This window comes from Streptomyces sp. RG80 (genome assembly GCF_040446465.1).
In the GTDB taxonomy this organism is placed as follows: Bacteria; Actinomycetota; Actinomycetes; order Streptomycetales; family Streptomycetaceae; genus Streptomyces.
This window is the reverse complement of record NZ_JBEAAJ010000001.1, coordinates 963,665-1,019,361: the sequence shown is the minus strand read 5'-3', so window position 1 is coordinate 1,019,361 and position 55,697 is coordinate 963,665. Positions and strand designations below refer to the sequence as shown.

Here is a 55,697-nt window from a genome sequence, read left to right as displayed (position 1 = left end):
AGGTCGTGGACCCCGTGTCCTCGTGGAAGTGCCGGGTCTCCTGGATGATCGTCCCGCCGGACGACAGGACGGCCGCGTGCCGCTGGATCTCGAAGCGGGCCGCGCGCTCCACGGACCGCAGCGAGTTGACATTCTTCGTCTCGGAGCGCGTACCGAACTTCTCACGGCCGTGCGGGCGCAGCGACAGGTTCACGTCGCAGCGCATCTGCCCCATCTCCATGCGGGCTTCCGAGACGCCGAGCGCCTTGATGAGCTCGCGCAGCTCACGGACGTACGCCTTGGCGACCTCGGGAGCGCGCTCGCCGGCGCCCTCGATCGGCTTGGTGACGATCTCGATGAGCGGGATGCCGGCGCGGTTGTAGTCCAGCAGCGAGTGCGAGGCGCCGTGGATACGGCCCGTCGCGCCGCCCACGTGGGTCGACTTGCCGGTGTCCTCCTCCATGTGGGCGCGCTCGATCTCCACGCGGAAGGTCTCGCCGTCCTCCAGCTGCACGTCGAGGAAGCCGTTGAAGGCGATCGGCTCGTCGTACTGGGAGGTCTGGAAGTTCTTCGGCATGTCCGGATAGAAGTAGTTCTTCCGGGCGAAGCGGCACCACTCGGCGATCTCGCAGTTCAGCGCGAGACCGATCTTGATCGCCGACTCGACGCCGATCGCGTTGACGACCGGAAGCGCGCCGGGCAGGCCGAGGCAGGTGGGGCAGGTCTGCGTGTTGGCGTCCTGACCGAGCTCGGTCGAACAGCCGCAGAACATCTTGGTCTTGGTGCCGAGTTCGACATGGACCTCGAGGCCCATGACGGGGTCGTACGACGCGAGAGCGTCCTCGTACGACACCAGGTCGGTCGTGGTGGTCACGGTGAAACTTCCCTCTCAGCCCAGCAGGACGTCGTCGTCGCCCAGCCGCTTCAGTTCGCGGTACAGGACCGCGAGGCCGGTGACGACGGCGACGGCGGCCACGGTGGCGTCGATCAGAACCAGCGTGTCGCTCTCGGCGCGCGCCTTCTTGAGCCGCTTGGCGACACCGATGGCGCCGAACGCCGTGGTGGCGATGGACAGGTACGTACCGGACTTGGACTTCTTGAAGTCCTTCGCCTTGGTCAGCTTGCTCACAGCGACGGTGCCTCCTCGAGGAGCGGGTGCCCCCACTTTTCCACGAAGGCGGCCTCGACGGCGGCGCCGACCTTGTAAAGACGGTCGTCCTTCAGCGCCGGAGCGATGATCTGGAGGCCGACCGGGAGGTTGTCCTCCGGGGCGAGCCCGCAGGGCAGCGACATGGCCGAGTTGCCCGCCAGGTTGGTCGGGATGGTGCACAGGTCGGCGAGGTACATCGCCATCGGGTCGTCGGCACGCTCGCCGATCGGGAAGGCGGTGGTGGGCGTGGTGGGAGACACGATCACATCCACCTGCTCGAACGCCTTCTCGAAGTCGCGCGTGATGAGCGTACGGACCTTCTGGGCGCTGCCGTAGTACGCGTCGTAGTAGCCGGAGCTGAGCGCGTACGTGCCGAGCATGATCCGGCGCTTCACCTCGGGGCCGAAGCCCGCCTCACGGGTGATCGACGTGACCGCCTCGGCCGAGTTGGTGCCGTCGTCGCCGGTACGCAGGCCGTAGCGCAGGCCGTCGAAGCGGGCGAGGTTGGACGAGCACTCGGAGGGCGCGATGAGGTAGTACGCCGACAGGGCGAGGTCGAAGGACGGGCAGTCCAGTTCGACGATCTCGGCGCCCAGCTCCTTGAGGAGGGCGACGGACTCGTCGAAGCGCTGGATGACACCGGCCTGGTAGCCCTCGCCGCGGAACTGCTTGACGACGCCGACGCGCATGCCCTCGACGCTGCCGTTGCGGGCGGCCTCGACGACGGGCGGGACGGGCGCGTCAATGGAGGTCGAGTCCAGCGGGTCGTGCCCGGCGATGACCTCGTGCAGCAGCGCCGCGTCCAGGACCGTACGGGCGCAGGGCCCGCCCTGGTCGAGGGAGGAGGAGAAGGCGACCATGCCGTACCGCGAGACGGCCCCGTACGTCGGCTTGACGCCGACCGTGCCGGTGACGGCGGCCGGCTGGCGGATCGAACCGCCGGTGTCGGTGCCGATGGCGAGGGGCGCCATGTGCGCGGCCAGCGCGGCCGAGGAGCCGCCACCGGAGCCGCCGGGGATCCGGGTGAGGTCCCAGGGGTTGCCGGTCGGGCCGTAGGCGCTGTTCTCGGTGGAGGACCCCATGGCGAACTCGTCCATGTTGGTCTTGCCGAGAATGACGACGTCAGCGGCCTTGAGCTTCTTGGTGAGGGTGGCGTCGTACGGCGGAATCCACCCTTCCAGGATCTTCGAACCGACGGTCGTCGGGATGCCCTCGGTGGTGAAGATGTCCTTCAGCGCGAGAGGGACGCCGGCGAGCGGGCCGAGCTTCTCGCCGCGCTCACGCTTCTCGTCGACGGCGCGGGCCTGGGCCAGCGCGCCCTCGCGGTCGACGTGCAGGAAGGCGTGCACCTTCTCGTCGACGGCCTCGATACGGGCCAGGTGGGCCTCGGTGACCTGCACGGCCGTGAGCTCACCGGAGGCGATCTTCGCGGCGGTCTCGGCGGCGGTCAGCTTGATGATGTTGACGTTGTCCGTCATGGCGATTAGTCCTCCCCCAGGATCTGCGGCACCTTGAAACGCTGCTGCTCCTGGGCCGGGGCGCCGGAGAGCGCCTGCTCGGGGGTGAGCGACGGACGTACCTCGTCCGCCCGCATGACGTTCGTCAGCGGGAGCGGGTGCGAGGTCGGCGGTACGTCTTGGTCGGCGACCTCACTGACGCGTGCGACCGCGCCGATGATGTCGTCCAGCTGTCCCGCGAAGTGCACCAGCTCTTCGGGCTTCAGCTCCAGACGCGCCAGCCGTGCGAGGTGGGCGACCTCCTCGCGCGTGATGCCAGGCATGCAGCGATCCTCTGGGGTGAGTGTGTGTGGTTTGGGGCCAATCCTATGGGGCGAGTGCCTCTGGCCGTTAAACGGATTCGGCGGGGGGTGCCTGGAGAGGCCGGTTGGCGGCTGCGGCGCCATCGTGCGCTTGTCGCGCCCGCGCGGCGGAGCCGCACATGGATACAGCCCCGCGCCCCTGAACGGCCCCTACGGGCCGTTCATTCCGCTGCCGGCAACGCTGCCCTCGGCCTCTGCCAGCCCCGCGAACCCCGCGCCCGCAACCACGCCGTCGCCTCCTCCGCCGGCATGGCCGCCGCGACCAGCCAGCCCTGTACGGCGTCGCAGCGCAGGTCCCGCAGTCGCTCCCAGGTCTCGTCGTCCTCGACGCCCTCGGCGACGACGAGCAGGCCCAGGGAATGGGCGAGGTCGACCGTGCAGCGCACGATCTCGGCGTCCTCGGTGTCGACGGCCAGCCGGGCGACGAAGGACCGGTCGATCTTCAGCTCGCTGAACGGCAGACGGCGCAGATGGACCAGCGAGGAGTAGCCGGTGCCGAAGTCGTCCAGGGACATCTTCACGCCGTGCCCGGTCAGGCCGGCGAGGGTGTCGGCGGCGCGCTGCGGGTCCTCGAGCAGCACATGCTCGGTTATCTCCAGCTGGAGCGAGCCCGCGGGAACGCCGTGCCGGGCCAGCCGGGCGGCCACCGAACCGGCGAAACCGGGGGTGTGGACGTCACGCGGGGAGACGTTGACCGCGACCGGGACGTGCAGGCCCTGGGCCCGCCATACGGCGACCTGGGCGAGCGCGGTGTCGAGGACGTACTCCGTGAGGTGCGGCATCAGCCCGGAGGACTCGGCTATGGCGATGAACTCGTCCGGCGGCACCTTCCCGCGCTCCGGGTGCACCCAGCGGACCAGGGCCTCGAGGCCCGCCACCTGTCCGTCGAAGCGGACCTTGGGCTGGTAGTGCAGTTCGACCTCGTGCGCGTCGAGGGCCCTTCTGAGGTCCCCCAGCAGTCCCAGCCGGTCAGGGGTGTTGGAGTCCCGCTTGGACTCGTAGACCTCGACGCCCGTACGGTCGCGCTTCGCCTGGTACATCGCCACGTCGGCCCGGCGCAGCAGCCCCTCGGCGTCCAGGGCGTGGTCGGGGAAGACGGCGACTCCGGCGCTGGCCTCCAGCACGAGGGTGAGTCCGTCGAGGTCGAGCGGGGAGCTGAGGGCCGCGACGAGACTGCGGGCGACGCGGGTCGCGGACGTCGTGGAGTCGGCGACGGGCAGTAACACGGCGAACTCGTCACCGCCGAGCCGTGCGGCCTCCGCCCCGCGCGGCAGGGCCCGCTGGAGCCGGTCGGCTATCTGGAGGAGCAGCCGGTCGCCGGCCAGGTGGCCCAGGGTGTCGTTGACCGAACGGAAGCGGTCGAGGTCGATGAGCATCAGGGCCGACCGGGCGCCGATGCGTTCGGCGTCGTCCAGAGCGGTCCAGATGCGTTCCAGCAGCCACTGCCGGTTGGGCAGCCCGGTCAGCGGGTCGCGCAGCTGCTCCTCCGCCCGGGCCCGGGCTATCCACAGGGTGGAGTCGAGGGCGATCAGCGGAATGGCGAACAGGGGCAGCAGCACCGGCTTGGCGACGGCGACGACGCAGACCAGCGGTGCGATGCCGAGCAGCGCGACCGCGACCAGGCCCTGTCTGAACAGGGCGGTACGGGCCACGGTGGGCAGGCCGCCGGCGCGCGGGGCGTGCAGGTACCACAGCAGGGTGCGGGTGACGGCGAGGTAGGCGGCCGCTACGAGGATCACCTCGGGGGCCGTGTAGAGCGTCCAGGTGTCGGGGTTCCAGGGGTTCTCGACCGACGGGATACGGCCGAAGGCGGCCAGTACGAGGGCGCCGGCCCCGATGCCGAGGATGTCCACCGCGCCGTGCAGGACGCCCTGCCGCCAGCGGTGGCGCCTGGCTATGCCGACCAGGACGACGACGGTGAGGCTGACCATGCCGGCGGGCACCCAGCCGTACAGCATCAGCACGGCGAGGGTGAGGGCGGCGCCCGAGCCGGTGCCGCCCCACCAGCGGGCGCGGCCGAGCGCGACCAGGTGGCCGACGATGACGCCGGTCAGCACGGCCAGGGCCCAGCCGACGGTGCCGGACGGGAAGAGCGCGTGGCTGCCGGTGAAGGCCCGGTAGAACCCGGCGCCGAGGACGAACCCGGCCGCCGCGACGACCGCGGTGGGCAGCGCGGGCCAGGACAGGTGCCGCTCGGGGCCGGTGCCCGGCAGCGCGTGGGTGCGCTCGGCGGTGAGGGGCACCGGGATACGTTCGTCCACCGCGGTGTACGGTCCGGTGACGCGCGCCTCCTCGCCGGGACGCGCCGCTGACCGCGTCGCCCGCAGGCTCCCCCGCCAGGCGGCGGTCAGCCGGCGCAGCCGTGAGTCCGGGGCGGCGCTCTCGGTCGGTTCCATTCCCGTCCCTCTCACAGCCGGCGGTGCCCACGCCACGCGGCCCGTTGCCCGACAAACCCTCTACGGCGCCGCGTTGGAAAGCCCTTCCCCCTGCTCCTGAGGAGCAAGGGGTTGCCCCAACCGCAGCTGGGCACGGCAGGCGCACATCTCAACAGTAGGCCGCAGACGGCTTCCACGGGCAGCGGTCGTCGACGGTTGCCCGAATGCGCCCCGGCCACCCGTATGCATCTGGTATGCGCCGATCGGGTGGCCTTCAACCGCTGCTCCGCCCTACTCCTCGGTCGGTAGCGCGACTTCGGCGGCCGCCTCGGGGCCCTGTTCCAGCAGGACGTCGAAGCCGTCCTCGTTCAGAACCGGCACCTTCAGCTGCATCGCCTTGTCGTACTTCGAACCAGGATTGTCACCCACAACGACGAAAGACGTCTTCTTCGAAACCGAACCGGTCACTTTCGCACCCCGGCTTTGCAGCGCCTCCTTGGCTCCGTCACGGGTGTAGCGCTCCAGGGTGCCGGTGACGACGACGGTCAGGCCCGCCAGCGGACGGGGACCCTCGTCCTCGCCGGAGCCCTCCTCCTCCATGCGGACACCGGCGGCCCGCCACTTGCGGATGATCTCGCGGTGCCAGTCCTCGGCGAACCACTCCTTGACGGCGGCGGCGACGATCGGGCCGACACCGTCGGTGTTCTTCAGCTCCTCCTCGGTCGCCTCGTCGATCCGCTCGATCGAGCGGAACTCGCGGGCCAGCGCCTCGGCGGCGACCGGGCCGACGTGCCGGATCGACAGGCCGGTGAGAAGGCGGGCCAGCGGGCGTTCCTTGGCCGCGGAGATGTGCTCCAGCATCGCGACCGCGTTCTTCTTCGGCTCGCCCTGCTGGTTGGCGAAGACCGTGGCGATCTTCTCCTCGCCCGTCTTCGGGTCGCGCTTGGGCAGACCGGAGTCCTGGTCGAGGACGTACGCCTTGATGGGCAGCAACTGCTCGATGGTGAGGTCGAACAGGTCGCCCTCGTCCTTCAGCGGCGGCTCAGCGGGCTCCAGGGGCTGGGTGAGGGCCGCGGCGGCGACATACCCGAAGTGCTCGATGTCCAGCGACTTGCGGCCCGCCAGATAGAACAGGCGCTCCCGCAACTGGGCGGGACAGCCCTCCGCGTTGGGGCAGCGGAGGTCGATGTCGCCCTCCTTCATCGGCCTGAGAGGGGTCTCGCACTCGGGGCACTTCTCCGGCATGACGAACGGCGTCTCGCTGCCGTCGCGCAGGTCCGCCACCGGACCGAGGATCTCCGGGATGACGTCACCGGCCTTGCGGATCACCACGGTGTCGCCGATCAGCACGCCCTTCGCCTTGACGACGTCCTGGTTGTGCAGGGTGGCGAACTCGACCTCCGAGCCCGCGACCGTGACGGGTTCGACCTGGGCGTACGGCGTGACACGACCGGTGCGACCGACACCGACCTTGATGTCGATCAGCTTGGTGTTCACCTCTTCCGGCGCGTACTTGTACGCGATCGCCCAGCGCGGGGCGCGTGCCGTGGAGCCGAGCCGGCCCTGGAGGCGGATCTCGTCCAGCTTCACGACGGCGCCGTCGATCTCGTGCTCCACCGAGTGCCGGTTCTCGCCGAAGTACGCGATGAACTCCCGTACGCCGTCGAGGTCGTCGACCACCCTGTTGTGCTTGGCGGTGGGCAGACCCCACTCCTTGAGCAGGTCGTACGCCTGGGAGAGGCGCGTCATGCCGTCGAAGCCCTCCAGGGCGCCGATGCCGTGGACGACCATGTGGAGCGGGCGGGTGGCGGTGACGCGCGGGTCCTTCTGGCGCAGGGAACCGGCCGCCGCGTTGCGCGGGTTGGCGAACGGCTTGTCACCGGCCGCGACCAGCCGGGCGTTGAGCCCCTCGAACTTCTCCATCGGGAAGTAGACCTCGCCGCGGATCTCCACGAGGTCGGGCACCTTGTCGCCGGTGAGCCGGTCCGGGATCTCCGCGATGGTCCGGACGTTGGGCGTGATGTCCTCGCCCGTGCGGCCGTCACCGCGGGTCGCCGCACGGACGAGACGGCCGTGCTCGTACGTCAGGTTGACGGCGAGGCCGTCGACCTTCAGCTCGCACAGGAGGTGGTAGTCGGAGGTACCGACGTCCTTGGCGACGCGCTCGGCCCAGGCGACCAACTCCTCGTCGCTGAAGGCGTTGTCGAGGGAGAGCATGCGGGAGCGGTGCTCGACGCTCGTGAACTCCGTCTCGTACGCCCCCGCCACCTTCTGCGTCGGCGAGTCCGGCGTGCGCAGCTCGTCGTACTGTTCCTCCAGCGCTTCCAGGGACCGCAGGAGTTTGTCGAACTCCGCGTCGCTGACGACCGGGGCGTCGTTCACGTAGTACCGGAAGCGGTGCTCCTCGATCTGCTCAGCGAGCTTCGCGTGCTGCTCCCGTGCCTCCGCGGGCACCGTCGTCTCCGCTTGCTTGTCGCCGGCCACCGTGTTGTCCTCCCGTTACTCTGGGTTGTCCGCGAGGGATCTCGCCGCCTGGGCGCAGTGGGCGAGAGCCTTGCGCGCGTACCCCGGGGAGGCCCCCGCGAGTCCGCACGCCGGAGTGACCGTGACCGCCTCCGCGAGAAGCCCCGCATGCAGTCCCAACCTGCGCCACAGCGTCCTGACACCCATGACGCTACCGGCAGGGTCTGACAATGGGCCGTCCGTGCCCGGTACGACACCTGCGAAGAGCCGGGTGCCGCTCTCCACCGCCTCGCCGATCGCGTCGTCGTCACGCTCGGTGAGGAGGCCGAGGTCGAAGGAGATCGCCGCCGCGCCCGCCCGGCGCAGCAGGGCGAACGGGACGTCCGGTGCGCACGAGTGGACCACGACGGGGCCGTCGCCGTGAACCCCGACGACGTCGCGGAGGGTCGCCTCGACGATCTGCCGGTCGACGGCCCGATGGGTCCGGTAGCCGCTGGCGGTCTTGATCTGTCCGCGGAGTACGGCGATGAGGGAGGGTTCGTCGAGCTGGAGGACGATCCGGGCGCCGGGGATGCGGCGCTGTACTTCCGCGAGGTGCTGGCGCAGGCCCTCGGCGAGGGAGCCCGCGAGATCCCGGCAGGCGCCGGGGTCGCCGAGAGCCGCCTCGCCGTTCTTCAGCTCCAGTGCGGCGGCGAGGGTCCAGGGCCCGACGGCCTGCACCTTGAGCTGCCCCTCGTATCCCTGGGTGAACTCCTCGATCGCGTCCAGGTCCTCGCCCAGCCAGGACCGGGCTCGTTTCGTGTCCCGTCCCGGGCGGTCCCCGATCCGCCATCCGCTGGGCTCCACGCGCGCGTACAGCTCCACGAGCATTCCGGCGGTCCGTCCGATCATGTCCGCGCCGGGTCCGCGCGCGGGCAGCTCGGCGAGGAACGGGAAGTCCTCGAAGGAACCGGTGGCGGTCTTGGCGGCCTCCCGGGCGTCGCCGCCGGGCAGGGAGCCGACGCCGGTGGCGGGGGCGAAGGTGAAGTCTGCGGTCACCTGGTGAAGCCTACGTAGGTGTGGAAGCGGAGGTGTCGGGGCGTCCGCTGCCTTTCCTCGCCCCCGCCGCCCCTACCCATTCCCATCCTCCAGGGGCTGCCGCCCCTTCGACCCCGCTTCCAGGGGGCGCTGCCCCCTGGACCCCCGCTCCTCAAACGCCGGAGAGGCTGAGAAACCCAGCCCGTCCGGCGTTTGAGGACGAGGCCCCTTCAGGGCCGAAGCGGGGGTCCGGGGGCGCAGCCCCCGGGATGGGACGGGTAGGGGCGGCGGGGGCGAAAAAAGTCTGGCTCAGCGACCCGGGCGGACCGTCAGGTCGTTGATCTCCGCGTCCCTCGGCAGGTCGATCGCGGTCAGGATCGCCGTCGCCACCGACTCGGGGTCGATCCACCGCGACGCGTCGTACTCCTTGCCCTCCTGCTGGTGGACCTTGGCCTGCATGGGGCTGGCGGTACGGCCGGGGTACACCGAGGTGACCCGGACGCCGTTGCCGTGCTCCTCGTGGCGGAGCGAGTCCGCCAGGGCCTTGAGGCCGTGCTTGGACGCCGCGTACGCGGACCAGTCGGCGTGCGCGTTGAGCCCGGCGCCCGAGTTCACGAACACCACGTGGCCCTGAGAGACCCGGAGTTGGGGCAGGAAGTGCCGGGTCAGCTCCGCCGGGGAGATCAGGTTGACGTTCAGCTGGTGGCGCCAGGTCTTCGGGGTGAGGTCGCCCACCGGGCCCAGGTCGACCACGCCCGCGATGTGGAGAAGCGAGTCGACCCGGTCGGGAAGCGACTGGTGGGAGAAGGCCCAGGACAGCTTGTCCGGGTCGGACAGGTCGCCGACGAGCGTCCGCGCCCCGGGGAACTCCGCCGCCAGCTCCTTCGCCCGGCCCGCGTCACGGGCGTGCAGCACGACCTCGTCCCCACGCGCGTGCAGACGGCGGGCCACCGCCGCGCCGATGCCCGAACCCGCCCCGGTGATCACATGTGTAGCCATGCCGCCATGCTCGCATCACCCGCGGGTCACTCGATGCCCTGGCTCTCCTCCAGGTACGCGAGCGCCCCCACCGGCTCCTCCGCGAAGAACACCAGGTCGGTCAGCGGAAGCGGCAGGAAGCCCTCGTCCTCCATGCGCCGGAACTGTTGCTTCAGGCCGTCGTAGAAGCCCGCGGTGTTGAGCAGGACCACCGGCTTGTCGGTGTGGCCGTGCTTCTTCAGCTCCAGGATCTCGGTGGCCTCGTCGAGCGTGCCGGTGCCACCCACCATGATCACGACCGCGTCGGCCTTCTCCAGGAGCAGCCTCTTGCGTTCGGCGAGATCCTTCGCGATCACCATGGCGTCGACGCCCGGGCGGACCTTGGCGGACAGGAACTCGACGGAGACACCGACGAGCTTGCCGCCCGCCTCCTGCACGCCGTCCGCGACGACCTTCATCAGGCCCACGTCAGAGCCGCCCCACACCAGCGTGTGGCCACCCTTGCCGAGCAGTTCCGCGAACTCCCGCGCGGGACGGGTGTAACGCTCGTCAAGGTCGGCGGCCGAGAGGAAGACGCAGATGTTCATGGACCCACCGTACGGGCCCGCTCCGACATCACGGTCAGGCGGATCTTGGACTGCCGGTGCGGCAGCCGCTCCCAGTCGTCCATGAACCGCGCCTTGAGGCCGTGGCGGGCGGCGAGGGCGGCCAGGGTCCGCGTCCGGTAGTAGAAGTCCTCGTGCAGCACCTGGTGTTCGCGGCCCTCGGTGCGGTTGAAGGTGAGGTCGAAGAAACCACCGGGCGCGAGGATCCGGCCCACATGCGCGAAGCACTGCTCGACGACCTGCCGGGGCGAGTGCGAGAACACGCTGTGCGCGTGCACGACGTCGAAGTACCCGTCGGGCAGGAACTTGAAGGTCAGGTCGTCGACGAGCGCCAGATGCGGCAGCCGGGGCTGGAGATGTTCGCGTACGAGGGTGTCCTGGGCGGCGAGCAGGATGGCCGGCGAGATGTCGATGCCGTAGTAGTGGCCGGTGTCCAGGTGGCCGATGAAGAGGCGGCCCGCGCGGAGGTTCCCGCAGCCGATCTCCAGCATGTGGTGCTCCGGTCGCAGCCCGTGGCCCAGCAGGTAGTCGAACTGCATCCGGCCGAGCTGCGCCCAGCGTTCCGGAGAGGGGTTGTGTCCCACGGCGGCCTCGGGGCTGCGGGCGGCGTCGGCGGCCATCACCGCGCGGTAGTAGGCGATGTGCCCGGGGTGTCGCATACGCAGCCAGGCGTCCCGCGCGGCCCGCCGGGTGTGGGCGGGCACCCGCTCGGGGTGGCGCAGGGCGTAACGGACCCGGTGGACGAGGTTCTGGCGGTCTCTGGACAGATCTGTGGCCCCCATGAGGACCTCCTGACAGAAGCGGACCGGGGAAGAACTCAGGCCCAGCGTGCGCTGCACCTCCACAGACGGCTACCCCGAGGAGGCACGATCGTGACCGCTGGACACCGCATCACTGTCGAGAAGGGCACCGAGCACGTCCGCGTCGTCCACGGATCCCAGGTCCTCGCGGAGACCGAACGCCCGCTCGTACTGCGCGAGACGGGCTCTCCCGTGCGCTACTACATCCCCGCCGAGGACGTACGCCTGGACCTGCTGACACCGTCTGACACCCACACGTACTGCCCGTTCAAGGGCACGGCCTCCTACTGGTCGCTGCCGGACGCGGCCGACCTCGTCTGGGCCTACCCGGACCCCAAGCCGGAGGTGGCCGAGATCAAGGACCACCTCTGCTTCTACGAGGTGACGGTCCTCGATTAGTTCCCCGGCGCGCGGCAGTCTTCACAGGCATGGACAAGAAGACTCTCTCCCGTGACGGCACCCCGATCGCGTACGAAAGCAGCGGTGAGGGCCCCACAGTGATCCTCGTGAGCGGCGCGATGTCGACGGGTGGCACGGTGGCGCCGCTGGCCGTGCCCCTGTCGGACCGGTTCCGGGTTCTGGTGTACGACCGCCGGGGCCGCGGCGAGAGCGGTGACACGGCGCCGTACGCGGTGGAGCGCGAGGTCGAGGACCTCGCGGCGCTGATCGAGGTGGCAGGCGGCGAGGCGTGCCTGTGCGGGATCTCCTCGGGCGGGGCGCTGGTACTGCGGGCGGCGGCGAGCGGGCTGCCGCTGCGCCGGGTCGCGGTGTACGAGACGCCCTTCGCGGACTTCTCCGAACACGGCGCGAAGGAACGCGCGGAGTACACCGAGAACCTCACCGCCGCGCTCGGCGAGGGCCGGCGGGGCGACGCGGTCGAACTGTTCCTCCGGCTCGTCGGCACGCCCGACGAGATGATCCGGGGCGCCCGCCAGTCGCCCATGTGGGGCGGCATGGAGGCCGTGGCACCGACACTGGCGTACGACAACGCCGTCCTGGGCGACGGTCTGGTGCCCCGGGACCGGCTGGCCTCGATCGCCGTCCCGGTGCTGGCCGTCGCGGGCGACGCGAGCCCCGACTGGATGCAGGCGGCCACCAGGGCCGTCGCGGAGGTGGTACCGCAAGGGTCGTACCGGAGCCTGGCGGGTCAGACCCACATGGTGGATCCGAACGCCCTGGCCCCGGTGCTCGCCGAGTTCTTCGCGCCCTGAGCTCAGGAGACCCGGAGCTCAGGAGACCCGGAGCTCAGGAGACCCGGAGCTCAGGAGACCCGGAGCTCAGAGCGCCCTGCACTCAGGCCGTGGCGCCCGCCGTCGCGCGCGTGGTCGAGGCGATCGTCGCCGAACCCACCACGCGCGTGCCGTCGTACAGCACGATCGCCTGGCCGGGGGCGACCCCGCGGACGGGCTCCGTGAAGGACACCTGGAGCTCACCGTCGACCAGTTCCGCGCGGACCTCGGTCTCGCCGCCGTGGGCGCGCAGCTGGGCGGTGTAGGTGCCGGGGCCGGTGGGGGCCGCGCCGCACCAGCGGGGCTTGATCGCGGTGAGGCCGGTGACGTCCAGGGAGGCGGCCGGGCCGACCGTCACCGTGTTGTCGACCGGCGAGATGTCCAGGACGTAGCGCGGCTTGCCGTCGGCGGCGGGCGTGCCGATCCTGAGCCCCTTGCGCTGGCCGATGGTGAAGCCGTACGCGCCCTCGTGGGTGCCGATCTTCGCGCCGACCTCGTCGACGATGTCGCCCTCCGCCTTGCCGAGCCGGTTCGCGAGGAAGCCCTGGGTGTCGCCGTCGGCGATGAAGCAGATGTCGTGGGAGTCGGGCTTCTTGGCCACCGCGAGGCCCCGGCGCTCGGCCTCGGCGCGGATCTCGTCCTTGGTCGTCACGGTGTCGCCGAGCGGGAAGAGCGCGTGCGCGAGCTGCCTGTCGTCCAGGACACCGAGGACGTACGACTGGTCCTTGGCCATGTCGGAGGCGCGGTGCAGTTCGCGGGTGCCGTCCTCACGGACGATCACCTGGGCGTAGTGGCCGGTGCAGACCGCGTCGAAGCCCAGCGCGAGCGCCTTGTCGAGCAGGGCTGCGAACTTGATCTTCTCGTTGCAGCGCAGACACGGGTTCGGGGTGCGGCCGGCCTCGTACTCGGCGACGAAGTCCTCGACCACGTCCTCGCGGAAGCGGTCGGCGAGGTCCCAGACGTAGAACGGGATGCCGATGACGTCGGCGGCGCGGCGGGCGTCGCGGGAGTCCTCGATGGTGCAACAGCCACGCGCGCCCGTGCGGAACGATTGCGGGTTCGCCGAGAGGGCGAGGTGGACACCGGTCACGTCATGGCCGGCTTCCGCGGCGCGGGCGGCGGCGACGGCGGAGTCCACACCGCCGGACATGGCGGCGAGGACACGGAGGGGGCGCTGCGTGGAGTGAGTCATAACCCTTCCAGGGTACGGGGGCGCGGGAACCGGAGCCGCCGGATATCCGTTGACGATCACATGGGGGCGAGAAGAGCATCCGAGGACGGCGACCGGCGCATCGGCCGGCGCGCGCTGATCGTGGGCGGAGCGGCCGCCGCGGTGGGCACGGGTGTGCTGGCCCGGGACGAGCTGGCGCGCCTGTGGTGGCGTACGCCCGGCGTGGAGAAGCCGCGCAAGGAGGGCGAGGTCGACTACACCGGTGCGCGCTGGGTCGCGGCCTCCGACGCGAACTGGCGGCGCGCGGACCGGCCCGACGACTACGGCATAGACATGGTGATCATCCATGTCACCCAGGGCAGCTTCGCGAGCGCGGTGAAGGCCTTCCAGGACCCCGGGCACCAGGCGGCCGCGCACTACATCGTCGGGCGGAACGGCCGCGTCACGCAGATGATCCGCGAGCTCGACGTGGCGTACCACGCGGGCAACCGCGACTACAACGAACGCAGTGTCGGCATCGAGCACGAGGGCTTCGTGGACCGGCCCGAGGACTTCACGGACAAGATGTACGAGGCCTCGGCGCGTCTGGCGGCCCGGATCTGCGCGCGCTACGACATACCCGTGGACCGCGAGCACATCATCGGCCATGTCGAGGTGCCGGGCACGGACCACACCGACCCCGGCGAGGACTGGGACTGGGACCGGTACATGAAGCTCGTACGGCAGGCGCGTACGGCCCTGGCCTGATAAGAGTTCCGGCGGTGGAGATCCGCCCGACATGTTCCTGCCGCCGGCCGTGACCTGCACTCTCCAACTTGGCTTTTCTTCAACGGAGTTGAGTCTCACAGCGGTCGCACGGCGTCCCCGGCCGGCTCCTGGACTCAGCCCAGCGCTTACACAGCTCTTACCTCGAGTCTCCAGCCCATGACACACAGCGCAGAGCCCGACAAGGGCGTCAAGGGCAAGGGTCTGCACCGGCGCAAGTTCCTCGGCGGTATGGCCGGGGTGGGCCTGGGAGCCGTGGCCGTGGCGGGAGCGAGCTTCCCCCTGCTGACCGAGGGCACCCGCAGCAAGGCGGCCGCGGCGGACGGCACGCTCACCGTCCCGGACCTGCTGGAGGGCACCGCCTCCGACGGCACCACCACCTACACCCTGGAGGCACGGACGGGCACCGGCGAGGTGCTCAGCGGCGTCACCAGTACGACGGCCGGCTACAACCAGTCCTACCTCGGCCCGACCATGAAGTGGACCACCGGCGACACGGTCCTGCTGAACATCACCAACAGCCTCGGCGACGACACCACCGTCCACTTCCACGGCGCGCACATCCCCGCCGAGATGGACGGCGGCCCGCAGAACGCCTTCGCGGACGGCACCACATGGTCGCCGACCTTCGAGATCCTCGACGAGGCCAAGACCCTCTGGTACCACCCGCACGCCCTGGGCACCACGGCGGAGCAGGTCGTCCACGGTCTCGCCGGGATGATCATCGTCGAGGACGACTCGGACGTCTCGGCCGCGCTGCCCAGCGAGTACGGCGTCGACGACATCCCGATCATCCTGCAGTGCCTGGCCACCGACAGCGCAGGTGACATCAAGTACGACCTGACCGGCTACCTGTCCAACGGCCTGAGCTTCCCGGTGCTGTGCAACGGCACCAACGTCGACTCGGCCACCCTCGGGTTCACGGCCACCAGGACCCGCACCCGGTTCCGGGTGCTCAACGCCTCCCCGTCCGACATCATGACCGTCCAGCGCTCCGACGGCGGCACGCTCACCCAGATCGCCACCGACCAGGGCTATCTGACCGAGGCCGCCGAGGTGACGTCGATCCGGCTGGTGGCGGGCGCCCGCGCCGAGTTCGTCCTGGACCTCTCCGACGCGGTCACCCTCCAGACGGTCGTCACGACCGGCTGGGTGCGCGGCGGCAGCGGGACGTACGACTTCCTGACCGTGACGCCGGACGCCTCGGACACCCCGGACGACCTGCCCGCCACCCTCAACACCATCACCCGGTACGACACGACGGACTTCACCGCCCGCACGATCACACTGGGGCAGTCGGGGCTCAGCATGACCATCAACGGTTCGGTCGGCACGACCATGGCCGCGATGGCGGAGATCATGACGACGCTGGACGTCGAGGAGATCTGGACGATCACCAACAGCACCCAGCTGGAGCACTCCTTCCATCTGCACGACGTGCCGTTCCAGCTGATCGAGATCAACGGCGAGGAGCCCACCGGGGTCGACCTGGGCTGGTTCGACACCTACGAGGTGGTCGGCGGCGGCTCCATCAAGATCGCGATGAAGTTCACCGACTTCGCCGACGACACGTACATGTACATGCTCCACTGCCATCTGTTGCAGCACGAGGACGAGGGCATGATGGCGGCCCTCATGGTGATGACCGGCTGAGTCCACCGGTCCCGGAGTCCGACCGGTCCCGGAGTCTCCCGCACTCGTGCGGCTAGGTGAGTCCCGCCGCGCGGGCGCGTTCCACCGCCGGGCCGATCGCCTTGGCGACCGCCTCGACGTCGGCCTCGGTGGAGGTGTGGCCCAGCGAGAAGCGCAGGGTGCCGCGGGCGAGGTCGGGATCGGTGCCGGTGGCGAGGAGGACGTGGCTGGGCTGGGCGACGCCCGCGGTGCAGGCGGAGCCGGTGGAGCACTCGATGCCCTGGGCGTCCAGCAGGAGGAGCAGGGAGTCGCCCTCGCAGCCGGGGAAGGTGAAGTGGGCGTTGGCCGGGAGCCGGCCCCCCGGGGCGGGGTCGCCGCCGAGGATCGCGTCCGGGACCGCTGTACGGACCGCTTCGACCAGGGCGTCGCGCAGGGCGCCGATCTCGCGGGCGAACCACTCGCGTTGCTCGGCGGCGAGGCGGCCGGCGACGGCGAAGGAGGCGACGGCGGGGACGTCGAGGGTGCCGGAGCGGACGTGGCGCTCCTGGCCGCCGCCGTGCAGGACGGGGACGGGGGTGTACTCACGGCCCAGCAGGAGGGCGCCGATGCCGTACGGACCGCCGACCTTGTGGCCGGAGACGGTCATCGCGGCGAGGCCGGAGGCGGCGAAGTCGACGGGAACCTGGCCGTAGGCCTGGACCGCGTCGGCGTGCAGCGGGACGCCGAACTCTCCTGCCACGTCGGCCAGTTCACGGACCGGCATGATCGTGCCGATCTCGTTGTTGGCCCACATCACGGTGGCGAGGGCGACGTCGTCGGGGTCGCGGGCGATGGCCTCGCGCAGGGCGTCGGGGTGGACGCGGCCGTACGTGTCGACCGGGAGGTACTCGACCGTGGCGCCCTCGTGTTCGCCGAGCCAGTGCACGGCGTCGAGGACGGCGTGGTGCTCGACGGGGCTGGCCAGGACGCGGGTGCGGGCCGGGTCGGCGTCGCGGCGGGACCAGTACAGGCCCTTCACCGCGAGGTTGTCGGCCTCGGTGCCGCCGGAGGTGAGAACGACCTCGCTGGGGCGGGCGCCCAGGGATTCGGCGAGGGTCTCGCGGGCCTCCTCGACGGTGCGCCGGGCGCGGCGTCCTGATGCGTGGAGGGAGGAGGCGTTGCCGGTGACGGCCAGCTGTGCGGCGAGTGCCTCGACTGCCTCGGGAAGCATCGGGGTCGTCGCGGCGTGGTCGAGGTAAGCCATGGTGAGCCGATTCTACGGGCCCGGTGGCTCGGCCTCGTGTCCGGTCCCGGGCTAGAAGCTCCAGGACACCGTGCTGTCCATCTGCATGAAGGCGACCAGGACGAGCAGGTCGGCGACGCCCAGTCCGAGGCCGAGGAAGGCGCGGCCACGGCGGGCGGTGCCCCGCCACAGGGCCACCGAGGCCAGGGCGATGGCGATCGGGCCGAGGAAGACGTTCAGGACGAGGAGGCCGACGAGGCCGAGGATGAAGGAGGCCACGGCCATGCCGTCGGCGTCGCGGACGCCGCTGCTGCGGGTGGTGGCCTGGGTGTCGGCTCGGGCGGTGAGCTGCATGGTGATCAGTCCCCTGGGACGGTCGGGTCGATTGGGTCGGGTGAGCCGGCGGGTCAGCCGGCCGAGGTGTGCCGGCGGGCGTGCCGCTCGCGGAGCGCGAAGATGCCGAGCCAGGCGGCGATCACGGCGGCGGCGACGGCGGTGAAGGCGAACGGCGCGTGGGCCACGGTGCCCAGCACAGCGCCGAAGAGCAGAAGTGCGGCGACGAGGAACAGCATGGGACGGATCCCCCTCCGAGGTGCGTTACGTTTGGGTGAACAGTTGTAGTAACAGTTGTTCACTGACCACAGAGTCTAGCGCGCCCCGACGACTTCTCAATTCCAGAGAACAGTTGTTTACTGATGACATGAGTCACACCCTCGGCATCCGGCAGGCCCAGAAGCAGAAGACCCGACAGGCGCTCCTCGACGCCGCGTTGGGGCTGCTGGAGGAGCAGAGCCTGAGCAGTCTCGGCCTGCGCGAGGTCACGCGCGCCGTCGGTGTCGCGCCGACCGCCTTCTACCGGCACTTCCGCTCCACCGCCGACCTCGGTGTCGCCCTCGTCGAGGAGGCGCTGGGCAGCCTGCACCCGATGATCCGCACCACGGTCGCCGCGGCCGACACCGCCGACGAACGGATCGTGCGCGCCGTCGAGTTGATCGCCCACCACGTGGCCACGCACCCGGCCCACGTCCGCTTCATCGCCCGTGAGCGGCACGGCGGGGTCCAGCCGGTGCGGGAGGCCATCCGGGGCCAACTGGCCCGGTTCGCCGAGGAGGTGAAGGAGGAGCTCGCCAAGGACCCGGAGTCCGAGGGCTGGAGCGACGACGACCTGCTGATGCTGGCGAACCTCTACGTCGACCAGATGCTGATCACCGCCTCCCTGTTCCTGGAGGCACTGGAGGCCTCGGAGCAGGAGCGGGAGCGGGTCCGGCAGGTCGCCACCAGCCAGATGCGGCTGATCAGCATCGGCCGGGACCACTGGCGCGGCTGAACCGCACCGGCCGTAACGCCCAGGGGCGGCACCCCCGTTCACCGGGAGTGCCGCCCCTGTCGTACGACGTGGCGGGTCAGCTCTTCGTGGCCGACTCCGACGGCTGCCCGCTCGGGGCGCCGCTCGGCGCCGCGCCACCACCGCCGGGACCACCACAGCCGCCGCCCTGGCCGCCACCGGGACCGCCGCCCTGACCGCCACCGCCGGGACCGCCGCTGGGCACACCGCTGGGCATGCCGGAGGGCGCACCGGACGGCTGGGCCGTGCCGTTGGGGGTGGGCGCGCCCGACGGGGCGCCGCTGGGCATGTCCGACGGGTTGCCGCCCGGCGCACCGGACTGACACGACTGCTGCCCGGAGTTGCCGCTGTTCGAGGAGGACGAAGAGTCGCCCGAGCCACAGGCCACCAGGGCGAGGGGCGAGAGCGCCAGCAGGGCCACTGCGGGGACGAGACGCACACGCTTCATGAGAGACAACTCCAAGAAGGATGAGGGAGTTCTGAGGGCTGGAACTCAATCAACGCGGCTTGGGGCTTCCTTGAGTGATCACTGTCCCCGGCCTGTGCGCAGGGCAAAGACCGCCTAAAGGCCCCCGTCTGACCTGCCGTTTCCCCCGGCTCCGTCGCCTGCTCCCTGGTACAGGTCCGTGACAGAGGCGGCCGCCCGGAGCAGTTCCTCGCGCACTTCGGGCGGCGAGAGCACCTCGATCCGGTCGGAGAACTGGAGCAGTTGGCGGGCCTCGCCCAGCACGCCGTACGACAGCCGGGCGGTCACCCACTCGCCCTCGCCCTCCGGAAGGCCGGTCAGCCAGGGGCCGTTGAGCCGGAGGAACAGGTCGAGTCGGTCGCGCCGGACCCGCACGACGACGTCGATCCCGCCGGGACGTTCCTCGACCTCGCGGCGCAACGCCTCCCAGGCGTCGGCGAGTTCGACACCCGGCCGACGCCGGACAGGGTCGTCGAGGACGGTCGCCGTACGCACCCGGTCCGCGCGGAACAGCCGCGGCTTCGCCCGCCGGTCGGCGACCAGGTACCAGACACCCGCCTTGGCGACGAGACCGTAGGGGTCGACGGTGTACGTCCGTGGCTCGCGCTGCCCGCTGTGCCGGTAGCGCAGCCGCAGCCGGCGGTCGGCGAAGACCGCGTCCTGGAGGACGTCCAGGTCGACGAGCGGCCGGGGTCCGCCCTGCCAGCGGGTGGCGTCGACCAGGATGCGGCGGGAGACGACCTCGGCGGCGGGGCGGTGCGGGGCCGGGAGGGCAGCCATCACCTTGCGCAGCGCCGAGCCGAGCGCGGCGTCCAGGCCGAGGGCGGCGTGGGCGCCCTGTGCGGCGAGGACGAACAGGGCGCGGGACTCGTCGGCGGTCAGCCCGGTGACGTCCGTACGGAAGCCCGCGAGGAGTTCGATGCCGCCGTGCCGCCCGCGTTCGGCGTAGACGGGGACGCCCGAGGCGGACAGCGCCTCGATGTCGCGGTAGATCGTGCGTACGGACACCTCCAGGCGGTCCGCGAGTTCGTGCGCGGGGACGCGGCCGCGGGTCTGTAGGAGCAGCAGGATCGACAGCAGGCGGTCGGATTTCACCCTCACAGCATCGCTCGCGCGGGGAAGCCTCCACCAAGAGCATCCGTAAGTACGCAGAGAGGACCGGCCATGACCGACCCGCGCCCCCTGTTCACCCGCGCCACCACCCAGGCCGCCGCGGTCATCGCGACCGTGCGGCCCGAGCAGCTGGACGGGCCCACGCCCTGTACCGACTACGACGTCCGCACGCTGCTAAGCCATGTCGTCGGCGCGCTCACGAGGATCTCGGTGTGCGGGGAACGCGGGGACGGGCTCGACGTACGGATGTTCGTGGACGGCATCGAGGACGACGGCTGGCCACGGGCCTACGACGGCGTCAGGACCCGGGTGCTCGCGGCGTGGGCGAGCGACGAGCGGCTGGCGACGCCGGTGCGGGTGCCCTGGGGGGAGGTCCTGGGCCGGGACGCGCTTCCCCTGTACGTCATGGAGGTCGTGACGCACACCTGGGATCTGTCCGAGGGGCTCGGTCGGCCGCTGGGGCTCGACCCGGAGCTGGCCGAGTACTCGCTCGCCACGGCACAGGCCGCTCTCCCCGCCGGTGACTCACGCGAAGGACGCCCCTTCCGGCCCGCCGTACCGGCCCCCGAGGCGGCCGACTCCTACGGCCGGTTGGCGGCCTGGCTGGGGCGGGAGCCGCTGCTCAGCTGAGCCTGGCGCGGGCGAGCTGGCGGGACTGGGCGACCAGCCGGTCCGCGCTGTCCCAGACCTCGGCGTCCTCCTCGAGGAAGCCGTGGGCGAGGTTGCGGGTGGTGATGGAGACGCGGAGGGGGCCCGGGGCTGGACGGCAGCGGACGTGGACCGTCAGCTCGACCGTGGGCACCCAGCCCTTCAGACCGATCTCGAAGGCGGTGGGCGGGAGGGCGTCGACCGCGAGCAGCAGGGAGAAGGGGTCGGCGTCCCGGCCGTCGGCGAGACCGAACCAGGCCCGCATCTCGCCCTTGCCGGAGGGGGCGCCGAGGGCCCAGCCCAGGGTCGAGGGGTCCAGCTTGAGCATCAGGCGGTCGGCGATGGCGGAGCTGCCGTCGACCGGGGCCGGCCCGTCTTCGGGACCGAAGCACTGGTCCATCGGCGGGAACGCGGGCGGCTTGGCCGTCGTACGGACGTCGTCGGGCAGCGCGTCCAGGTCGCCGTAGGACGCCAGGACGCGGATGCGCTCGATCTCGTTGCCCTGCTCGTCGTACTGGAAGAGCGAGGCCTGGCCGGTCGACAGGGTGCGGCCGGTACGCACCAGGTCGGTGCGGACGACCGCCGGGCCCGGCTGGGACGCCGTCAGGTAGTGCGCGGAGATCGTGAACGGGTCGGCGTGCGGCAGGGCGTCCGCGAGGGCGCGGCCCAGGACGGCCAGAAGGTAGCCGCCGTTGACGGCGCTGATGATCGTCCAGCCGGCGGAGAGGTCGATGTCGTAGACGCCGGGTTCGCGGCGGGTGAGCGCGGTGTCCCGGTCGAACTCGCTGTCGCCGATCGTGGCCTGCGTGGCGGTAGCTGCTTCTGGCATGGCTGAACGCTACAACAGATAACTACTAAGCGGTAGCTTTTCTCTCGTGCCGGCCCAGGTGAGACCGGTGCCACCCCAGGTGAGACCAGGGCAATTTCTCGGTAAGTGTCCGCACTCGTCCGTAAACCAGCGGCCCCTGCCCGCCCTCTCCAGGGACATGAGCCTCACCGGGACGTCGTTCCTCTACACCCTGATCGCGCTGGCCGTGGTCGCCCTCGCCCTGCCGCTCGCGCTGTGGTCACGGCTGCGCGGGCCCAGGGCGCTGCGTGCCGCGGGCCGGGTGCTGATGCTGCTGTTCGCGCAGGGCACCGCCGTCGCCCTGGTCTTCGTACTGGTCAACAACTCCAACAGCCTCTACGACAACTGGTCCGACCTGCTCGGCACCGGCAACCACGTCGAACAGGCCGCCGACCTCGGCGCGAACGGCACCGGCGGCATCGCGCTGAAACGCCTGCCCAAGGTCCGCCAGACCTTCACCGAGGCCGGCGGTCCGGGCCTGCGCGGGGTCCGGGTCACCCAGCTCAAGGGCCGGATCTCGGGGGTGAACGCCGAGGTCTATGTGTGGCTGCCACCGCAGTACCGCTCCCCCGCCTACCGGCATCACCGGTTCCCGGTCGTGGAGCTGCTGCCGGGCTATCCCGGCTCGGCGAAGGCCTGGTTCGGCTCGCTGCACGCCACCGCCCAGCTCGCGCCGCTGATGCGCGAGGGCCGCGTCGCCCCGTTCATCCTGGTCGCGCCGCGCACCAACCTGCTGGCCGGCGTGGACACCGGCTGCGCCAACATCCCGGGCACGGTGAACGCCGACAGCTGGCTCAGCGTCGACGTACCGAAGATGGTCATGGACAACTTCCGGGCCCAGCCCGCGCCCTCCGGCTGGTCGGTCGCCGGGTACTCGGCGGGCGCGCACTGCGCGGCCAAGCTCGCCGTCGCCCACCCCGACCGCTACCGGGCCGCGGTCAGCATGTCCGGCTACAACGACCCGATCGGCGAACGCGCCTCGCTCGCCGCCCAGAACCTCCGGCTGCGCGCGGCCAACAACCCCTATCTGCTGCTCCGGGAGGCCCGCACCCCGCCCCGGATCGCGCTCTACGTCTCCGGTCAGCCGCACGACGGCTACGAGGCCGGCGTCGCCCTGGCACAGACGGCGAAGGCACCGACGACCGTGCACGTGGTGTACATCCCGCTGAGCGCAGGCGGGCACACCATGGCGCTGTGGCGGCCGCAGGTGGTGCCCGCCTTCCGCTGGCTGACCGAGGAGTTGGGCCTCGGCGTCCAGCGGACGGGCGTCACTCCTCGCGCACGGTCGAGCGCCGGTTCCAGGCCCGCGGAGCTCGCCAGTGGTACTTCATCGCCAGCAGCCGCAGTGCGAAGGCGGTGACGACCGCGGCTGTGCTGGTGACCGGGGTGAGGACGTCGTAGCGGATGCAGAGCACGACCATGGTGGCGCCGACGATCGCCGGGACCGCGTACAGGTCGCGGTCCCAGCGCAGCAGCGACGGCACCTCGTTGGCGAGCACGTCCCTGAGCACACCGCCGCCGACCGCGGTGGCGAGACCGAGGGTGGCGGACTGGGTGAGGCCGAGCCCGTAGTCGTACGCCTTCGTCGTCCCGGTGACGCAGAAGAGGCCGAGGCCGGCCGCGTCGAAGACGTTCACGCCGAGCTGGATGCGCTCCACCTGCGGGTGCAGGAAGAAGACCAGGGCGGCGGCGAGCAGCGGGGTGATGAAGTACCCGAGGTCGGTGAAGGCGGCGGGCGGTACGGCGCCGATGATCAGGTCCCGGAAGAGTCCACCGCCCAGCGCCGTGACCTCGGCGAGGACGGCGATGCCGAAGACGTCGAAGTTCTTGCGGACGGCCAGCAGCGCGCCGGAGATGGCGAAGACGAAGATGCCGATCAGATCGAGCGTGTGCTGCACGGAGGGGCTGAACAGGTTCTGGAACACCCGAACATTCTCACCCAGCAGTGAGCCCCCGCCTTACAAATGAAGGCGGGGGCTCGCTGACAGGACTACTTACTTCTCCTTGGAGGGAGCCTCGGGCTCTTCCGTCTCCTCGGCGGCAATCTCGGCGACCTCCGCGGCCACCGCGGCCGACGTCTCGGCCGACTCCGCGAGCACCTCGTCGGCGACCAGCTCGGCCGCCTCCTTGGCGACGGTCAGCAGGACGGTGTCCTGCGGAGCCTGGTCCTCGAAGTTCTCCGGGTGGTGGCAGGCGACCTGCTGGCCGGGCTTCAGCTCGACGAGCTTCGGCTCGGTCGTCGTGCAGATCTGCGTCGCCTTCCAGCACCGGGTGTGGAAGCGGCAGCCGCTCGGCGGGGAGATCGGCGAGGGCACGTCACCCTTGAGCAGGATGCGCTCGCTCTTGGCGTTCTTGCGCCGCGGGTCCGGGATCGGCACCGCCGACATGAGCGCCTTGGTGTACGGGTGCATCGGCGCCTTGTAGAGCGACTCGCGGTCCGCCAGCTCGACGATCTTGCCGAGGTACATCACCGCGATCCGGTCCGAGACGTGCCGGACGACCGAGAGGTCGTGCGCGATGATCACGTACGTCAGTCCGAGCTCCTGCTGGAGGTCGTCCAGCAGGTTCACGACCTGGGCCTGGATCGACACGTCCAGCGCGGAGACCGGCTCGTCCGCCACCACGAGCTTCGGGTTGAGCGCGAGCGCGCGGGCGATGCCGATGCGCTGACGCTGACCGCCGGAGAACTCGTGCGGGTAGCGGTTGTAGTGCTCGGGGTTGAGACCGACCACCGACAGGAGCCGCTGGACCTCGGCCTTGATGCCGCCCTCGGGCGTGACGCCCTGGAGCTTGAAGGGGGCGCCGATGATCGTGCCGATGGTGTGGCGCGGGTTCAGCGACGAGTACGGGTCCTGGAAGATCATCTGTACATCGCGGCGCAGCGGACGCATACCGCCCACCCCGAGGTGCGTGATGTCCTGGCCCTCGAACTCGACCTTGCCCGCGGTCGGCTCCAGCAGCCGGGTGATCAGCCGGCCCATCGTCGACTTGCCGCAGCCCGACTCGCCCACGACACCGAGGGTCTCGCCGGACTTGACCTCGAAGTCGATGCCGTCGACCGCGCGCACCGCGCCGACCTGCCGCTGGAGCAGGCCCTTGCGGATCGGGAAGTGCTTCTGGAGCCCGGTCACCTTCAGCAGGGTCTCACCGGGGGCGGCGTCGCCCTTGGTGATCACCGTGCCTTCGCTCTGCGCAGGGATGCTCACTTTGTCCTCGCTCACAGCTTCGGCGCAATCTCTTCGGTCCAGATACGCTCCCGCTGCTCCTGGGTCATGTGGCAGGCGGCCCAGTGCTGGCTGCCGACCTCGGTCAGGTCGGGACGGACCGTGCGGGTGACGTTGTCCTTGGGGACGTCCGCGTACGGGCAGCGCGGGTTGAAGGCGCAGCCGGACGGGATGTTGATCAGCGAGGGCGGGGAGCCCTTCACCGGGATCAGGCGCTCCTGCTGGTCGCGGTCCAGGCGCGGCATCGAGCCGAGCAGACCCCACGTGTAGGGGTGCCGGGGCTCGTAGAACACCTTCTCCGCCGGACCGCGCTCCACGCAGCGGCCGCCGTACATCACCAGGATGTCGTCGGCGAGCTCGGCGACGACGCCCAGGTCGTGGGTGATGACGATGACCGCGGAGCCGAACTCCTTCTGAAGGTCGCGGATCAGGTCGAGGATCTGCGCCTGGACGGTCACGTCCAGGGCGGTCGTCGGCTCGTCCGCGATCAGCAGTTCGGGGTTGTTGACCAGCGACATCGCGATCATCGCGCGCTGGCGCATACCGCCGGAGAACTCGTGCGGGTAGCTGTCCACCCGCTTGTCCGGCTGCGGGATGCCGACCCGGTCGAGCATCTCCACCGCGCGGCGCTTGGCGGTCTTCTTGTCCACGTTGTGGTGGATGCGGTACGCCTCCACGATCTGCTGCCCGATCGTGTAGTACGGGTGCAGCGCGGACAGCGGGTCCTGGAAGATCATCGCCATCTCACGGCCACGCAGCTTGCGCACGTGGTCGGGGTCGGCGGAGAGCAGCTCGGTGCCGTCCAGCCAGATCTCGCCGGAGATCTGCGCCTTGCGCTTGCCGTACTGCCCTGCGGTGTGCAGGCCCATGATGCCGAGCGAGGTCACCGACTTGCCGGAGCCGGACTCGCCCACGATGCCGAGGGTCTTGCCCTTCTCCAGCTGGAAGCTGAGCCCGTCGACGGACTTGACCAGACCGTCGTCGGTCGGGAAGTGCACCTTCAGGTCGCGCACTTCCAGAAAGGCGGTCGGCGTCGGCGAGGCGGGGGTGGGCTCGCCCACGGCCGCTCCGCTCTTGCTGAGTTCGGTCATGCGAGCCTCACTCGGGGGTCGATCACGGCGTACAGGACGTCCACCACGAGGTTGGCGATCAGCACAGCGACGGAGGTGATCAGGGTGACGCCCAGGATGATGGGCAGGTCCTGGTTCTTGATGCCGTTCAGCACGGCCTGGCCGAGGCCGGGGAGGCTGAACGTGGTCTCGGTCAGGATCGCGCCGCCGATGAGGGCGCCGAGGTCCATGCCGAGCATGGTCAGGATCGGGGTCATCGTGGAGCGCATGGCGTGCTTGCCGATGACGACCTGTTCCTTGAGGCCCTTCGCGCGGGCCGTGCGGATGTAGTCCTCGCCGAGGATCTCCAGCATGGTGGCGCGGGTGATCCGGGCGTACATCGCGGCGTAGAGGAACGCCAGGGTGATCCAGGGCAGGATCATGCCGCCGAGCCAGCCGGAGAAGCTGTCCTCGAGGGGCACGTACTCGCCGTCGATCCATCCCAGACCGTAGGAGAAGATCGCGAGGCTGAGCAGACCGGTGAAGTAGATCGGGAGGGAGACGCCCGAGAGGGCGACGACCATCGCGCTGCGGTCCCACAGGCTGCCCCGCTTGAGCGCGGAGAGCACACCGGCGGCGACACCGAGGATCAGCCAGAGCGCGGCGGCACCGAGCGCGAGACCCAGGGTCACCGGGAAGCGGTCGGTCAGCACCGGCCAGACGGCCTGCTCGCTGCGGAAGGAGTAACCGAAGCACGGCGCGGCGCAGTGCACGGTGTCGCCACCGCCCACATAGGTGCGGCCCGCGAAGATGCCCTTGAAGAACTCCCAGACCTGGGCGTAGATCGGGTCGCCCAGACCCAGCTTCTGCCGCACGCCCTCGACGGCGGCGGGGTCGGCCTGCTTGCCCACGAAGCTCAGGGCGACGTCGACGCCCGCCCACTTGGGGACGAGGAAGAAGATGCCGAAGACCACCATGATGATGACCACGAGCATCACTGCGGCGGCGAACAGCCGCCTGATGAGGTAAGCGAGCACAGCTCTCGGCCCGCCGCGGACCGCGGGCCACCGGAGGTCTTCCGGTGGCCCGCGATCACGCGTCGCCGGCCTTCACCTGCCTTTCGTGCCGTTCGGCGGGTGTGCCGGGATTACTTCGAGGACTTCAGGCCGAGGTTCACGAAGTCGTACATGCCGCTGTAGTTGTCCGACGTGTAGACGTTCGCCAGACGGTTACCGCGCCAGTTCACGAACTTCTCGAAGACGAACGGCAGGTAGTAGCCGCCGTCCATCACCGCGTGGTTGATGTCCTTGGCGATCGAGAGCTTGCCCGCGTCGTCCTGCGTCTTCACGTACGTGTCGAACAGGCCGTTGATCTTCTTGTCGTCGATCATCGCGAAGTTGTTGTTGCCGCTCTCGAGGATGTACTTGCCGTCCCACAGCGGAAGACCGAAGCCCTGGACCGACGGGAAGTCGGCGCCCCAGCCCATGATGATGATGCCGTAGCCCTTCTTCTTCACGTTCGAGGGGCTACCGATGATGCCGGAGGTCTGCGAGCCGTCGTACTGGTCGATGTCGACGTTGATGCCGACCTTCTTCAGCGAGGCCTGGAGGGACTCGGCGGTGGCCACCTCGACCGGCTTGTTGTTACGCACGGCGATGGTGGTCTTGAAGCCGTTCGGCTGACCGCAGGCCTTCAGCTCTTCCTTGGCCTTGGCGACGTTGCCGTTCTTGTTGGCACCGGCGAGCTCGTAGGGGTCGTAGCTCTGGCCCTCGGAACCGGGGACGGTCGGGGGCAGCATGTTGGTGCCGATGTCACCGCCGGCGACCGGGCCACCACGCGCGGTCTGGAGCGAGACGTGGTCGGCGCCGTAGATCACGGCCTTGCGGCAGTGCTCGTTGTCGAACGGCTTCACGGTCTGCGGGAAGACCGCGTACCGGATGTAGCCGGAGACCGGGTTGTCCAGGTTGGCCTTGTGCTCCTGGAGGGCGCTGGTGCGGCCCTGCGGGGACAGACCGGTCTGGTTGATGTCCAGGTCGTAGTCACCGGCGAGCAGACGGGCGTCCAGGTCGTTGGCGTTCGAGAAGAACTTGACCGAGATCTTGTCCGGGTAGGCCTTGCGGATCGGGTCCGAGGCCTGCTTCCACTCGGTGTTGCGGACCAGGACCAGGTCCTTGCCCGGGCTGTACGACTGGAACTTGTACGGGCCGGAGGAGAACGGCTTCAGGCCGTACTTCGACTTGGTGTCCTTGTCCTGGCGGACCGGGGAGGCCGAGACCAGGGCGAGGATCTCCTCGAAGTCGGCGTTGGCCTCCGGCAGGTGGAAGACGATGGTCTTGTCGTCCGGAGTGTCGATCGCCTTCAGGCCGAGCTTGTCGGCGGAGGTGTCCTTGTACGGGCCCTTGTACTCGCCCTTGGGGTCGAGGACGTCCTTCAGGTAGACCGGGCCGCCGGACAGCACGTCCTGCGCCCAGACGCGCTCGATGCCGTACTTGACGTCCTTGGAGGTGATCTCCTTGCCGTCCTCCCACGTGATGCCGTCACGCAGGGTGTACGTGTAGGTCTTGCCGTCGTCGGTGACCTTGGCGAGACCGGTGGCGAGGTCCGGGGTGAGCTCCGTGCCCTTCTCGCCCGGGGCCGCGGCACCCGTCACGAGCTGGCGGCTGTAGTAGCGCGCGAAGTTCCACATGAAGCCGTAGTAACCACGCGTGGTGTCCCACGAGTCGGCGTCCTGGGCACCGGCGAACTTCAGCTCGCCGCCCTTCTTGGCCAGCGAGGCCTGCGCGACCTTGTTGTTCGCGGCGTTGAAGCCGGCCGCGCCCGTGGTCGAGCCCTTGTCGCCGTCGCTGTCACCGCCGCCGCCGCACGCCGCCGTGGTCAGCAGCGCGGCCACCGCGGCGACAGCGGCAAATGCCTGCTTCCGCCGCCCTGAGGTGCGTTGGGTAGTCACGATCTCGGATCCTCCGAATTTGATGAGAGACCCCGTGTCAGTGCCACGGGACGCTTTGGGTACGGCAGTTCAGCGGGAACCCTTCGGGTCCAGCGCGTCTCGCACGCCGTCGCCGAAGAGGTTGAAGGCAAGAACGGTGATGAAGATCGCTACACCGGGGACCACCATGTACGTGGGGTCCGACTTGTAGTAGTCGATCGCGTTCGAGAGCATCTGCCCCCAGGAGGCCGTGGGGGGCTTGACGCCCACGCCCAGGAAGCTGAGCGCCGCCTCGGTGAGGATGTTGGTGGGGATCATCATCGTCGTGTAGACGATGATCGGCGCGACCAGGTTGGGCAGCAGTTCCTTGAACAGGATGTAGAGCCGTCCGGCGCCGAGCGAGCGGGCCGCCTCGACGTATTCGCGCTCCCTCAGCGAGAGCGTCTGGCCGCGCACCACGCGTCCGATGTAGGGCCAGCCGAAGAAGCCGATGACCAGGATCATCACGAACAGGCGCACGCCCGTGCCGGTCAGTCCCAGCATCTCGTTCGGCATGACGGAGACCAGCGCGATGATGAAGAGCAGCTGCGGGAAGGCCAGCAGGCCGTCCATGACCCGGCTGATGGCCGAGTCGACCCAGCCGCCGAAGAAGCCGGCCAGGATGCCCAGGATCGTGCCGAGGACGACGGCGACGATCGCGGACAGGAAGCCGACGAGCAGGGAGATCCGGGCGCCGTACAGGACACGGGCGAAGATGTCGCGGCCGTTGACCGGCTCGACGCCCAGCCAGTGGTCGCCGCTGATGCCGCCGAAGGACCCCTTGGGGGTGCCGAACAGCGGGTCGATCAGGTCCTTGTCGTTGTACGTGTTCGGGTCCTGCCCGTACAGGTTGGTGATCACCGGCGCGAGCAGCGCGACCGCGATCAGGAGCAGCACGACGATTCCGCCCGTGAGGGCAAGCTTGTCCCGCTTCAGGCGCTCCCAGGCGATCCGCCCCAGGGAACGTCCCTGTACGGCCTTGGCGTCGGCGCTGACAAGCGCCGCTTCTTCGGCCGCGCTCGGGGCCGCTTCCGCGGTCGGCTCGTGCAATGGTGCCGTCATCTGGCAGGGGCCCCTCTCAACCGGCGGTAGCCGGCCCTCACTTGCCGCTGTAGCGGCGTGATCAGTCCGTCGTACACAGGGGCGAACCCACCCCTGCTGCGGGAGTCTTCAACGCTTTGGCGATCTGTTGCCAGACTTGGCGGGGAAAGGATGCGTAAACGTGATGCGGGCAGGGGGGTTCCGTTATCCGGACGGCGGGTAACGACGGCCGGACGGGGACCAGTTGGACATTGAGGGCCTCATAGGGGCCTTCTGCCCTCATCTACGCGCGCAGATACACTCCCGTAACAGAAGAGCCTGTGCCGGGATCGGATCAGTAGCCGCCGGGCGCCGGAGGGTAGCCGTACCCGGCCGCGGGAGCCTGGGCGGGGGCGGCCGCGTGAGCCTCGCGGTCGTAGAAGGGGCGGGCACCGGCCCGCATCCACATCGCGACCGGGTCGTACTCGTCGGACATGGCGACGGTCGACACCGGCAGCCCGTCCGGGACCGCGCCGATCGACTGCTGCATCATCGCGCGCACCGAGTCCACGGCGGGCGGGCTGGTGTCGTACACATCCAGGCCGATGGCGAGGTACGGCGCCCCGAGCGCGGGCTGCACCCAGGCCCGGCGCAGCGAGCGGACGGCCGGGGTGCGGTGGGCGTTGTGCGCGATCAGGGCGTAGAACTGCGGGATCTCGATGCCCGGCTCCGACAGCCGGAGCGGGCCGGCCGGCTGGCGCTCCAGGCCGGTGGCGATGCGGCGCAGGTCCAGCCAGGGGATGCCGACGCCGCCACCAGGGGCGTGCGGGTTGAGCCAGAGGCCGAAGTGGTCGGGGTAGAGGGTGCGGGCCACGTCGACTCCGTCGACGACCTCGTAGGAGCGGTTCCAGCCGCTGGCCGACAGCTCCTGGGCCGAGGTCACACAGGGGGCGTAGCCGTAGCCGTCGACCTCCATGTTTCCGTACTGGGCGTCCGGCGAGCCGGACTGGCCGTGCCACAGGAGCATCCACACCTGGCCGGAGGAGGGGGTGGCGAGGGCGCGGAGGAGTGCCTCGTAGGCGTCGTAGCGCCCCGGCGTCACCTGGCGCAGCATGTGCTCGACCGTGCCGGTCGCGGTGCCGCTCGCGCTCACCTTGTATCGCCCTTCGGGAAAGATGCGGGTGTCTGCCGACAGCTTAAGCGGTGACGGCTCGGGGCTTGCGGTGGTCCGCCGGGTGCGGGTAGGTGGGGGCTGGTCGCGCAGTTCCCCGCGCCCCTAGGCGGCTGCCCCTGAGGGCGTCTAGAAGTCCTGCTGATAAAACGGACGTACCTTCTCTTTCATCCAGTGGCCCACCGGGTCGTCCGCCACGTCCAACAGGACCAGGTTCACCGGCCAGGGCGCCGGAGTCCGGCCCAGGGCGCGGCCCAGGGCGTCCATCGGGAGGGTACGCAAGTCGCCTTCCCATTGGGAGAGCTCCACCCCTACGAACATGACCGGGTCGGCCGTCTCGATCGCGGCGAGGCAGCGGCGGGCCGTCAGGACCACGCCCGTCGCGGCGAACTCGGCGGAGGCGGTGGCGAGGAAGTCGACCGGGTCGTCCTGCCAGTCGGGCTCGTAGAGCTTGACGCGGCCACCGGTGTTGGGCCCGTCCAGCGGGGTGCGGCCGATGCGGCAGAGCTCGGCCACCGCGGGCGGCGGGAGCGGGACGCCGACCACGCCGTCCGGGTTCACGGCGATGCCGACCTGCGGGGGCAGACCGCGGGCGAACTCGACCGCGGGCGCGATCGTGTACGCCATGTGCCCGCCGGCGACCTGCCGGAACTGCTCCTCGGAACTGAAGACCGGGACGTAGGCCTGGCCCTCGATCTGCATGCTGGGCAGGTCCAGGGGGCCGCTGTGCGGGCCGCCGCCGTTGGGCAGGGGGATCCAGACGAAGCTGCGGCCCAGGACCTCGATGATCCGGCCGCCCGCCGCGGGCATGCCGAGGGAGGCCGAGAGCACCTCCTCCAGCTCGTTGCCGGGCCAGCCGCCGCCGTGCGGATGGGGGTGTGCCTGTGCCGGGAATGCCATCTGTCCGTCCGCCTGCCGAGAACCGCTGCCTGTGGCTGAAAAGGCTAGCGGGTGCTCAGGCCGCCGGGGTCAGCCCGTGAAACCGATACGGCGCAGGGTGTCGGCCGCGTCCCGGTCGAGCAGCACCGCGGAGCCGACCCCCTGGGGCAGGTCGCCCTTCGCCACGGAGCCGATCAGCCGGGCGGCCGCCGTACGGTGCCGCAGGAACGCGTACCTGGAGACCCCGCGGCCGCGCTCGCGCTGACCGGCCAGCGCGGTGCCCGGTGTGACGTCGAGCAGCAGCAGGTGCAGGGCACCGCCGCGGCGCCGGGCCTCGCGGGCCAGCCAGCCGCGCACCCAGGACTGGGTACCGCAGTCGTGCACCACGACGCCCTTGCCCGAGCGCAGGGCGCGGTACAGGCCCAGGTAGTGGGCGGCCCGGACGAGGGGGCGGTAGACCGCGTACGGCAGGAAGCGGGGCGCCCGCTCGTCCCAGCGGTCGCGGGTGTCCTGGGAGTCGACGCGTATGCCCTTGACCGCGCGCTTCATCAGGGTGGACTTGCCGCTGCCGGGCAGACCGGTGATCACGACCAGGTCGGCCGGGGCGAAGAGCAGGGCGTGCGGGCTGTGGCCGGCGCGCTCGCGCAGGTCGCGGACGACCGGCTGCGGTGCGCACGTCTCGCGGGCCGGGACGGCCGGCTGCGCGGGCAGCGCGACGGCCGAGGTGGTGGCGTACGCAGTGGTCCTGTTCACCGTGATCGTCCTCCCCTGAGGTGGGTCACGAGTGCCCATCCCCGTCGAGTGTAAAGAGAAGGTAATCCGCGCCGCCTCCGGTTTCCGTCCTCTTCTCGCTACAGGCCTGCTACAGCGTGCCGCGAGTGGCCGGGGAGTCCGTGCGGGCCGGGTGGGAGCCGCCCCTGCCGTGCCGGACGGATGCGTGCAATGATGTCCGCGCCAACTGCATACCGGCCGTTTGAATCCGCGCGGGAGAGTTCCGGGCCGTACGTTCTCGTACGAGTGCCCGGGCGCCGAAGGAGCAAGTCCCTCCCTTGAATCTCTCAGGCCCCGTTACCGCGCGGGCGAGGCACATCTGAAAAGCGAGCCGCCCTCCGGCAGCTCCACCCAAGGTGCAAGTCATGTCCCCTGCGGTCATGGCGAACCTCTCAGGTTCCGATGACAGATGGGGAGGAACGACCTCGCCCGTCATGCCTTGGGAGACAACCGTCCGATGAGCAATGAACCCCGCCTGACCGCGCTCGATGCCCTGCATCGCTCGCTCGGCGCGACGATGACCGACTTCGCCGGCTGGGACATGCCCCTGCGCTACGGCTCCGAGCGCGACGAGCACAACGCCGTGCGCACGAAGGCCGGGCTCTTCGACCTCTCGCACATGGGCGAGATCGCGGTCACCGGGCCGCAGGCCGCCCAGCTGCTGAACTTCGCCCTCGTGGGCAACATCGCGAGCGTCGGCGTCGGCCGTGCCCGCTACACCATGATCTGTCGCGAGGACGGCGGCATCCTCGACGACCTGATCGTGTACCGGCTCCAGGAGACCGAGTACATGGTCGTCGCCAACGCCTCCAACGCCCAGGTCGTCCTGGACGCCCTCGTGGAGCGCGCGGCCGGCTTCGACGCCGAGGTCCGTGACGACCGGGACGCGTACGCGCTGCTCGCCGTCCAGGGCCCGGAGTCCCCCGGGATCCTGAAGTCCCTCACCGACGCCGACCTCGACGGCCTGAAGTACTACGCCGGGCTGCCCGGCACCGTCGCGGGCGTCCCCGCGCTGATCGCCCGCACCGGCTACACCGGCGAGGACGGCTTCGAACTGTTCGTGAAGCCCGAGCACGCGGTCGAGCTGTGGCAGGCCCTGACCAAGGCGGGCGAGGGCGTCGGCCTGATCCCCTGCGGCCTGTCCTGCCGGGACACGCTGCGCCTGGAGGCGGGCATGCCGCTGTACGGGCATGAGCTGTCGACCTCCCTGACCCCCTTCGACGCGGGCCTCGGGCGCGTGGTGAAGTTCGAGAAGGAGGGCGACTTCGTGGGCCGCCAGGCCCTGCGCGAGGCCCTGGAGAACCTCAACCACGACATTCCGCGCGTTCTCGTCGGCCTGATCGCCGAGGGCCGCCGGGTCCCCCGCGCCGGGTACGCCGTGGTCGCCGACGGCCAGGTGATCGGCGAGGTCACCTCCGGCGCCCCCTCCCCCACCCTGGGCAAGCCGATCGCCATGGCGTACGTCGACGCCGAGCACGCCGCGCCCGGCACCACCGGCGTCGGTGTGGACATCCGGGGCAGCCATGAGCCCTACGAGGTCGTGGCTCTGCCCTTCTACAAGCGCCAGAAGTAGAGACTGAGCGCAAGGCGTCGCGCGCCCGCGCGTGACCCTGCGCACATTTGCGCTGCTCACACGCGTTTCCAGCAGTCCCCGGCATTCACCATCACCCGCGTACAGGAGAATTCAGGCCATGAGCAACCCCCAGCAGCTGCGCTACAGCAAGGAGCACGAGTGGCTGTCGGGCGCCGAGGACGGCGTCTCGACGGTCGGCATCACGGAGCACGCGGCCAACGCGCTCGGCGATGTCGTCTTCGTGCAGCTTCCCGAGGTCGGTGACACGGTGACCGCGGGCGAGACCTGCGGCGAGCTGGAGTCGACCAAGTCGGTCTCCGACCTGTACTCGCCGGTCTCCGGTGAGATCACCGAGGTCAACGAGGACGTCGTCAACGACCCGTCGCTGGTGAACTCCGCCCCCTTCGAGGGCGGCTGGCTGTTCAAGGTACGCGTCGCGGAGGAGCCGGCCGACCTGCTCTCCGCCGACGAGTACACCGCCTTTTCCGCCGGCTGAGGAGTCCGCACCTGATGTCCGCACTGAACACGCCCCTGCATGAGCTCGACCCGGAGATCGCGGCCGCGGTCGACGCCGAGCTGGACCGTCAGCAGTCCACCCTGGAGATGATCGCCTCCGAGAACTTCGCGCCGCTGGCGGTGATGGAGGCCCAGGGCTCGGTCCTGACCAACAAGTACGCCGAGGGCTACCCCGGCCGGCGCTACTACGGCGGCTGCGAGCACGTCGACGTCGCCGAGCAGATCGCCATCGACCGCGTCAAGGACCTCTTCGGCGCCGAGTACGCCAACGTCCAGCCGCACTCCGGCGCCTCCGCCAACCAGGCCGCCCTGTTCGCGCTGGCCTCCCCCGGCGACACCATCCTGGGCCTGGACCTGGCGCACGGCGGCCACCTCACCCACGGCATGCGCCTGAACTTCTCCGGCAAGCAGTTCAACGTGGTCGCCTACCACGTCGACGCGGCCGGCCTGGTCGACATGGCCGAGGTCGAGCGCCTGGCCAAGGAACACCGCCCCAAGGTCATCATCGCGGGCTGGTCCGCCTACCCCCGCCAACTCGACTTCGCCGAGTTCCGCCGGATCGCCGACGAGGTCGAGGCGTTCTTGTGGGTGGACATGGCGCACTTCGCCGGGCTGGTCGCGGCCGGCCTGCACCCCAACCCGGTCGAGCACGCGGACGTGGTCACCTCCACCACCCACAAGACCCTGGGCGGGCCGCGCGGCGGCATCATCCTCGCGAAGCAGGCGTTCGCGAAGAAGCTGAACTCGTCGGTCTTCCCGGGCTTCCAGGGCGGTCCGCTGGAGCATGTGATCGCCGCGAAGGCGGTGTCGTTCAAGGTCGCCGCGAGCGCGGAGTTCAAGGAGCGCCAGGCGCGTACGGTGGAGGGTGCGCGGATCCTCGCCGGGCGTCTGACGGCCCCGGACGCCCGCGAGGCCGGTGTCAACGTGCTGTCCGGCGGCACCGACGTCCACCTCATCCTGGTGGACCTGCGTGACTCCGAGCTGGACGGGCAGCAGGCCGAGGACCGCCTCCACGAGGTCGGGATCACGGTCAACCGCAACGCCGTCCCCAACGACCCGCGCCCGCCGATGGTGACCTCGGGTCTGCGGATCGGCACCCCGGCCCTGGCCACCCGCGGCTTCACCGCCGAGGACTTCACCGAGGTCGCCGACGTGATCGCCTCGGCACTCAAGCCCTCGTACGACGTCGAGGACCTCAAGGCCCGGGTCAAGGCACTGGCGGACAAGCACCCGCTGTACCCCGGCCTGAACAAGTAGTTCCCTGGTGGGGGCACCCGATGACGTGTGCCCCCACCCTTTCGCAAGGAGTTCCCGTGGCCATCTCGGTCTTCGACCTGTTCTCGATCGGCATCGGCCCGTCGAGCTCGCACACGGTCGGCCCGATGCGTGCGGCCCGCATGTTCGCCCGCCGACTGCGCAACGAGGGCCTGCTGCCCACCGTCGCCTCGGTCCGCTCGGAGCTCTACGGCTCCCTGGGCGCGACCGGTCATGGCCACGGCACCCCCAAGGCGGTGCTGCTGGGACTCGAGGGGGCGTCCCCCCGCACGGTCGACGTGGAGGGGGCGGACGACCGGGTCGCGGCGATCAAGGACTCGGGGCTCCTGAAGCTGCTCGGTGAGCACGAGATCCCGTTCTCCTTCGACGACGACCTGATCCTGCACCGGCGCAAGGCACTCCCGTACCACGCCAACGGCATGACGCTGTGGGCGTACGACGCGGCGGGCACCGAGCTGCTGTCCAAGACGTACTACTCGGTCGGCGGCGGCTTCGTCGTGGACGAGGACGCGGTGGGTGAGGACCGCATCAAGCTGGACGACACGGTCCTGAAGTACTCCTTCCGCACCGGCGACGAGCTCCTGCGCCTCACGAAGGAGACCGGTCTGTCGATCTCCTCGCTGATGCTGGAGAACGAGCGCGCCTGGCGCACCGAGGACGAGATCCGCGCCGGTCTGCTGGAGATCTGGCGGGTCATGCAGGCGTGCGTCTCACGGGGCATGTCACGCGAGGGCATCCTGCCGGGCGGGCTGCGGGTCAAGCGCCGCGCCGCCGTCACGGCACGCCAACTGCGGGCCGAGGGCGACCCGTTGGCGCACGCGATGGAGTGGATCACGCTCTACGCGATGGCGGTGAACGAGGAGAACGCCGCGGGCGGCCGGGTCGTCACCGCCCCGACGAACGGCGCGGCGGGCATCATCCCGGCGGTCCTGCACTACTACATCAACTTCGTGCCGGGCGCCGACGAGGACGGGGTCGTGCGCTTCCTCCTCGCGGCGGGCGCGATCGGCATGCTCTTCAAGGAGAACGCCTCCATCTCCGGCGCCGAGGTCGGCTGCCAGGGCGAGGTCGGCTCCGCCTGCTCGATGGCCGCGGGCGCGCTGGCGGAGGTGCTCGGTGGCTCCCCTGAGCAGGTCGAGAACGCCGCCGAGATCGGCATGGAGCACAATCTGGGCCTCACCTGCGACCCGGTCGGCGGCCTCGTCCAGATCCCCTGCATCGAGCGCAACGGCATGGCCGCGGTCAAGGCGGTCACCGCGGCACGCATGGCGATGCGCGGGGACGGCTCGCACAAGGTGTCCCTCGACAAGGTCATCAAGACCATGAAGGACACCGGCGCGGACATGTCGGTGAAGTACAAGGAGACCGCCCGGGGCGGGCTCGCGGTGAACATCATCGAGTGCTGAACCCGCCTGGTGCCTAAGGTACGGGGTACTCCAACTCCTGTTCCCCCCAACGGCACTTCGAGGAGTCCCCCATGCTGCGCGGCATCGACGTCAGCTCGTACCAGTCCTCCTCCTACGACACGGACGGCCTCTCCTTCGTCTTCATCAAGGCGACGGAGGGCCGCACCTACACCAACCCCAAGCTGGCCGCCCAGACCAAGCGGGCCCGCGACGCCGGCCTGGTCGTCGGCTACTACCACTTCCTGTGGCCCGGCAACCTCACCGCCCAGGCCGAGTACTTCGTGAGCAAGGCGCCGGAGCGGGCGGGCGAGATTCTCGCGGTGGACTGGGAGACGACCGGCGAGGGCACGCACGCGAGCAACGCGGAGAAGGACCGGTTCATACGCAAGGTGAAGGAGCTGCGGCCGAACAACAGGGTCGTCCTCTACTGCAACCGCAACTTTTGGCTGAACATCGACAAGACTGCCTACGACGGCGACGGTCTCTGGATCGCCGACTACGTCACCGCGGGCAAGCCCCGCATCAAGGCGAAGTGGCTCTTCCACCAGTACACCGACGATCCGGTGGACAAGAACGTCGCGGACTTCGCGAGCACGGCCGCCTTGCGGAACTGGGCCGAGCAGGCCTGACCCCCGATTTATGCTGGTCGGCATGGGTGGGACAGTCGCTGCCGTCAGCAGCAATGGGACGTATTCGTTCACCAAGCCGAACCGGGACAGCATCACGCTGATCGCCGGGATCGGGGTCGAGGGGGACGTGCATGCCGGGGAGACCGTGAAGCATCGGTTCCGGATGGAGAAGGATCCTTCGCAGCCGAATCTGCGGCAGGTGCACCTGATTCACGAGGAGCTCTTCGACGAGGTGCGGGAGGCCGGGTTCGAGGTGGGTGCCGGGGAGCTCGGGGAGAACGTCACCACTCGGGGGATCGATCTGCTGGGGCTGCCCGTGGGGACCCGGCTGCACCTCGGGGCGCAGGCCGTTGTCGAGGTGACCGGGCTGCGGAATCCCTGCAAGCAGATCGACACCTTCCAGAAGGGGCTCATGAAGCAGGTCGTCGGGCGGGACGAGAGCGGCGCGGTGCGGTTCAGGTCCGGGATCATGAGCGTCGTTCTCGAAGGCGGCGTCGTGCGGCCCGGGGATGCCCTCAAGGTCGAGCTTCCCGACGGGCCGCACGTGCCGCTGGAGATCGTCTGATCTCAGCCGCGGAAGTCCGGCGTGCGCTCCGGGCTCGCCTCGGCCAGCGCCTTCGTGACCGCCTCGACACCCTGCTGGAGTCCGTACACCGGGGTGTCCGGCTGCTGGCGCCAGGAGTCGTCGAGGCCGCCCGAGTCGACCGTGTCGAAGCCGAGCTCCTCGATGAGGGCGCGGACCTTCGCCTTGGCCGCCGCGTCGTCGCCCGCGACCGGGAGGGCGAGGCGGTCGGGGGCGCCGGCCGGGCGGTGGCGGTCCAGGATGTCCTGGGCGTAGGTGCCGTTGAAGGCCTTGATCACGGGGTGGCCGAGGTGCTGTTCGGTCCAGCGGCTCTCCGTGAGGCCCTCGTCCTCGATCGCGGCGATCCGGCCGTCACGCTGCCGGGGGTAGTAGTTGCCGGTGTCGATGACCGCGACCCCGTCGGCCGCCTCGGCGAAGAGGCCCGAGGGCAGGTCCGGGATCGCCTTCAGCGGGATCGTGACGACGACGATCTCCGCCCCGCGCGCCGCCTCCTCCACCGGGACGGGCGTCGCACCCGTCTCCTTCGCCAGCTCGGTGAGCGTGTGCGGGCCGCGGGAGTTCGCGACGGACACCTCGTGACCGAGAGCCGTGAGCCTCCGGGTCAGGTTGCCGCCGATCTGTCCCGCGCCGATGATGCCGATCTTCATGACAGCCCTCTCAGGTTCGATGCATGTGCATACGTCTGGGCAGGGCAACCTGGGAGGGCCGGAGGGTATTCCGGGTGGCGTCAGATCCGTACGACGATTTTCCCCGTGTGCCGGTTCGACTCCATCAGCCGATGCGCGTCCTGGATACGGTCCAGCCCGTCGAAGACCTCGGCCACCACCGGCCGGAACCCCCCGTCCGCCAGCCCCGCGTTCAGGAACGCCGTGGAGCGGCGGCGGCCTCCCGGTGTCGCGGTGAGGATCAGGTTGGCGTACGTGTGGATCGTGAACGGCCAGTTCCAGGGGATCTCGGCGGGGCGGCGGTCCAGCCGGCCGTAGACCAGGACCGTGCCGCCCTCCGCGAGCGCCTCGGCCAGCGGGCGGAAACCGGGACCGCCGATCGCGTCGAAGATCACCTCGGCACCCCGGCCACCGGTGAGCCGCCTGACCTCCTTGGCCACCGTCTCGGCGTCGCCCCCGGAGACGATCACCTCCGCCGCCCCCGCGTCCAGCAGCCCCTGCCGCTTCTCCTCCGTACGAGTCGTGGCCAGCGGGATCGCGCCGATGCGCCGCGCGACCTGGATCGCCGCGGTGCCGACGCCGCTGGAGGCCCCCGTGATCAGGACGTGGTCGCCGGGCCGCAGACCGGCGGTCTCCAGGAGGCCGCCGTACGCCGTCGTGTACGTCAGCCAGGACGCCGCCCCCGTGACGGCGTCCACGGAGGCGGGGCGGGGCAGCACCGCGCTCTCGGGCAGCACGACCCGCTCCGCGTACACACCCTGGGCGCTCATCTCGATGCCGGGACCGGTCGTCACCGGGTCTCCGACGGTGAGTTCGGTGACGCCCTCGCCGATCGCCTCGACGACGCCGGAGGCCTCGTAGCCGAGGCGGGAGGCCGGGAGGGCGGGCTGGTAGTGGTAGGTGCCCGAGCGGAACAGGGACTCGGCGCGGTTGAGGCCCAACGCCTCTACCCGTACGGCGACTTGACCGGGGCCCGGCGCGGGCACGGTCACGTCCTCGATCCTCAGTACGTCGGGTCCGCCGATTTCATGAAAGAGCACGGTACGTGCGGTGGTTGACATGGCGTCCACGCTAGGAGCGCCGGGCGAGACGATCCATGTCCGCCTGTCTCCCTTTCCTGTCCGTACGTCTTCCTCCCCCAACTCCCGGCTACCGTTGCGGACATGGACGTACTCAGCGACGCGATCGCCGCGATGCGCGCCGGCCGGCCGCACTCGGGGCGCCGGGACAAGTACGCGCCCTGGGGGATGCGGATCGAGGACTCGGAGGGCGCCGGGTTCCATGTGGTGCTGCGGGGGTCGGCCTGGCTGATCCCCGCGGAGGGCGAGCCGGTGGCGCTCGGACCCGGGGACGTGGTGTTCCTGGCACACGGGCGGGGGTACGCGCTGGCGAGCGGCCTGGACGTGGAGCCGGAAATCATCCGGCTGAACCCGGACGGGAGTCCGCTCAAGCCCCCTTCCCCCGCGAGGGAACCCACGGCGCCCCCCGACACCGTGATGCTGTGCGGCGCCTACTGGCTGGACCGCAGCCGGGCGCACCCGCTGCTGTCCGAGTTGCCGGAGGTGGTGCATCTGCCCGCCAGGGTCGGCACCCACCGGTCGCTGCGGGCGGCCGTGGAACTGCTGGGCGCGGAGCTGGCGGAGCCGCAGCCCGGGTCGGACACCATCGTCTCCTCGCTCCTCGACACGCTGCTGCTCTACATCCTGCGCGCCTGGTGGCAGGGCGAGGCGCGCACCGACGGGACCCCCACCGGCTGGGCCGCCGCACTCGCCGACCCCGCGGTCGCGGCGGCGCTCCAGGCCATCCACACCGCCCCGGACCGCCCCTGGACGGTGGAGGAGCTCGGCGCCCACGGTGGCCTGTCCCGCGCGGCCTTCTCCCGGCGGTTCACCGCGCTGGTGGGGCGCCCGCCGCTGACGTATCTGACGTGGTGGCGCATGACCACGGCCGGCCGGCTGCTCCGCGAGGACGACCTGCCTCTGCGCGTGGTGGCCCAACGCACCGGCTACACCTCGGAGTTCGCCTTCGCCAAGGCCTTCAAGAGGGAGTACAAGGTGGCGCCGGGACAGTATCGGAGGACGGCGTCCTAGCCCGCGAAGGGGGCGCCCCGGCCATTGGCGGGGCGCCCCCTTCCGCGCGCGTCACTTGCTCAGGTACGCCCAGAACTCGTCGAAGGACAGCACCTTGTCGCCGTTGAGGTCACGGCTCTTGATGATCACCTCGGCGACCGACTCGGTGACGTTCCAGTCGCCTTCCTGGGCGAGGGCGGTCTTGAACTCGGCAGCGGTGATGAAGCCGTCACCGTCCGTGTCGATCCGCTCGAAATGCTTGCGTGCCTCGTCGATGTCCGCCACCGATCCGCCCCTTTTTCGTCGTTCCTTGCCGTCTTACTGACGGAGGTCAGGTTATCCGGCGGTCCGAGCACGCAGCGCGGCGACCACCCACGCGAACTCCTCCTCGTACGCGGGCTGGGGTTCGAGGCCGTTCACGACGGCCGACAGCTCGCGGTACCGGGCGAGCCGCAGGTTCGTTCCCGCCTCCAGACGCTTGAGCACCTCGGCCCGGTCGGCGTCCCCGAGCAGACCGGCCAGCAGCTCGTCCGCCTCCGGCGCCTCGGGGGCGGTCCCCCGCCGCCGCGCCTCCCCCGCCAGCTGGATGAGCCGGCTCATGAACCACAGGGACGTCCCGGCGGGGACGTCGGGCCCCCGGTCCGCCGCGTTGAACTCGACCGCCCTGCGCATCAGCGCCCGGAACTCCGGGTCCTGGATGAGTTCGGCCAGCTCCACCCACGCGTCCACCTGCTCGGGGCTGGGGTCGTCCGGCAGGTTGGCGGCCCCGGCGAACCGCAGCCGGGTGCGGATGTCGGGATCCGCCGTGTCGAGCCCCTCGAAGATCTCCGCCATGAAGTCCTCGACGATCCTGCGCCGCTCGGCGGCCGACAGCCGCGCCAGTTTGTTCATCAGAGTCATCTCCTCCGCAGTCGACCCGCGCCTCGCAACAGTCGACAGCACCGCCCGGGTCACCCTGAGCGACCGGATCTGCGCGTCCAGCGCCACCACGTGCGCCGTCGCGACCTCGGCCACCGTCCGCTCCCCGTCCAGCACCTTGCGCACGTCCGGCAGGCCGAGGCCCAGCTCGCGCAGGGTGCGGATCAGTTCGAGGCGGGCGACGGACTCCGCGTCGTAGAGGCGGTAGCCGCCCTCCGAGCGGGTCACCGGCGCGAGTACGCCCTCGTCGGACCAGTAACGGATGGTGCGCACGGTCAGGCCGGTGGCCGTCGCCAGTTCGCCGATGGTGAGAAGTCCGGTGCCGTCGTCGATCATGTCTGCGAGTGTGGGCCTTCCAGTGGGTGGAGACTCAAGGAGCGTGTCGGGGTGGCGACCTTGCGGGACATTCTCGACGCGGCGGCCCGTGGCGTCTTCCCTCCCGCCGACGGCGGCACCACCGTCGTGCCGCAGCACTCGCCCCGGGACGCCGGCGTCCTCGCCTTCACCGCGCACTCCGTCGTCTTCACGGACGAGGACCCCGCGTGGGTGTACGAGACCCTGCGCGGCCTGGAGTGCGACCCGCTGGCCGCGACGATGAACCCGCTGTTCCTCGCCGCGCTGATGCGACGCTCGGGACGCAGGACCGAGACGATCGACGCCATGTTGGTCGCCGACCCGCTGCCGGGTGGGCCCCCGGCGTCGCTGCGGGAGATCGAGGACGCCGATCATCCGCGTATCACGTATGCCCGCGGGCGCCGTGACGACGTACGGGCCTGGACGACGGAGGGCGGCGTGCTGGTGACGGGGCGCGGGATCGGCGGGCGGCTGGAGGTCTCGGTCGAGGTGGACGAGGGGGTACGGCACGAGGGACTGGGGCGCTCGCTCGTCGCCGCCGCCCGGCGGCTCGTCGACGAGCCGCTGTGGGCCCAGATCGCCCCGGGGAACGCCCGCAGCACGCGGGCGTTCCTGGCCGCCGGTTACCGTCCGGTCGGCGCGGAGGCGTTGCTGCTCAGTGCCAGGCCTCGTAGTGCGGGTTGCTCTGGCAGCCGCTCATGATCTCGGTCTTGGTGGTCTTGTTCACCGGGCAGACGCCGATGATGTACTTCCGGTGGATCCCGCCGGGGAAGGCGACCTCGACCTGGTCGGCCCACTTGTGGGTGTCGCCGATGGTCCGGTTCACGTCCACGCCGCCCGGGGCGTCGATGTAGTAGTTGTAGCCCGACTTCCACCACGTCTTGTACAGGTCGTGGTCGTAGGTCGTGGAGACGTACGGGGAGGGCTGGTTGACCAGGACGTACTTCTCGATGTCGTACTGCCCGTTCACGACGTCCCTGGGCTTGAAGCCCTCCGCGAAGACGATCTCCGGGCCGCGGCCGTCGCTGCGGTAGAGGGTGCCGCAGGTCTTGCGCCAGACCGGCTCGGGGGTGATGCGGTCGACGTTCACCTCGCGGTTGACGGCGGCCTTGATCGGGTCGTCGTACTGGACGGGGCAGTCGGCGGGGGCGGGAGCCCTGGCCGGTGTCGTGGCGGGTGTCGTGGCGGCCGTCGTGGTGAGGACGGCGGCGAGGGACAGCACGACGGCGGCGACGCGCCGCCGCAGCGGAGTTGTGATCATGGTGAGCACAATTCCGGTTCTGCGGCGGCACGTTGCGGACGTTCACCCGTAAGGCGGCGTGTCAGCGGAAGATGCCGGTGTGGCCCAGCGAGTACCGCCCCGGCTGCGGGTACACCGCGAGCCCGTGCGGGCCGCTGCCCACCGGGATGCGGGCCAGCTGGACGCCGGTGCGGGTGTCGATGGCGTACACCTCGGCGTCGTAACGCCCCGACAGCCACAGCACCTTGCCGTCCGCCGAGACGCCGCCCATGTCGGGGCTGCCGCCGTCGGGGAGGTGCCACTTCTTGGTCACCTTGTTCTGGGCGAAGTCCCAGACGGAGATGGATCCCTCCCCCCGGTTGGAGACGTACATCTCGCGCGAGTCACGGCCGACGTAGAGGCCGTGGGTGCCCTTGCCGGTGGGCAGGAGCTTCGGCTTGTCGAACGTGTCGCCGTCGAGGACCCACATGCCGTCGGCCATCATGTCGGCGACGTAGAACCGCTTGCCGTCGGGTGAGATTTTCACGTCCTGCGGCATCGCCCCGTCGAAGGGGAGCTTCTGCTGTCCGACGACCTTCATCTGCTCGGTGTCCACCTTGAGCAGTTCGCCGCTGAACTCGCAGGAGACGATGAAGTACTTGCCGTCGAGGGAGAAGTCGGCGTGGTTGACGCCGTAGCAGGTGACCGGGACGGTCTTCTTGCGGTCCATGGTGTGCGGGTCGCGGAAGACGAGTTCGCGGTCGAGGGAGGCCATGACGACTGCGTACTTGCCGTTGGGCGTGAAGTAGAGGTTGTACGGGTCGTGCACCTCGACCGCCTTGCCCGCCTTCCCGGTCTTCGGGTCGATGGGGGTGAGGGTGTGGCCGCGGTTGTTGTTGACCCAGAGGGTCTTCATGTCCCAGGAGGGCACGACGTGTTGGGGCTGCCGCCCGACCCGGATCGTCTCGATGATCCGGTACGTCTTCGGGTCGATGACGGAGACCGTGTCGGACTCGGTGTTGGGGACGTAGACCCGGGACGGGAAGTCCTTGACCACCGGGGAGAGCTTGTTGGGCCGGTCGGCGGCGTACACGTCCTGCGGGTCGAGGACCGGCGGCATGCCGGGCAGGCCCTGGACGGGCTTTTTCTTCGGCGGGGCGGGGACGGCGGCCTTGGTGGTGTGGTGTTCGGGGGCGGCTCGGTCCCGGGTCTCGGTGCCGCAGGCGGCGAGCGCGGCGAGTACGGCGCCGGCGACCAGGGTGTGCTTGACGAGGTGGGTGCGGTGCATCAGCTGAACAACTCCGTGGTGGTCACGGCGGCCAGGCCGCGGCGGTCGAGTTCTTCGAGTACGGCGGGGAGGGCGGCGACCGTGTCGGCGTACCCGAAGTGCAGGCTCACCACGGACCCGTTGCGGACCTCGCCCAGGACCTTGCGGGTGACTGCGGGGGCGCCGGGTGAGGTGAAGTCGAGGGAGTCGACGTCGTAGGACAGGACGTGCGGGTAGCCGGTCTCGCGGGCCAGCCGTTCCACGAGCGGGGAGGCCCGGGCGGCGCGGGAGGGCCGGAACCAGCTGCCGATCGATCCGGTCAGGCGTCTGAGGCGCTCGGCGCAGCCGGTGATCTCGGCGCGGGCGTCGGCCTCGGACATGTCGTTGACGCCGAGGTGGTGGAGGGTGTGGTTGCCGAGGTCGTGGCCGCCGTCGAGGATCCGGCGGGCCAGCTCGGGGTGGGCGTCGAGCCAGGTGCCGACGGCGAGCACGGTGATCCGGGCGCCGGCCCGTTCGGCCTCGCCGAGGAGGGCGCGGGCGGTGGCGGGGTCGCCATTGCCGTGGAAGGTGAGGGCCACCCGGGGGTGGGTGCGGGGGCCGTGGTCGAGCTGGGCGGGGCGGCCGGGGAGTCGGCGCGGGCCGGGGGCGGGCGAGGGTCTGGCCGGTGCGCGGGAGCGGGTGGGGTGGGCGACGGCGCCGCTCGTGGCACACCCGGCGGTGAACGCGCCTGCGGTGACGAGCCCCGCGCTGACGCGCAGCACCGTACGGCGATCGGTCGTGGTCACCCGCACCATTTAAGGGGGGTTGGTGGGGAAAACCCCCGATTCACCCGTTCGACGGCCCTACCGGGTCAGCGGTCGGCGACCCGCATCTCGAACCAGGTCGTCTTGCCGCGCGGCAGCAGGTCGACGCCCCATCGGTCGGACAGCTTGTCCACCAGGAACAGTCCCCGGCCGCTGAGGTCCATCTCCTGAACCGGCATCAGACAGGGCAGTCCGCGGGAGGGGTCACGCACCTCGACCCGGATCCACCCGCGGCGGCGGCGCATCCGCAGCCCGAAGACCCGTGCGCCGGTGTGTCGTACGGCGTTCCCCACGAGCTCGGAGACGAGTAAGACGGCGTCCTCGGTCATCTTGGGGGTCAGTCCCCACTGGCGCAGGACGACGACCTGGGTCAACCGGCGGGCGGTGGCGGCGGATTCGGGGCGGCTGGGGAGCGGAACCTCCGCCTCCGTGGGGTTGCCGAACAACTCCAGTGCCTTGAGCGCGTGTTCGTCCTCGACCGTGGGCGACCAGCGCGCCGCGGTCGCACGGCCGTGTCCCCGCGGCTGTTCGATACCCTCCAGCCCCGCCATGCCACCATCATGGCCGCACCGGGCGCCCCGCGGGGCCGTCTCTGCGGAATACGCCCCCTGGAAGCCACCGTTCCGCAGGTTTCGATCGGCATATGCCAGAGGCAGTTCAGTGCCCGCGACAACCTCACTGACCTGCGGCGGAGGCTCGGTTGGAGGCAATCGAAGACTCCCTCGACAAGGCAGAGTTAAGGTTGCCTTAAGGCTCCCATAAACCGCCCCATCGAGGGACCCGGATCAGACATCCCGTCAACAGCAAGTGGTTCGGGCGAGTTTCCTCGACGGAATTCAGCGGCGCCTCAGAGGAACTTCGCCTTGCCGGGACCTTCCTCGACGAAGCTGCGCATACCGGTCTCACGGTCGGCTGTGGCGAACAGGCCCGCGAACCAGTTCCGTTCGACGGCCAGTCCGGTGTCGATGTCCGTCTCCAGACCCGTGTCGATCGACTCCTTCGCGGCCCGCAGGGCGATCGCAGGACCCTGCGCGAGCTTCGCCGCCCAGGCGTGCGCCTCGGTGTACACGTCGGCGGCCGGGACGACCCGGTCCACCAGACCCAGCCGCTCCGCCTCGTCGGCCTTGACCATCCGGCCGGTGAAGATGAGGTCCTTCGCCTTGGACGGGCCGATGAGCCGGGCCAGCCGCTGGGTGCCGCCGGCGCCCGGGATCAGACCGAGCAGGATCTCGGGCTGGCCCAGCTTGGCGTTGTCGGCGGCGATCCGGAAGTCCGCGCACAGCGCGAGTTCGCAGCCGCCGCCCAGCGCGTAGCCGGTGACGGCCGCGACGACCGGCTTGGGGATGCGGGCCACCGCGGTGAAGGAGTCCTGGAGGGCGCGGGCGCGCAGGACCATCGCCGTGTGGTCCATGGCCTGCATCTCCTTGATGTCCGCGCCCGCCGCGAACACCTTCTCCCCGCCGTAGATCACCACGGCCCGCACGTCCTCGCGGCGCGTGGCCTCCTCGGCGAGCTCCTTGAGCCGGTCCTGGACGGCGATGTCCAGCGCGTTCATGGGCGGGCGGTCGAGACGAATGGTGCCAACACCGTCGGCCACTTCGAGAGTCACGGTCATGGCAGCAGGTTAACCACCATTAACGACGGCGGACCCGGTGCCGTTGGTCACAGCACCGGGTCCGTCGCACGCGGGGTCCTACTTGGTCCACTCCGCCCAGGAGAGGTTCCAGCCGTTGAGGCCGTTGGCCGGGTCGACCGTCGGGTCGGTGGAGTTCTTCACCGTCACCACGTCACCGACCATCGAGTGGTTGAAGAACCACGCGGCCGGCGCCGACTTGTCGTAGCCGCCGCGCACATCGCGCAGGCCGATGCAGCCGTGGCTGGCGTTGTAGTTGCCGAAGGCGCCGCCGCCCCAGTAGTTGCCGTGCACGAAGGTGCCGGAGTCGGTCAGCCGCGCGGCGTGCGGGACGTCCTTGATGTCGTACTCGCCGTCGTAGCCGACGGTGTCGCCGTTCATCCGGGTCACCGTGAACTTCTCGCTGATGACCATCTGGCCGTTCCAGGTGGCGTAGCCGGGCTTGCCGGTCGTGACCGGGATGGTCTTGTAGAGCTTGCCGTCCCGCATGACCTTCATCGTGTGCTTCTTGGCGTCCACGATCGACACCTGGCTGCGGCCGATGGTGAAGGACACGGTCTTGGACTGCTTGCCGTACACGCCCTTGCGGCCCTCGACACCGTCCAGGTTCAGCTCGACGGTGACCTTGGTGCCGGACTTCCAGTACTTCTCCGGGCGGAAGTCGAGGCGGTCGTTGCCGAACCAGTGGCCCTGGACGTCGACGGCCGGCTCGGTCTTGACGGTGATGGCCTTCTCGACGGCCTCGGGGCTGGTGATGCCCCGGGTGAAGCGGACCGAGAAGGGCATTCCGACGCCGACCTCGGAGCCGTCCTCCGGTGTGAAGGTGCCGATGAAGGTGTTCTTCGGCGTCAGCGTGGTGAAGCTGGAGTCCTCGGCCGCCTCGCGGCCCTCGGAGTCCTTCGCGACCGCGTGCACCGAGTACTTGGTGGAGGCGGCCAGATGGCTGGACGGCGTCCAGGAGGCGCCGTCCGCGGATATCTTCCCCGCGACCTTCTCGCCCTTGGAGTCCTTGACCTCGACGGTGGTCAGCTTCCCCTTGTCCGCGCTGACCTTGAGGGCGCCACTGGTCTCGACGGACTTCGTGCCGTCCTTGGGCGCGATGGCGACCACCGCCACGGACTGCTTGCTCTGCGCGCTGTCCGAGCTTCCGCCCTTGCCGGCGCCGGGCTTGGCGTCCGAGTCCCCGCCGCCTCCTCCGCACGCGGTGACGGCGGTCAGCGCGACCCCCAGCAGCAACGCGGACAGCCGCTTACGGCCACGTCCGCGTGCGTCAACCGACGCCCCCGATATCGGTCGCACGTTCAAGTCTTCTCTCCCCTCGCAAGGCCCGGTCACAGGCCCGCAACCCCTGGCGCGTCCCGCGCGTCCGGTGATATTAACCGCAAGATCAGGCCCGTCGACGGGGTGCGATTGTCACCGTTCGGTCCCAACTGCACCCGCGCGCCACCGCCCTGACCCGGCCCCCCACCTGGTTACTTCACCGCGCTGCCCGCCTTCCACTCCTTCCAGCCCATATTCCACCCTCCGAGGCCGTTGTCAGGAGCGACCTTTTTGTCATCGCTGTGGACGACCTCGACGACGTCCCCGATGAGGCTGCGGTCGAAGAACCAGCCCGCGGGCGTGTCCGAGCTGCCCCCCTTCACATCCCTCAGACCCACACAGCCGTGGCTGACATTGACCTTGCCGGGGGCGCCCGGCGCCCAGTAGTTGCCGTGCAGGAAGGTGCCGGAGTCGGTGAGGCGCATGGCGTGCGGGACGTCCGGGATGTCGTACTCGCCGCCGAAGCCGACCGTGCGGCTGTTCATCCGGGTCACCTCGAGCATCTCGGAGACGACCATCCTGCCGTTGTACGTGGTCGTCCTGGGCGCGCCCGCCGTGATCGGCACGGTCGCGAGGAGCTCGCCGTCCCGCCTGACCTGCATGGTGTGCTTGGCCGCGTCGACCAGGGAGACCTGGCTGCGGCCGACGGTGAAGGAGAACGTCTTGTACTGGAGCCCGTAGACGCCGGGCGCCCCTTCGACGTCCCGCAGCCGGAGCGCGACGGTGACCTGGGTGCCGGGCTTCCAGTACTGCTCCGGCCGGAAGTCGAGGCGGCCCTTGCCGAACCAGTGCGGGCGGATCTCCACAGGGGGCTTGGCGGTGACGTGGACGGCGCGTTCGACCGCGGCCCGGTTCTCGATCTCCCGGTTGAACTCCAGGGAGACGATCATCCCGGTGCCGACCGTGGAGCGGTTCTCCGGGGCGACGTAGCCGATGAAGCGCTCGTCGGGGACGTACGTCGTGAAGGTGGTGTGCCGTGCGGAGCGGCGTCCGTGGCCGTCCAGGGCGACCACGTCGACGGTGTACTCGGCGGCGAGCGCGAGTCGTGCCTCGTCGGGCTCCCAGCGCAGGCCGTCCTCGGAGACGTGGCCGGGCACCGGGGTGTCCTGCGCGTCCTGGGACTTGACGACCTCCACCGACTCCAGGCGCCCGCTGGGCACCCGGATCCGGAACCTGGTGTCCGGCCGGACCCCCTTGCTGCCGTCGTCCGGCCAGACGCGGATGACGTCCTCGGGTGCGGGGGGTTTGCCGAGCCCGCCGAGATCGATCCCTCCCGTGGCTCCGGAAGTGCAGCCGGCCAGCAGTCCGGCCCATGTCAGTACGGCGGCCAGTGCGGCCCCCGCGCGCCGTGCGCGCCCTTGTACGTGCCTCACACCGCACCCAACGACGGGCCCGCCCTGGGGAAACGTGAGTGCGAGGCAAGCTCTGGGCAGAACAGTGGGGAGAACGACTGGAGAGGGTGTTCGGCCGGGACGCCGTACGCCCTTTTGCCGGTCGTTCCGTGAGCCGTGGGAGGCCTAGGTGTCCAGCGCAGCCGAGCAGGAGGCGGTGGCCGAGGGGACGCGTCCCGCCGCCGTCGTCAATGGCGCGCGGCATGCGGTGCCGCCGCCGGCCGTTCCCGTGTGGCCGGGTGCGTCGACGCCTCTCGGGGCGCGGTTCCGGGTGGGTCCGGACGGGGTCGCGGGCACCAACTTCGCGCTGTGGGCGGGCGGGGCGGAGGGCGTCGAGCTGTGCCTCTTCGACGAGGGCGGCAAGGAGACCCGGGCGCGGCTGACCGAGCTGACGCACGAGATCTGGCACGGCTTCGTACCGGGGGTGATGCCCGGGCAGCGGTACGGCTACCGGGTGCACGGCCGCTGGGATCCGTGGACCGGCGGCCGCTGGAACCCGGCGAAGCTGCTCCTCGACCCGTACGCCCGCGCGGTGGACGGCGACTTCGGGCTGCCGCCGGAGACGTACGGGCATGTCCGTGACTGGCCGCAGCAGCAGGTCGCCGACACCGTGCGCGACGACCGGGACTCGGCGCCGTTCGTCCCCAAGGGTGTGGTCGTCCACGACGACTCCCCCGACGACGAGTGGGAGGACGACCGCCGTCCGAAGACACCGTGGGCGGACTCGGTCATCTACGAACTGCACGTGCGCGGCTTCACCAAGCTGCACCCGGGGATTCCGGAGGAACTGCGCGGCACCTACGCCGGGTTGGCCCACCCGGCGGCGATAGAGCACCTGGTGAAGCTGGGCGTGACGGCGGTGGAGCTGCTCCCCGTCCATCAGTTCGCCCACGAGGACCATCTGTTGAGGCGTGGCCTGAAGAACTACTGGGGCTACAACTCCATCGGCTACTTCGCCCCGCACGCCGCATACGCCGCCTCCGGTACGACCGGCCAGCAGGTCGGCGAGTTCAAGCGGATGGTGCGCGCGCTGCACGCGGCCGGTATCGAGGTCATCCTGGACGTGGTCTACAACCACACCGCGGAGGCGGGCGAGTTGGGCCCCACGCTGTCGCTGAAGGGCATCGACAACCGGGGCTACTACAGGTTGCAGTCGGACGCCCGGCGGTACGCCGACTACACCGGCTGCGGCAACACCCTGCACGTGGTGCAGCCGCACGTCCTCCGTCTCATCACCGACTCGCTGCGCTACTGGGTCACCGAGATGGGCGTGGACGGCTTCCGCTTCGACCTGGCGGCCGCGCTGGCCCGGTCGATGCACGACGTCGACATGCTGTCCCCCTTCTTGGCGGTCATCGCGCAGGACCCGGTGCTGCGCCGGGTGAAGCTGATCGCCGAGCCGTGGGACGTGGGCTCGGGCGGCTACCAGGTCGGCGCCTTCCCACCCCTGTGGACGGAGTGGAACGACCGCTACCGAGGTGCCGTCCGGGACTTCTGGCGGGGCGCGCTGCCGGACGTACGGGATCTCGGCTACCGGCTGTCGGGCTCCAGCGACCTCTACGCCTGGGGCGGGCGCCGCCCGTACGCCTCGGTCAACTTCGTGACGGCGCACGACGGTTTCACGCTGCGGGACATGGTGTCCTACGAGCGCAAGCACAACGAGGCCAACGGCGAGGGCAACCGGGACGGTTCGGACGACAACCGGTCGTGGAACTGCGGGGCCGAGGGCGAGACCGACGACGAGCGGGTACGAGGGCTCAGGCGCCGCCAGCTGCGCAACCTGCTGACGACGCTGCTGCTGTCGACGGGCGTGCCGATGCTGGTCGCGGGCGACGAGCTGGGGCGCACCCAGCGCGGCAACAACAACGCGTACTGCCAGGACAACGAGATCAGCTGGCTGGACTGGGGGCTGCTGGAACAACCCGGCTGGAAGGCCCTGTTCGACCTGACGTCGAGGCTCATCGCGCTGCGGCACGAGCACCCGGTCCTGCGTCGCCGGGCCTTCTTCTCCGGGCGCGCGCACTCCGCGGACGGGCTGCGGGACCTGGCCTGGTTCACGGCCCGGGGCGCGGAGATGACGGAACGGGACTGGTACGCGCCGGCGGGCACGCTCGGCATGTACCTGTCCGGCCGGGACATCCCGGGCCGCGACGAGCGTGGCGCCCCGATCCTCGACGACAGCTTCCTCGCCGTCCTGCACGCCGGCGACCGCCCGACCGGCTTCACCCTGCCGGGACCGCCGTGGGCGGAACGGTACGAGGTGGTCGTGGACACCTCGCGGGAGGAACAGAGCGAGGTACCGGGGGTGGTGCACCGGGCGGGGGCGACGATCACGGTGCCAGCCCGGGCGGTGTTGCTGCTGCGGGTGGCGGGCTAGGCCGTGAGGCCTCAACAGCCGTCGCGCGCAAAGCCGTTCATGGGCTACGGCCGAGCCGGTAGCCTCGCTCCGTGAGCGGACAGATCCAGACTCTTCTGGGTTCCGCGGCCGGTGTCACCGTCGTGGCGGTGGTGCTGTTCGTGGCACGCCCGTACTTCACCACTCTGGCCACCTGGGCCGCGCAGGCGACTCCGCACGCCGTACGCAGGCTGTACCGGCGACTGCGCCCGGTCGGCGGCCGGCGGCTGAAGCGCTACCGCGATCAGGTCCGCGTCGAATGCGCCAACGTACGGATCGGTCTCTCGCCCGCGGACCGGGACGGCGACGAAGGGCGTCCGCCCGGTCTGCGTGACGTCTATGTGCCGTTGCAGTGCGAGCGCGGCGGCGGCCGCTGCGACGCCGCGGGACTGCTGCGCGGCCACCGCCGCACCGTGCTGCTCGGGGAGCCGGGGGCGGGCAAGACACTGCTGCTCAAGCACGAGATGCTGGAGTGGGCGGACGGCGGGGACGACAAGGTCGTACCGGTGATCGTCGAGCTCCACGCGAGCAACCGTCGCAAGGACCCCTTCGAGGAACTCATCACCGAGAAGTTCCAGCAGGCGGGCATCGCCACCGCCGCGGAGATGGTCGAGCGGCGCCTGGACTCCGGTGGGCTGCGGGTCTTCTTCGACGGGCTGGACGAGGTTGGTTCCGAGGAGTTCGAGCGGGTCGTCCGAGAGCTGCACGACTTCGCCGTCCGGCACCCCGACTGCGACATGGTCGTCTCGTGCCGGACCGCCGCCTACGACCAGCAGCTCCAGGGCGTGTTCGACCAGGAGATCCGTATCGCCGAGTTCGACGACGCCTCCATCCTGCGCTTCCTGGCCAAGTGGCCCGACCTCGCCGACCAGGTCACGGCGGCCCGGATCTTCCAGGCACTCCAGGACGACCCGGAGCTGATGGTGCTGGCGCGCAGCCCGCTGATGCTCACCCTGATCGCCTACCTCCAGTCCGGCGACCGTCCCGAGAGCGTCGGCCCGCTGCCCAACTCCCGGGCCCGTTTCTACGACATGGCGGTCGCCCATCTGCTGGACCGGGACCGTCTGCTGAACCGCAGCGAGGCGATCGGCACCTACCACGCGGGCCGCAAGACGCTGGTGCTCCAGCGGCTCGCGCTGCGGCAGCTGAGCGAGTCGTCGGCGCGCGGCGACCAGCAGGAGATCACCCGCGAGCAGTTCGAGTCGGTCATCGAGGAGCTGCTGCCCGGCTTCGACCTGGACCGCAGTCCTCATCTCGAGGGAATGCTGCGGGAGATCGTCAGCCGCAGCGAGCTGATCAAGGACATCGACCGCGGCCGTCACTACCAGTTCACCCACCTCACGCTCCTGGAGTACCTCGCCGCCTGCGAACTGCGGGCCGACGAGCACACGTTGATGCATCACTACCGACGCGACCCGAAGCCGTGGCGGGAGACCGTGCGCATGTGGTGCGCGGTCACCCGCGGCTCGTGCACCCGGGTGGTGCGCGAGGTCTTCGAGGACGCCGACATGTGGCGCAAGGTGCTAGCCCTGCAGTGCCTGGCCGACGCCGTGCACATCGAGGACGAACTGGCCCAGGAGATCCTGACGTTCTTCCTCGACGGGCTCGGCGACCCCGGTGACCAGCACGGGCACATCGCCAAGGGGCTCGGCACCCTGGCGGCCAGCAACAGCCCGCGGGGGCGCCGGGTTCTGGAGGCGCTGGTCGAGACGGCACAGGGTCCCGCCTCGGCGCGGCGGACGGCGGCGCTGCGGGCCCTGACCGTGTCGGGGCGCCAGGAGGCGGCGCAGGCCCTGGCCGGCCAGCAGGACGACGAGGCGCGTACGGCGCTCCAGGCGATGGGCGACGTGGCGGTGTCGTCGCTGGCCCGGCGGGCCGAGCTGGGCGAGATCTGGGCGGTGCGCTCGCTGCGAGCGGTGGGGACACCGACCGCGGCGGTACAGCTGGCGGGGCTGCTGTGGAACGGGCACCCGGTGGTCTTCCCCGTCGCGCGGGCGGCGGCCTGGAACCTGGCGTCGCTGATGAGCAGCCCGGAGGTACGGGACGCGCTGAGCGACTGGACCCCGCCGCCGGACCTGCCGCGCGACCAGCAGTACGGGTGGATCTGGAGCGGGCTGCCGTACAACGGCACGCTGAGGGTGGTCGCGGCGCGGGTGGCGTGGCTGATGGACTGCGGGCGGCTCGACGGGCATCCGGCCTCCGATCTGGCTTCCGACATGGAACCGGCCGGGGGCGTCACGACCGTCCACCCGCATATCGGGATACCTCTGTTCGCCTGTGCCCGGTTTCGTTGGGCGAGGCTGCCCAGCGGGGACGCCACCTGGCGAGAAGTGGACAGCCAGGTCAATGTGGCCTGGGAGACGCTGGAGCTGCCGTCGCACGTCTCCGCCAGGGGTCCGCTGCTCGATCGCCGGCGTCTGTGCGACTTCGCCTTCAAGAGCCCGGCGGCGCCGTCGGGCCGTGGCCGACAGGCTCTGGAGCCGCTGCGCGACGTGCTGCTGAGGATCCACGGCGTGCCACCGACGCAGCAGGCCGTGCTGCGGGCCCTGCCCTGGGCGGTGCAGGTGGAACTCGTCAGGATCCGGTTCGGCGACCCGGCGCACCGGTTCGGCACGCGGCTGCGGCACAGTGCGCGGGACCTGCGGACCCAGTGGTGCCAGATCCAGGAGCAGCCGGATCCGCCACGCGCGCTCAACGCCATGGCCTGGGTCGCGGGAGGTCTGCTGACTCTCCTCGTTGCCGCAACCGGCGGCACGCGCATCGTCTCCCAGATGTTCGGTTGGCACCCGTTCGGTCTCGGCCCCTGGGGACCGACGAATCTGGCCAAGGTGGTGTTCCTCCTCATCCTCTTCGCCGCTGCGGGACTGGTGTTCGTCGCGCGCAGACGCTCCTGGGACGACCCTGACTGGGACGACGTCGTGGATCTGATGGCCACCGCCCTGGGAGTGGTTTTCGTGTCGGTCCTGCTGTGGCTCGCG

The 55,697-nt window shown here is 70.3% G+C and carries 54 protein-coding genes and 2 riboswitches (2 of these 56 running past the window's edge); of the genes, 17 read left to right on the top strand and 37 right to left on the bottom strand.

What is annotated here, in order from left to right:
- The 10 genes from gatB to ABKA17_RS04665 all read right to left on the bottom strand — a co-directional run.
- Positions 1 to 853, bottom strand: the 5' portion of a protein-coding gene (gene gatB, locus ABKA17_RS04710) for an Asp-tRNA(Asn)/Glu-tRNA(Gln) amidotransferase subunit GatB (protein ID WP_353690533.1). 662 nt of this gene lie to the left of the window's left edge; 853 of the gene's 1,515 nt are visible here — the first part of the coding sequence; it begins with the start codon at positions 851 to 853; its stop codon lies off the left edge, out of view.
- Positions 854 to 868: 15 nt separating this feature from the next.
- Positions 869 to 1,108 (bottom strand): hypothetical protein, encoded by a 240-nt coding sequence (locus tag ABKA17_RS04705; protein ID WP_031051298.1) that lies wholly within the window; start codon positions 1,106 to 1,108, stop codon positions 869 to 871.
- On the bottom strand, positions 1,105 to 2,607 hold the full coding sequence (gatA, locus tag ABKA17_RS04700) for an Asp-tRNA(Asn)/Glu-tRNA(Gln) amidotransferase subunit GatA (protein ID WP_353690532.1): 1,503 nt from the start codon (positions 2,605 to 2,607) through the stop codon (positions 1,105 to 1,107). Before gatA ends, ABKA17_RS04705 begins: the two co-directional genes overlap by 4 nt.
- A gap of 5 nt (positions 2,608 to 2,612) precedes the next feature.
- Complete coding sequence (gene gatC / locus ABKA17_RS04695; RefSeq protein ID WP_353690531.1) at positions 2,613 to 2,909, bottom strand: Asp-tRNA(Asn)/Glu-tRNA(Gln) amidotransferase subunit GatC; 297 nt, start codon at positions 2,907 to 2,909, stop codon at positions 2,613 to 2,615.
- 200 nt (positions 2,910 to 3,109) lie between these two features.
- Positions 3,110 to 5,344: a putative bifunctional diguanylate cyclase/phosphodiesterase gene (locus tag ABKA17_RS04690; protein WP_353690530.1), complete on the bottom strand. Its 2,235-nt coding sequence runs from the start codon at positions 5,342 to 5,344 to the stop codon at positions 3,110 to 3,112.
- A 270-nt stretch (positions 5,345 to 5,614) separates the two neighbouring features.
- Positions 5,615 to 7,807 (bottom strand): NAD-dependent DNA ligase LigA, encoded by a 2,193-nt coding sequence (ligA, locus tag ABKA17_RS04685; protein ID WP_353690529.1) that lies wholly within the window; start codon positions 7,805 to 7,807, stop codon positions 5,615 to 5,617.
- 15 nt (positions 7,808 to 7,822) lie between these two features.
- Positions 7,823 to 8,824 (bottom strand): methionine synthase, encoded by a 1,002-nt coding sequence (locus ABKA17_RS04680; protein ID WP_353690528.1) that lies wholly within the window; start codon positions 8,822 to 8,824, stop codon positions 7,823 to 7,825.
- Positions 8,825 to 9,112: 288 nt separating this feature from the next.
- Entirely contained in the window at positions 9,113 to 9,802 is a 690-nt protein-coding gene (locus ABKA17_RS04675) for an SDR family oxidoreductase (RefSeq protein ID WP_353690527.1), read from the bottom strand.
- A gap of 26 nt (positions 9,803 to 9,828) precedes the next feature.
- Entirely contained in the window at positions 9,829 to 10,368 is a 540-nt protein-coding gene (locus ABKA17_RS04670) for an LOG family protein (protein WP_353690526.1), read from the bottom strand.
- Positions 10,365 to 11,168 (bottom strand): class I SAM-dependent methyltransferase, encoded by an 804-nt coding sequence (locus ABKA17_RS04665; RefSeq protein ID WP_353690525.1) that lies wholly within the window; start codon positions 11,166 to 11,168, stop codon positions 10,365 to 10,367. The genes ABKA17_RS04670 and ABKA17_RS04665 overlap by 4 nt, the downstream gene beginning before the upstream one ends.
- A gap of 90 nt (positions 11,169 to 11,258) precedes the next feature.
- Between ABKA17_RS04665 and ABKA17_RS04660 the strand changes: the two genes are divergently transcribed.
- Together ABKA17_RS04660 and ABKA17_RS04655 are read left to right on the top strand one after the other, a co-directional pair.
- Positions 11,259 to 11,585: a DUF427 domain-containing protein gene (locus tag ABKA17_RS04660; protein ID WP_353690524.1), complete on the top strand. Its 327-nt coding sequence runs from the start codon at positions 11,259 to 11,261 to the stop codon at positions 11,583 to 11,585.
- Between the two features lie 29 nt (positions 11,586 to 11,614).
- Positions 11,615 to 12,397, top strand: coding sequence for an alpha/beta fold hydrolase (locus tag ABKA17_RS04655; RefSeq protein WP_353690523.1), 783 nt, complete (start codon positions 11,615 to 11,617; stop codon positions 12,395 to 12,397).
- A gap of 82 nt (positions 12,398 to 12,479) precedes the next feature.
- Here ABKA17_RS04655 and mnmA read toward each other — a convergent pair whose 3' ends face one another.
- A complete protein-coding gene (gene mnmA, locus ABKA17_RS04650; protein ID WP_353690522.1) occupies positions 12,480 to 13,607 on the bottom strand; it encodes a tRNA 2-thiouridine(34) synthase MnmA in 1,128 nt (375 codons plus the stop codon).
- Positions 13,608 to 13,667: 60 nt separating this feature from the next.
- Between mnmA and ABKA17_RS04645 the strand changes: the two genes are divergently transcribed.
- Complete coding sequence (locus tag ABKA17_RS04645) at positions 13,668 to 14,333, top strand: N-acetylmuramoyl-L-alanine amidase (protein ID WP_353690521.1); 666 nt, start codon at positions 13,668 to 13,670, stop codon at positions 14,331 to 14,333.
- Positions 14,334 to 14,510: 177 nt separating this feature from the next.
- Positions 14,511 to 16,004, top strand: coding sequence for a multicopper oxidase family protein (locus ABKA17_RS04640; RefSeq protein ID WP_353690520.1), 1,494 nt, complete (start codon positions 14,511 to 14,513; stop codon positions 16,002 to 16,004).
- A gap of 52 nt (positions 16,005 to 16,056) precedes the next feature.
- Here the strand turns inward: ABKA17_RS04640 and ABKA17_RS04635 are convergent, their stop codons facing one another.
- Genes ABKA17_RS04635 through ABKA17_RS04625 form a run of 3 tightly spaced genes read right to left on the bottom strand, consistent with a single transcriptional unit; the run spans position 16,057 to position 17,777 of the window.
- A complete protein-coding gene (locus ABKA17_RS04635) occupies positions 16,057 to 17,226 on the bottom strand; it encodes a cysteine desulfurase family protein (RefSeq protein ID WP_353690519.1) in 1,170 nt (389 codons plus the stop codon).
- A 51-nt stretch (positions 17,227 to 17,277) separates the two neighbouring features.
- Positions 17,278 to 17,559 carry a DUF4190 domain-containing protein gene (locus ABKA17_RS04630; protein ID WP_353690518.1) on the bottom strand — a complete coding sequence of 94 codons (282 nt, stop codon included), beginning with the start codon at positions 17,557 to 17,559 and terminating at the stop codon, positions 17,278 to 17,280.
- 53 nt (positions 17,560 to 17,612) lie between these two features.
- On the bottom strand, positions 17,613 to 17,777 hold the full coding sequence (locus ABKA17_RS04625) for a hypothetical protein (RefSeq protein WP_353690517.1): 165 nt from the start codon (positions 17,775 to 17,777) through the stop codon (positions 17,613 to 17,615).
- Positions 17,778 to 17,905: 128 nt separating this feature from the next.
- Between ABKA17_RS04625 and ABKA17_RS04620 the strand changes: the two genes are divergently transcribed.
- The gene (locus tag ABKA17_RS04620) at positions 17,906 to 18,532 is read left to right on the top strand and encodes a TetR family transcriptional regulator (protein WP_353690516.1); all 627 of its coding nucleotides are present in this window, start codon (positions 17,906 to 17,908) and stop codon (positions 18,530 to 18,532) included.
- Positions 18,533 to 18,608: 76 nt separating this feature from the next.
- Here ABKA17_RS04620 and ABKA17_RS04615 read toward each other — a convergent pair whose 3' ends face one another.
- Together ABKA17_RS04615 and ABKA17_RS04610 are read right to left on the bottom strand one after the other, a co-directional pair.
- Positions 18,609 to 18,998, bottom strand: coding sequence for a hypothetical protein (locus ABKA17_RS04615; protein WP_353690515.1), 390 nt, complete (start codon positions 18,996 to 18,998; stop codon positions 18,609 to 18,611).
- Positions 18,999 to 19,112: 114 nt separating this feature from the next.
- Positions 19,113 to 20,111 (bottom strand): helix-turn-helix transcriptional regulator, encoded by a 999-nt coding sequence (locus ABKA17_RS04610; protein WP_353690514.1) that lies wholly within the window; start codon positions 20,109 to 20,111, stop codon positions 19,113 to 19,115.
- A 69-nt stretch (positions 20,112 to 20,180) separates the two neighbouring features.
- On the opposite strand from ABKA17_RS04610, the gene ABKA17_RS04605 reads away from it, so the two are divergent.
- On the top strand, positions 20,181 to 20,759 hold the full coding sequence (locus ABKA17_RS04605) for a TIGR03086 family metal-binding protein (protein ID WP_353690513.1): 579 nt from the start codon (positions 20,181 to 20,183) through the stop codon (positions 20,757 to 20,759).
- On the opposite strand, the gene ABKA17_RS04600 is transcribed toward ABKA17_RS04605, so the two are convergent.
- A complete protein-coding gene (locus ABKA17_RS04600) occupies positions 20,752 to 21,606 on the bottom strand; it encodes a thioesterase family protein (RefSeq protein ID WP_353690512.1) in 855 nt (284 codons plus the stop codon). The genes ABKA17_RS04605 and ABKA17_RS04600 overlap by 8 nt on opposite strands.
- Before the next feature lie 157 nt (positions 21,607 to 21,763).
- Here ABKA17_RS04600 and ABKA17_RS04595 point away from each other — a divergent pair, with 157 nt between their 5' ends.
- Positions 21,764 to 22,984: an alpha/beta hydrolase gene (locus ABKA17_RS04595; protein WP_353690511.1), complete on the top strand. Its 1,221-nt coding sequence runs from the start codon at positions 21,764 to 21,766 to the stop codon at positions 22,982 to 22,984.
- Here ABKA17_RS04595 and ABKA17_RS04590 read toward each other — a convergent pair.
- The 9 genes from ABKA17_RS04590 to ABKA17_RS04550 form a co-directional block, all read right to left on the bottom strand.
- The gene (locus ABKA17_RS04590) at positions 22,893 to 23,549 is read right to left on the bottom strand and encodes a trimeric intracellular cation channel family protein (RefSeq protein ID WP_353690510.1); all 657 of its coding nucleotides are present in this window, start codon (positions 23,547 to 23,549) and stop codon (positions 22,893 to 22,895) included. The genes ABKA17_RS04595 and ABKA17_RS04590 overlap by 92 nt on opposite strands.
- 69 nt (positions 23,550 to 23,618) lie before the next feature.
- Positions 23,619 to 24,830, bottom strand: a complete 1,212-nt coding sequence (locus ABKA17_RS04585; RefSeq protein ID WP_353690509.1) for an ABC transporter ATP-binding protein — start codon at positions 24,828 to 24,830, stop codon at positions 23,619 to 23,621.
- Positions 24,831 to 24,841: 11 nt separating this feature from the next.
- Entirely contained in the window at positions 24,842 to 25,939 is a 1,098-nt protein-coding gene (locus ABKA17_RS04580; protein ID WP_353690508.1) for an ABC transporter ATP-binding protein, read from the bottom strand.
- The gene (locus ABKA17_RS04575) at positions 25,936 to 26,934 is read right to left on the bottom strand and encodes an ABC transporter permease (protein ID WP_353690507.1); all 999 of its coding nucleotides are present in this window, start codon (positions 26,932 to 26,934) and stop codon (positions 25,936 to 25,938) included. Before ABKA17_RS04575 ends, ABKA17_RS04580 begins: the two co-directional genes overlap by 4 nt.
- A 110-nt stretch (positions 26,935 to 27,044) precedes the next feature.
- Positions 27,045 to 28,844, bottom strand: a complete 1,800-nt coding sequence (locus tag ABKA17_RS04570; protein WP_353690506.1) for an ABC transporter substrate-binding protein — start codon at positions 28,842 to 28,844, stop codon at positions 27,045 to 27,047.
- Between the two features lie 69 nt (positions 28,845 to 28,913).
- Positions 28,914 to 29,924 (bottom strand): ABC transporter permease, encoded by a 1,011-nt coding sequence (locus tag ABKA17_RS04565; RefSeq protein ID WP_353690505.1) that lies wholly within the window; start codon positions 29,922 to 29,924, stop codon positions 28,914 to 28,916.
- 313 nt (positions 29,925 to 30,237) lie between these two features.
- On the bottom strand, positions 30,238 to 31,035 hold the full coding sequence (locus ABKA17_RS04560; RefSeq protein WP_353690504.1) for an enhanced serine sensitivity protein SseB C-terminal domain-containing protein: 798 nt from the start codon (positions 31,033 to 31,035) through the stop codon (positions 30,238 to 30,240).
- A 147-nt stretch (positions 31,036 to 31,182) separates the two neighbouring features.
- Positions 31,183 to 31,953 carry an enhanced serine sensitivity protein SseB gene (locus ABKA17_RS04555; RefSeq protein ID WP_353690503.1) on the bottom strand — a complete coding sequence of 257 codons (771 nt, stop codon included), beginning with the start codon at positions 31,951 to 31,953 and terminating at the stop codon, positions 31,183 to 31,185.
- 69 nt (positions 31,954 to 32,022) lie between these two features.
- A complete protein-coding gene (locus tag ABKA17_RS04550; protein WP_353690773.1) occupies positions 32,023 to 32,691 on the bottom strand; it encodes an AAA family ATPase in 669 nt (222 codons plus the stop codon).
- A gap of 215 nt (positions 32,692 to 32,906) precedes the next feature.
- A riboswitch (glycine riboswitch) is annotated at positions 32,907 to 33,016 on the top strand.
- A riboswitch (glycine riboswitch) is annotated at positions 33,017 to 33,122 on the top strand.
- Positions 33,123 to 33,160: 38 nt separating this feature from the next.
- Between ABKA17_RS04550 and gcvT the strand changes: the two genes are divergently transcribed.
- The 6 genes from gcvT (at position 33,161) to ABKA17_RS04520 (ending at position 38,667) form a co-directional block, all read left to right on the top strand.
- Positions 33,161 to 34,276: a glycine cleavage system aminomethyltransferase GcvT gene (gcvT, locus tag ABKA17_RS04545; RefSeq protein ID WP_353690502.1), complete on the top strand. Its 1,116-nt coding sequence runs from the start codon at positions 33,161 to 33,163 to the stop codon at positions 34,274 to 34,276.
- A 118-nt stretch (positions 34,277 to 34,394) separates the two neighbouring features.
- Positions 34,395 to 34,772, top strand: coding sequence for a glycine cleavage system protein GcvH (gcvH, locus tag ABKA17_RS04540; RefSeq protein WP_353690501.1), 378 nt, complete (start codon positions 34,395 to 34,397; stop codon positions 34,770 to 34,772).
- A gap of 14 nt (positions 34,773 to 34,786) precedes the next feature.
- Complete coding sequence (gene glyA, locus ABKA17_RS04535; protein ID WP_353690500.1) at positions 34,787 to 36,049, top strand: serine hydroxymethyltransferase; 1,263 nt, start codon at positions 34,787 to 34,789, stop codon at positions 36,047 to 36,049.
- Positions 36,050 to 36,105: 56 nt separating this feature from the next.
- Positions 36,106 to 37,473, top strand: a complete 1,368-nt coding sequence (locus tag ABKA17_RS04530; RefSeq protein ID WP_353690499.1) for an L-serine ammonia-lyase — start codon at positions 36,106 to 36,108, stop codon at positions 37,471 to 37,473.
- A 71-nt stretch (positions 37,474 to 37,544) separates the two neighbouring features.
- Positions 37,545 to 38,102, top strand: a complete 558-nt coding sequence (locus ABKA17_RS04525; protein WP_353690498.1) for a glycoside hydrolase family 25 protein — start codon at positions 37,545 to 37,547, stop codon at positions 38,100 to 38,102.
- A gap of 22 nt (positions 38,103 to 38,124) precedes the next feature.
- Positions 38,125 to 38,667, top strand: coding sequence for an MOSC domain-containing protein (locus ABKA17_RS04520; RefSeq protein WP_353690497.1), 543 nt, complete (start codon positions 38,125 to 38,127; stop codon positions 38,665 to 38,667).
- A 2-nt stretch (positions 38,668 to 38,669) separates the two neighbouring features.
- On the opposite strand, the gene ABKA17_RS04515 is transcribed toward ABKA17_RS04520, so the two are convergent.
- Positions 38,670 to 39,332, bottom strand: coding sequence for an NADPH-dependent F420 reductase (locus ABKA17_RS04515; RefSeq protein ID WP_353690496.1), 663 nt, complete (start codon positions 39,330 to 39,332; stop codon positions 38,670 to 38,672).
- 80 nt (positions 39,333 to 39,412) lie between these two features.
- The gene (locus tag ABKA17_RS04510; RefSeq protein WP_353690495.1) at positions 39,413 to 40,411 is read right to left on the bottom strand and encodes a zinc-dependent alcohol dehydrogenase family protein; all 999 of its coding nucleotides are present in this window, start codon (positions 40,409 to 40,411) and stop codon (positions 39,413 to 39,415) included.
- 102 nt (positions 40,412 to 40,513) lie between these two features.
- Between ABKA17_RS04510 and ABKA17_RS04505 the strand changes: the two genes are divergently transcribed.
- A complete protein-coding gene (locus ABKA17_RS04505; RefSeq protein WP_353690494.1) occupies positions 40,514 to 41,440 on the top strand; it encodes an AraC family transcriptional regulator in 927 nt (308 codons plus the stop codon).
- Positions 41,441 to 41,491: 51 nt separating this feature from the next.
- Here the strand turns inward: ABKA17_RS04505 and ABKA17_RS04500 are convergent, their stop codons facing one another.
- Positions 41,492 to 41,704 carry an EF-hand domain-containing protein gene (locus tag ABKA17_RS04500; RefSeq protein WP_353690493.1) on the bottom strand — a complete coding sequence of 71 codons (213 nt, stop codon included), beginning with the start codon at positions 41,702 to 41,704 and terminating at the stop codon, positions 41,492 to 41,494.
- Positions 41,705 to 41,755: 51 nt separating this feature from the next.
- Complete coding sequence (locus ABKA17_RS04495) at positions 41,756 to 42,673, bottom strand: helix-turn-helix domain-containing protein (RefSeq protein ID WP_353690492.1); 918 nt, start codon at positions 42,671 to 42,673, stop codon at positions 41,756 to 41,758.
- 51 nt (positions 42,674 to 42,724) lie between these two features.
- Between ABKA17_RS04495 and ABKA17_RS04490 the strand changes: the two genes are divergently transcribed.
- Complete coding sequence (locus ABKA17_RS04490; protein ID WP_353690491.1) at positions 42,725 to 43,393, top strand: GNAT family N-acetyltransferase; 669 nt, start codon at positions 42,725 to 42,727, stop codon at positions 43,391 to 43,393.
- Here ABKA17_RS04490 and ABKA17_RS04485 read toward each other — a convergent pair.
- The 7 genes from ABKA17_RS04485 to ABKA17_RS04455 form a co-directional block, all read right to left on the bottom strand.
- Positions 43,347 to 43,952 carry an ADP-ribosyltransferase gene (locus ABKA17_RS04485; protein WP_353690490.1) on the bottom strand — a complete coding sequence of 202 codons (606 nt, stop codon included), beginning with the start codon at positions 43,950 to 43,952 and terminating at the stop codon, positions 43,347 to 43,349. The genes ABKA17_RS04490 and ABKA17_RS04485 overlap by 47 nt on opposite strands.
- A 61-nt stretch (positions 43,953 to 44,013) precedes the next feature.
- Entirely contained in the window at positions 44,014 to 45,198 is a 1,185-nt protein-coding gene (locus tag ABKA17_RS04480; protein ID WP_353690489.1) for a YncE family protein, read from the bottom strand.
- Positions 45,198 to 45,971, bottom strand: coding sequence for a polysaccharide deacetylase family protein (locus ABKA17_RS04475; RefSeq protein WP_353690488.1), 774 nt, complete (start codon positions 45,969 to 45,971; stop codon positions 45,198 to 45,200). Before ABKA17_RS04475 ends, ABKA17_RS04480 begins: the two co-directional genes overlap by 1 nt.
- Before the next feature lie 56 nt (positions 45,972 to 46,027).
- On the bottom strand, positions 46,028 to 46,531 hold the full coding sequence (locus ABKA17_RS04470; RefSeq protein WP_353690487.1) for an ATP-binding protein: 504 nt from the start codon (positions 46,529 to 46,531) through the stop codon (positions 46,028 to 46,030).
- Positions 46,532 to 46,827: 296 nt separating this feature from the next.
- A complete protein-coding gene (locus tag ABKA17_RS04465) occupies positions 46,828 to 47,595 on the bottom strand; it encodes an enoyl-CoA hydratase/isomerase family protein (RefSeq protein ID WP_353690486.1) in 768 nt (255 codons plus the stop codon).
- A gap of 78 nt (positions 47,596 to 47,673) precedes the next feature.
- A complete protein-coding gene (locus tag ABKA17_RS04460) occupies positions 47,674 to 48,918 on the bottom strand; it encodes a L,D-transpeptidase (protein ID WP_353690485.1) in 1,245 nt (414 codons plus the stop codon).
- A gap of 167 nt (positions 48,919 to 49,085) precedes the next feature.
- Positions 49,086 to 50,306 (bottom strand): L,D-transpeptidase, encoded by a 1,221-nt coding sequence (locus tag ABKA17_RS04455; RefSeq protein WP_353690484.1) that lies wholly within the window; start codon positions 50,304 to 50,306, stop codon positions 49,086 to 49,088.
- Between the two features lie 148 nt (positions 50,307 to 50,454).
- Here ABKA17_RS04455 and glgX point away from each other — a divergent pair, with 148 nt between their 5' ends.
- Positions 50,455 to 52,701, top strand: coding sequence for a glycogen debranching protein GlgX (gene glgX / locus ABKA17_RS04450; protein ID WP_353690483.1), 2,247 nt, complete (start codon positions 50,455 to 50,457; stop codon positions 52,699 to 52,701).
- 71 nt (positions 52,702 to 52,772) lie between these two features.
- Positions 52,773 to 55,697, top strand: the 5' portion of a protein-coding gene (locus ABKA17_RS04445) for an NACHT domain-containing protein (protein ID WP_353690482.1). 174 nt of this gene lie beyond the right edge of the window; only the first 2,925 of its 3,099 coding nucleotides appear in the window; its start codon is at positions 52,773 to 52,775; its stop codon lies beyond the right edge, outside the window.

Bases quoted from the DNA above. Each gene is read 5' to 3' on its own strand.
- gatA (WP_353690532.1), bottom strand. From the start codon at position 2,607: ATGACGGACAACGTCAACATCATCAAGCTGACCGCCGCCGAGACCGCC.
- gatC (WP_353690531.1), bottom strand. From the start codon at position 2,909: ATGCCTGGCATCACGCGCGAGGAGGTCGCCCACCTCGCACGGCTGGCG.
- ABKA17_RS04690 (WP_353690530.1), bottom strand. From the start codon at position 5,344: ATGGAACCGACCGAGAGCGCCGCCCCGGACTCACGGCTGCGCCGGCTG.
- ABKA17_RS04675 (WP_353690527.1), bottom strand. From the start codon at position 9,802: ATGGCTACACATGTGATCACCGGGGCGGGTTCGGGCATCGGCGCGGCG.
- ABKA17_RS04670 (WP_353690526.1), bottom strand. From the start codon at position 10,368: ATGAACATCTGCGTCTTCCTCTCGGCCGCCGACCTTGACGAGCGTTAC.
- ABKA17_RS04665 (WP_353690525.1), bottom strand. From the start codon at position 11,168: ATGGGGGCCACAGATCTGTCCAGAGACCGCCAGAACCTCGTCCACCGG.
- ABKA17_RS04655 (WP_353690523.1), top strand. From the start codon at position 11,615: ATGGACAAGAAGACTCTCTCCCGTGACGGCACCCCGATCGCGTACGAA.
- mnmA (WP_353690522.1), bottom strand. From the start codon at position 13,607: ATGACTCACTCCACGCAGCGCCCCCTCCGTGTCCTCGCCGCCATGTCC.
- ABKA17_RS04645 (WP_353690521.1), top strand. From the start codon at position 13,668: ATGGGGGCGAGAAGAGCATCCGAGGACGGCGACCGGCGCATCGGCCGG.
- ABKA17_RS04640 (WP_353690520.1), top strand. From the start codon at position 14,511: ATGACACACAGCGCAGAGCCCGACAAGGGCGTCAAGGGCAAGGGTCTG.
- ABKA17_RS04635 (WP_353690519.1), bottom strand. From the start codon at position 17,226: ATGGCTTACCTCGACCACGCCGCGACGACCCCGATGCTTCCCGAGGCA.
- ABKA17_RS04630 (WP_353690518.1), bottom strand. From the start codon at position 17,559: ATGCAGCTCACCGCCCGAGCCGACACCCAGGCCACCACCCGCAGCAGC.
- ABKA17_RS04625 (WP_353690517.1), bottom strand. From the start codon at position 17,777: ATGCTGTTCCTCGTCGCCGCACTTCTGCTCTTCGGCGCTGTGCTGGGC.
- ABKA17_RS04620 (WP_353690516.1), top strand. From the start codon at position 17,906: ATGAGTCACACCCTCGGCATCCGGCAGGCCCAGAAGCAGAAGACCCGA.
- ABKA17_RS04615 (WP_353690515.1), bottom strand. From the start codon at position 18,998: ATGAAGCGTGTGCGTCTCGTCCCCGCAGTGGCCCTGCTGGCGCTCTCG.
- ABKA17_RS04605 (WP_353690513.1), top strand. From the start codon at position 20,181: ATGACCGACCCGCGCCCCCTGTTCACCCGCGCCACCACCCAGGCCGCC.
- ABKA17_RS04600 (WP_353690512.1), bottom strand. From the start codon at position 21,606: ATGCCAGAAGCAGCTACCGCCACGCAGGCCACGATCGGCGACAGCGAG.
- ABKA17_RS04595 (WP_353690511.1), top strand. From the start codon at position 21,764: ATGAGCCTCACCGGGACGTCGTTCCTCTACACCCTGATCGCGCTGGCC.
- ABKA17_RS04580 (WP_353690508.1), bottom strand. From the start codon at position 25,939: ATGACCGAACTCAGCAAGAGCGGAGCGGCCGTGGGCGAGCCCACCCCC.
- ABKA17_RS04565 (WP_353690505.1), bottom strand. From the start codon at position 29,924: ATGACGGCACCATTGCACGAGCCGACCGCGGAAGCGGCCCCGAGCGCG.
- ABKA17_RS04555 (WP_353690503.1), bottom strand. From the start codon at position 31,953: ATGGCATTCCCGGCACAGGCACACCCCCATCCGCACGGCGGCGGCTGG.
- gcvT (WP_353690502.1), top strand. From the start codon at position 33,161: ATGAGCAATGAACCCCGCCTGACCGCGCTCGATGCCCTGCATCGCTCG.
- gcvH (WP_353690501.1), top strand. From the start codon at position 34,395: ATGAGCAACCCCCAGCAGCTGCGCTACAGCAAGGAGCACGAGTGGCTG.
- glyA (WP_353690500.1), top strand. From the start codon at position 34,787: ATGTCCGCACTGAACACGCCCCTGCATGAGCTCGACCCGGAGATCGCG.
- ABKA17_RS04525 (WP_353690498.1), top strand. From the start codon at position 37,545: ATGCTGCGCGGCATCGACGTCAGCTCGTACCAGTCCTCCTCCTACGAC.
- ABKA17_RS04520 (WP_353690497.1), top strand. From the start codon at position 38,125: ATGGGTGGGACAGTCGCTGCCGTCAGCAGCAATGGGACGTATTCGTTC.
- ABKA17_RS04515 (WP_353690496.1), bottom strand. From the start codon at position 39,332: ATGAAGATCGGCATCATCGGCGCGGGACAGATCGGCGGCAACCTGACC.
- ABKA17_RS04510 (WP_353690495.1), bottom strand. From the start codon at position 40,411: ATGTCAACCACCGCACGTACCGTGCTCTTTCATGAAATCGGCGGACCC.
- ABKA17_RS04505 (WP_353690494.1), top strand. From the start codon at position 40,514: ATGGACGTACTCAGCGACGCGATCGCCGCGATGCGCGCCGGCCGGCCG.
- ABKA17_RS04495 (WP_353690492.1), bottom strand. From the start codon at position 42,673: ATGATCGACGACGGCACCGGACTTCTCACCATCGGCGAACTGGCGACG.
- ABKA17_RS04485 (WP_353690490.1), bottom strand. From the start codon at position 43,952: ATGATCACAACTCCGCTGCGGCGGCGCGTCGCCGCCGTCGTGCTGTCC.
- ABKA17_RS04480 (WP_353690489.1), bottom strand. From the start codon at position 45,198: ATGCACCGCACCCACCTCGTCAAGCACACCCTGGTCGCCGGCGCCGTA.
- ABKA17_RS04475 (WP_353690488.1), bottom strand. From the start codon at position 45,971: ATGGTGCGGGTGACCACGACCGATCGCCGTACGGTGCTGCGCGTCAGC.
- ABKA17_RS04470 (WP_353690487.1), bottom strand. From the start codon at position 46,531: ATGGCGGGGCTGGAGGGTATCGAACAGCCGCGGGGACACGGCCGTGCG.
- ABKA17_RS04465 (WP_353690486.1), bottom strand. From the start codon at position 47,595: ATGACCGTGACTCTCGAAGTGGCCGACGGTGTTGGCACCATTCGTCTC.